This is a genomic window from Pseudomonas sp. BF-B-30 (assembly GCF_019956305.1).
Taxonomy (GTDB): domain Bacteria; phylum Pseudomonadota; class Gammaproteobacteria; order Pseudomonadales; family Pseudomonadaceae; genus Aquipseudomonas; species Aquipseudomonas jessenii.
In genome coordinates this window covers 112,215-168,031 of record NZ_JAHBDG010000022.1, presented here as the reverse complement: position 1 = coordinate 168,031, position 55,817 = coordinate 112,215, and the positions used below count along the sequence as shown (strand labels likewise).

Annotated in this window: 54 protein-coding genes (2 of these 54 cut by a window edge); 31 read left to right on the top strand and 23 right to left on the bottom strand. The window is 61.2% G+C overall.

All coding sequences use genetic code 11. The annotated features are described in order from the left end of the window. From nadD to KGB29_RS13545, 12 genes are all read left to right on the top strand, one after another. Positions 1-87, top strand: the end of a protein-coding gene (gene nadD / locus KGB29_RS13600) for a nicotinate-nucleotide adenylyltransferase (protein WP_150814340.1). 603 nt of this gene lie to the left of the window's left edge; only the last 87 of its 690 coding nucleotides appear in the window; the start codon falls outside the window, past its left edge; it ends in the stop codon at positions 85-87. Positions 88-160: 73 nt separating this feature from the next. After that, the gene (rsfS, locus tag KGB29_RS13595) at positions 161-655 is read left to right on the top strand and encodes a ribosome silencing factor (protein WP_007975896.1); all 495 of its coding nucleotides are present in this window, start codon (positions 161-163) and stop codon (positions 653-655) included. Positions 656-664: 9 nt separating this feature from the next. Then, complete coding sequence (gene rlmH / locus KGB29_RS13590; protein ID WP_008052376.1) at positions 665-1,132, top strand: 23S rRNA (pseudouridine(1915)-N(3))-methyltransferase RlmH; 468 nt, start codon at positions 665-667, stop codon at positions 1,130-1,132. A 10-nt stretch (positions 1,133-1,142) separates the two neighbouring features. Then, positions 1,143-3,038, top strand: coding sequence for a penicillin-binding protein 2 (mrdA, locus tag KGB29_RS13585; protein ID WP_102670775.1), 1,896 nt, complete (start codon positions 1,143-1,145; stop codon positions 3,036-3,038). A gap of 31 nt (positions 3,039-3,069) precedes the next feature. Continuing rightward, positions 3,070-4,173: a rod shape-determining protein RodA gene (gene rodA / locus KGB29_RS13580; protein WP_173677931.1), complete on the top strand. Its 1,104-nt coding sequence runs from the start codon at positions 3,070-3,072 to the stop codon at positions 4,171-4,173. 17 nt (positions 4,174-4,190) lie between these two features. Beyond that, a complete protein-coding gene (mltB, locus tag KGB29_RS13575) occupies positions 4,191-5,201 on the top strand; it encodes a lytic murein transglycosylase B (RefSeq protein WP_150814339.1) in 1,011 nt (336 codons plus the stop codon). Beyond that, positions 5,201-6,211 (top strand): septal ring lytic transglycosylase RlpA family protein, encoded by a 1,011-nt coding sequence (locus tag KGB29_RS13570; RefSeq protein ID WP_057713159.1) that lies wholly within the window; start codon positions 5,201-5,203, stop codon positions 6,209-6,211. The genes mltB and KGB29_RS13570 overlap by 1 nt, the downstream gene beginning before the upstream one ends. Positions 6,212-6,395: 184 nt before the next feature. Beyond that, complete coding sequence (locus KGB29_RS13565; protein WP_056728857.1) at positions 6,396-7,553, top strand: D-alanyl-D-alanine carboxypeptidase family protein; 1,158 nt, start codon at positions 6,396-6,398, stop codon at positions 7,551-7,553. Positions 7,554-7,636: 83 nt separating this feature from the next. Next, on the top strand, positions 7,637-7,912 hold the full coding sequence (locus KGB29_RS13560) for a DUF493 domain-containing protein (protein WP_008052383.1): 276 nt from the start codon (positions 7,637-7,639) through the stop codon (positions 7,910-7,912). Continuing rightward, on the top strand, positions 7,912-8,559 hold the full coding sequence (gene lipB, locus KGB29_RS13555; RefSeq protein WP_150814338.1) for a lipoyl(octanoyl) transferase LipB: 648 nt from the start codon (positions 7,912-7,914) through the stop codon (positions 8,557-8,559). The genes KGB29_RS13560 and lipB overlap by 1 nt, the downstream gene beginning before the upstream one ends. Before the next feature lie 25 nt (positions 8,560-8,584). Next, the gene (gene lipA / locus KGB29_RS13550; protein WP_162130289.1) at positions 8,585-9,583 is read left to right on the top strand and encodes a lipoyl synthase; all 999 of its coding nucleotides are present in this window, start codon (positions 8,585-8,587) and stop codon (positions 9,581-9,583) included. Positions 9,584-9,756: 173 nt separating this feature from the next. Further along, a complete protein-coding gene (locus tag KGB29_RS13545; RefSeq protein WP_057713161.1) occupies positions 9,757-10,707 on the top strand; it encodes an LD-carboxypeptidase in 951 nt (316 codons plus the stop codon). Between the two features lie 117 nt (positions 10,708-10,824). Here KGB29_RS13545 and KGB29_RS13540 read toward each other — a convergent pair whose 3' ends face one another. The 5 genes from KGB29_RS13540 to leuS all read right to left on the bottom strand — a co-directional run bounded on the left by KGB29_RS13540 (position 10,825) and on the right by leuS (position 16,959). Continuing rightward, on the bottom strand, positions 10,825-12,147 hold the full coding sequence (locus tag KGB29_RS13540; protein ID WP_090451593.1) for a lytic murein transglycosylase: 1,323 nt from the start codon (positions 12,145-12,147) through the stop codon (positions 10,825-10,827). A gap of 61 nt (positions 12,148-12,208) precedes the next feature. Next, positions 12,209-12,373 (bottom strand): alternative ribosome rescue factor ArfA, encoded by a 165-nt coding sequence (arfA, locus tag KGB29_RS13535; RefSeq protein ID WP_003228536.1) that lies wholly within the window; start codon positions 12,371-12,373, stop codon positions 12,209-12,211. Between the two features lie 209 nt (positions 12,374-12,582). After that, positions 12,583-13,620: a DNA polymerase III subunit delta gene (gene holA / locus KGB29_RS13530; RefSeq protein WP_150814337.1), complete on the bottom strand. Its 1,038-nt coding sequence runs from the start codon at positions 13,618-13,620 to the stop codon at positions 12,583-12,585. Between the two features lie 39 nt (positions 13,621-13,659). Further along, positions 13,660-14,265, bottom strand: coding sequence for an LPS assembly lipoprotein LptE (gene lptE, locus KGB29_RS13525; RefSeq protein ID WP_150814336.1), 606 nt, complete (start codon positions 14,263-14,265; stop codon positions 13,660-13,662). Between the two features lie 87 nt (positions 14,266-14,352). Then, positions 14,353-16,959 (bottom strand): leucine--tRNA ligase, encoded by a 2,607-nt coding sequence (leuS, locus tag KGB29_RS13520; protein WP_150814335.1) that lies wholly within the window; start codon positions 16,957-16,959, stop codon positions 14,353-14,355. A 281-nt stretch (positions 16,960-17,240) separates the two neighbouring features. Between leuS and KGB29_RS13515 the strand changes: the two genes are divergently transcribed. Further along, complete coding sequence (locus KGB29_RS13515; RefSeq protein WP_008052397.1) at positions 17,241-17,561, top strand: hypothetical protein; 321 nt, start codon at positions 17,241-17,243, stop codon at positions 17,559-17,561. Between the two features lie 104 nt (positions 17,562-17,665). After that, a complete protein-coding gene (locus tag KGB29_RS13510; RefSeq protein WP_150814334.1) occupies positions 17,666-18,445 on the top strand; it encodes a YdcF family protein in 780 nt (259 codons plus the stop codon). 118 nt (positions 18,446-18,563) lie between these two features. On the opposite strand, the gene lnt is transcribed toward KGB29_RS13510, so the two are convergent. From lnt to miaB, 5 genes are all read right to left on the bottom strand, one after another. After that, the gene (gene lnt, locus KGB29_RS13505; RefSeq protein ID WP_150814333.1) at positions 18,564-20,087 is read right to left on the bottom strand and encodes an apolipoprotein N-acyltransferase; all 1,524 of its coding nucleotides are present in this window, start codon (positions 20,085-20,087) and stop codon (positions 18,564-18,566) included. 8 nt (positions 20,088-20,095) lie between these two features. Continuing rightward, positions 20,096-20,935, bottom strand: coding sequence for an HlyC/CorC family transporter (locus KGB29_RS13500; protein WP_046028710.1), 840 nt, complete (start codon positions 20,933-20,935; stop codon positions 20,096-20,098). Positions 20,936-20,940: 5 nt separating this feature from the next. Continuing rightward, complete coding sequence (gene ybeY, locus KGB29_RS13495; protein ID WP_150814332.1) at positions 20,941-21,435, bottom strand: rRNA maturation RNase YbeY; 495 nt, start codon at positions 21,433-21,435, stop codon at positions 20,941-20,943. After that, positions 21,428-22,435, bottom strand: a complete 1,008-nt coding sequence (locus tag KGB29_RS13490) for a PhoH family protein (RefSeq protein WP_008022966.1) — start codon at positions 22,433-22,435, stop codon at positions 21,428-21,430. Before KGB29_RS13490 ends, ybeY begins: the two co-directional genes overlap by 8 nt. Positions 22,436-22,663: 228 nt before the next feature. Further along, entirely contained in the window at positions 22,664-23,992 is a 1,329-nt protein-coding gene (gene miaB, locus KGB29_RS13485) for a tRNA (N6-isopentenyl adenosine(37)-C2)-methylthiotransferase MiaB (RefSeq protein WP_015096961.1), read from the bottom strand. 134 nt (positions 23,993-24,126) lie between these two features. Between miaB and KGB29_RS13480 the strand changes: the two genes are divergently transcribed. Then, positions 24,127-24,456, top strand: a complete 330-nt coding sequence (locus KGB29_RS13480) for a DUF1820 family protein (RefSeq protein ID WP_008052403.1) — start codon at positions 24,127-24,129, stop codon at positions 24,454-24,456. A 130-nt stretch (positions 24,457-24,586) separates the two neighbouring features. Here the strand turns inward: KGB29_RS13480 and KGB29_RS13475 are convergent, their stop codons facing one another. The 4 genes from KGB29_RS13475 to KGB29_RS13460 form a co-directional block, all read right to left on the bottom strand. Further along, a complete protein-coding gene (locus KGB29_RS13475) occupies positions 24,587-25,141 on the bottom strand; it encodes a tetratricopeptide repeat protein (RefSeq protein ID WP_057713169.1) in 555 nt (184 codons plus the stop codon). 224 nt (positions 25,142-25,365) lie between these two features. Next, the gene (gene hemL / locus KGB29_RS13470) at positions 25,366-26,649 is read right to left on the bottom strand and encodes a glutamate-1-semialdehyde 2,1-aminomutase (RefSeq protein WP_056728829.1); all 1,284 of its coding nucleotides are present in this window, start codon (positions 26,647-26,649) and stop codon (positions 25,366-25,368) included. 10 nt (positions 26,650-26,659) lie between these two features. Beyond that, positions 26,660-27,283 carry a thiamine phosphate synthase gene (thiE, locus tag KGB29_RS13465; protein ID WP_150814330.1) on the bottom strand — a complete coding sequence of 208 codons (624 nt, stop codon included), beginning with the start codon at positions 27,281-27,283 and terminating at the stop codon, positions 26,660-26,662. Between the two features lie 31 nt (positions 27,284-27,314). Continuing rightward, complete coding sequence (locus KGB29_RS13460) at positions 27,315-28,112, bottom strand: hydroxymethylpyrimidine/phosphomethylpyrimidine kinase (protein WP_057713171.1); 798 nt, start codon at positions 28,110-28,112, stop codon at positions 27,315-27,317. Positions 28,113-28,427: 315 nt separating this feature from the next. Here KGB29_RS13460 and KGB29_RS13455 point away from each other — a divergent pair, with 315 nt between their 5' ends. The 4 genes from KGB29_RS13455 (at position 28,428) to KGB29_RS13440 (ending at position 34,919) form a co-directional block, all read left to right on the top strand. Then, positions 28,428-30,812: a hybrid sensor histidine kinase/response regulator gene (locus KGB29_RS13455; RefSeq protein WP_150814329.1), complete on the top strand. Its 2,385-nt coding sequence runs from the start codon at positions 28,428-28,430 to the stop codon at positions 30,810-30,812. 74 nt (positions 30,813-30,886) lie between these two features. Then, positions 30,887-32,536 (top strand): acyl-CoA dehydrogenase family protein, encoded by a 1,650-nt coding sequence (locus KGB29_RS13450; RefSeq protein ID WP_150814328.1) that lies wholly within the window; start codon positions 30,887-30,889, stop codon positions 32,534-32,536. A gap of 175 nt (positions 32,537-32,711) precedes the next feature. Next, entirely contained in the window at positions 32,712-34,211 is a 1,500-nt protein-coding gene (gene amn, locus KGB29_RS13445) for an AMP nucleosidase (protein WP_191622263.1), read from the top strand. A gap of 72 nt (positions 34,212-34,283) precedes the next feature. After that, positions 34,284-34,919, top strand: coding sequence for a pseudouridine synthase (locus KGB29_RS13440; protein ID WP_150814326.1), 636 nt, complete (start codon positions 34,284-34,286; stop codon positions 34,917-34,919). Here the strand turns inward: KGB29_RS13440 and KGB29_RS13435 are convergent. Further along, positions 34,914-35,123, bottom strand: a complete 210-nt coding sequence (locus tag KGB29_RS13435) for a DUF2788 domain-containing protein (RefSeq protein WP_008022976.1) — start codon at positions 35,121-35,123, stop codon at positions 34,914-34,916. The genes KGB29_RS13440 and KGB29_RS13435 overlap by 6 nt on opposite strands. Positions 35,124-35,336: 213 nt before the next feature. Then, complete coding sequence (locus tag KGB29_RS13430) at positions 35,337-35,816, bottom strand: Lrp/AsnC family transcriptional regulator (RefSeq protein WP_007937367.1); 480 nt, start codon at positions 35,814-35,816, stop codon at positions 35,337-35,339. Positions 35,817-36,253: 437 nt separating this feature from the next. Between KGB29_RS13430 and KGB29_RS13425 the strand changes: the two genes are divergently transcribed. Continuing rightward, positions 36,254-37,297 (top strand): DUF6515 family protein, encoded by a 1,044-nt coding sequence (locus KGB29_RS13425; protein WP_150814325.1) that lies wholly within the window; start codon positions 36,254-36,256, stop codon positions 37,295-37,297. Here the strand turns inward: KGB29_RS13425 and KGB29_RS13420 are convergent. Beyond that, complete coding sequence (locus KGB29_RS13420; RefSeq protein ID WP_057713176.1) at positions 37,291-38,187, bottom strand: cation diffusion facilitator family transporter; 897 nt, start codon at positions 38,185-38,187, stop codon at positions 37,291-37,293. The two genes, KGB29_RS13425 and KGB29_RS13420, sit on opposite strands and share 7 nt — an antisense overlap. A 42-nt stretch (positions 38,188-38,229) precedes the next feature. Further along, the gene (locus KGB29_RS13415) at positions 38,230-38,649 is read right to left on the bottom strand and encodes a hypothetical protein (protein ID WP_057713177.1); all 420 of its coding nucleotides are present in this window, start codon (positions 38,647-38,649) and stop codon (positions 38,230-38,232) included. Positions 38,650-38,758: 109 nt separating this feature from the next. Between KGB29_RS13415 and hrpB the strand changes: the two genes are divergently transcribed. Further along, positions 38,759-41,275 carry an ATP-dependent helicase HrpB gene (gene hrpB / locus KGB29_RS13410; protein WP_218543908.1) on the top strand — a complete coding sequence of 839 codons (2,517 nt, stop codon included), beginning with the start codon at positions 38,759-38,761 and terminating at the stop codon, positions 41,273-41,275. Positions 41,276-41,402: 127 nt separating this feature from the next. On the opposite strand, the gene KGB29_RS13405 is transcribed toward hrpB, so the two are convergent. Beyond that, the gene (locus tag KGB29_RS13405) at positions 41,403-42,323 is read right to left on the bottom strand and encodes a LysR family transcriptional regulator (protein ID WP_057713179.1); all 921 of its coding nucleotides are present in this window, start codon (positions 42,321-42,323) and stop codon (positions 41,403-41,405) included. Between the two features lie 227 nt (positions 42,324-42,550). Between KGB29_RS13405 and KGB29_RS13400 the strand changes: the two genes are divergently transcribed. The 5 genes from KGB29_RS13400 to KGB29_RS13380 all read left to right on the top strand — a co-directional run bounded on the left by KGB29_RS13400 (position 42,551) and on the right by KGB29_RS13380 (position 48,442). Then, positions 42,551-44,041, top strand: coding sequence for an aldehyde dehydrogenase (locus KGB29_RS13400; RefSeq protein ID WP_150814315.1), 1,491 nt, complete (start codon positions 42,551-42,553; stop codon positions 44,039-44,041). A 21-nt stretch (positions 44,042-44,062) separates the two neighbouring features. Continuing rightward, positions 44,063-45,433, top strand: a complete 1,371-nt coding sequence (locus KGB29_RS13395) for an aspartate aminotransferase family protein (RefSeq protein WP_150814314.1) — start codon at positions 44,063-44,065, stop codon at positions 45,431-45,433. A gap of 389 nt (positions 45,434-45,822) precedes the next feature. After that, positions 45,823-46,809: an ABC transporter substrate-binding protein gene (locus tag KGB29_RS13390; protein ID WP_057713182.1), complete on the top strand. Its 987-nt coding sequence runs from the start codon at positions 45,823-45,825 to the stop codon at positions 46,807-46,809. An 8-nt stretch (positions 46,810-46,817) separates the two neighbouring features. Further along, on the top strand, positions 46,818-47,621 hold the full coding sequence (locus KGB29_RS13385; RefSeq protein ID WP_007990681.1) for an ABC transporter permease: 804 nt from the start codon (positions 46,818-46,820) through the stop codon (positions 47,619-47,621). Next, on the top strand, positions 47,609-48,442 hold the full coding sequence (locus KGB29_RS13380; RefSeq protein WP_150813532.1) for an ABC transporter ATP-binding protein: 834 nt from the start codon (positions 47,609-47,611) through the stop codon (positions 48,440-48,442). Before KGB29_RS13385 ends, KGB29_RS13380 begins: the two co-directional genes overlap by 13 nt. Positions 48,443-48,571: 129 nt before the next feature. Here KGB29_RS13380 and KGB29_RS13375 read toward each other — a convergent pair whose 3' ends face one another. Then, positions 48,572-49,651 (bottom strand): endonuclease/exonuclease/phosphatase family protein, encoded by a 1,080-nt coding sequence (locus KGB29_RS13375; RefSeq protein ID WP_150813531.1) that lies wholly within the window; start codon positions 49,649-49,651, stop codon positions 48,572-48,574. Positions 49,652-49,717: 66 nt separating this feature from the next. Further along, positions 49,718-50,392 carry a YciC family protein gene (locus KGB29_RS13370; RefSeq protein WP_057713185.1) on the bottom strand — a complete coding sequence of 225 codons (675 nt, stop codon included), beginning with the start codon at positions 50,390-50,392 and terminating at the stop codon, positions 49,718-49,720. A 178-nt stretch (positions 50,393-50,570) separates the two neighbouring features. On the opposite strand from KGB29_RS13370, the gene KGB29_RS13365 reads away from it, so the two are divergent. The 3 genes from KGB29_RS13365 to KGB29_RS13355 all read left to right on the top strand — a co-directional run bounded on the left by KGB29_RS13365 (position 50,571) and on the right by KGB29_RS13355 (position 52,575). Beyond that, on the top strand, positions 50,571-51,347 hold the full coding sequence (locus tag KGB29_RS13365) for a DUF2076 domain-containing protein (protein WP_150813530.1): 777 nt from the start codon (positions 50,571-50,573) through the stop codon (positions 51,345-51,347). A 120-nt stretch (positions 51,348-51,467) separates the two neighbouring features. After that, a complete protein-coding gene (locus KGB29_RS13360; RefSeq protein WP_007990686.1) occupies positions 51,468-51,947 on the top strand; it encodes an NYN domain-containing protein in 480 nt (159 codons plus the stop codon). Positions 51,948-51,969: 22 nt separating this feature from the next. Next, entirely contained in the window at positions 51,970-52,575 is a 606-nt protein-coding gene (locus KGB29_RS13355; protein ID WP_150813529.1) for a PolC-type DNA polymerase III, read from the top strand. 136 nt (positions 52,576-52,711) lie between these two features. On the opposite strand, the gene KGB29_RS13345 is transcribed toward KGB29_RS13355, so the two are convergent. Continuing rightward, positions 52,712-53,164, bottom strand: a complete 453-nt coding sequence (locus tag KGB29_RS13345; protein ID WP_102670812.1) for an Lrp/AsnC family transcriptional regulator — start codon at positions 53,162-53,164, stop codon at positions 52,712-52,714. Positions 53,165-53,330: 166 nt separating this feature from the next. On the opposite strand from KGB29_RS13345, the gene yedA reads away from it, so the two are divergent. Beyond that, positions 53,331-54,263, top strand: a complete 933-nt coding sequence (gene yedA, locus KGB29_RS13340) for a drug/metabolite exporter YedA (RefSeq protein ID WP_150813528.1) — start codon at positions 53,331-53,333, stop codon at positions 54,261-54,263. Between the two features lie 78 nt (positions 54,264-54,341). Continuing rightward, positions 54,342-55,682, top strand: a complete 1,341-nt coding sequence (locus KGB29_RS13335; RefSeq protein WP_150813527.1) for a DEAD/DEAH box helicase — start codon at positions 54,342-54,344, stop codon at positions 55,680-55,682. A gap of 117 nt (positions 55,683-55,799) precedes the next feature. On the opposite strand, the gene KGB29_RS13330 is transcribed toward KGB29_RS13335, so the two are convergent. After that, positions 55,800-55,817 carry the 3' end of a TIGR03862 family flavoprotein gene (locus KGB29_RS13330; protein ID WP_150813526.1) on the bottom strand. 1,224 nt of this gene lie beyond the right edge of the window, so only the last 18 of its 1,242 coding nucleotides appear in the window; its start codon lies beyond the right edge, outside the window; the stop codon is at positions 55,800-55,802.

Below are 55,817 nucleotides of genomic sequence, written 5' to 3'. Positions count from 1 at the left end.
GCCAGCGGTAAGTCGGTACGTTTCCTGGTGCCCGACGCGGTCCTGGCCTACATCGATGCGCACGGACTCTACCGTGCGTCGAACTGAATAGGAGTGCCTCAAGGCACGTGGCAACAACGTGTATTGAAGCGCCCGAACAAACGAGCAAAACGAGTTTTATATGACGAGCAACAACGAAAGCAAAGTAAAACGCAAAGGCACATTCAAGAGTGCCCCGCTGCCGGAAAAGGTCCTCGCCGCCGAGCCGCCTAAAGGCGACGAGCTGGTCAAGATCGCCGTAGCCGCCCTTGAAGACGTCAAGGCCCAGGATGTGCTGGTGATTGATGTTCGCGACAAGCAGAGCATCACTGACTACATGATCATCGCCACCGGTACCTCCAACCGCCAGATCGGCGCGATGCTGGACAAGGTTCGCGAGGCCGTCAAAGCCCTGGGCATCAAGCCGCTGGGTGAAGAAGGCAAGGGCGACAGCGACTGGGTGCTGTTGGACATGGACGACGTGATCGTTCACATGATGACCTCCAACGCCCGTCAGTTCTACGACCTTGAGCGCCTGTGGAAAGGTGCCGAGCAGAGCCGTGCGGCCGATGGCAAGCACCACAGCCCTGAAGTTGGTCACGAGCACTTCAACAAGCTCAACAAAGACCAGGAATAAGGGACCGCCGTGCGACTGCGACTGATCGCCGTCGGTTCACGCATGCCCAAGTGGGTGGAAGAAGGCTGGCATGAATATGCCAAGCGTCTTCCGTCCGAGCTGGCGCTGGAACTGGTGGAAATTCCGCTCAATACCCGTGGCAAGAACGCCGACGTGGCCCGTTTCATCCGTCAGGAAGGCGAAGCCATGCTGGCCAAGGTCGGGCCGAACGAGCGGATTGTCACTCTCGAAGTCCATGGCAAGCCCTGGAGTACCGAGCAACTGGCGGTCGAGCTCGATCGCTGGCGGCTGGACTCGCGCACTGTCAACTTCATGGTCGGTGGCCCCGAAGGGCTGGCGCCGGAAGTCTGTGCCCGGGCTGACCAGCGCTGGTCGTTGTCGCCGCTGACCTTGCCGCACCCGCTGGTGCGGATCCTGATCGGCGAACAGATGTACCGTGCCTGGACCGTGCTGTCCGGTCACCCTTACCACAAGTAGTTCTGCCCTCATGTCCCAGCCGATCCGCATCAAGGACCACGAAAAAGACGCCCGTCTGGTGCGTGGTCGCGTCGTGTTCGGGGCCATTGCAGTGGTGGCGCTGATTGCGGTGCTGATCGCGCGTCTGTATTTCCTGCAGGTGATCCAGTACGAGTACCACTCGACCCTGTCGGAAAACAACCGCGTCCACGTGCAGCCGATTCCGCCGACTCGCGGGCTGATTTTCGACCGCAACGGCGTGGTGATTGCCGATAACCGGCCGAGTTTCAGCCTGAGCATGACCCGCGAGCGTTCCGGCGACTGGCAGCAGGTGCTCGACGTGATCGTCGAAGTGCTGGAACTGACGCCCGAAGACCGGGTGATCTTCGAGAAGCGCATGCGTCAGGGGCGCCGGCCGTTCGAGCCGGTGCCGATCCTGTTTGAGCTGAGCGAAGAGCAGATCGCCCGGATCGCCGTTAACCAGTTCCGCCTGCCGGGCGTGGAAGTGGTCGCGCAGTTGGTTCGTCACTATCCCCAGGGGGCGCACTTTGCTCACTCGGTGGGCTACATGGGACGGATCAACGAGAAAGAGCTCAAGTCGCTGGACCCGGTCAATTACAGCGGCACCCACCACATCGGCAAAACCGGCATCGAGCGTTTCTACGAGCCTGAATTGCACGGCCAGGTGGGTTACGAGGAAGTCGAGACCAACGCCAGGGGCCGCGTACTGCGCGTGCTCAAGCGTACCGATCCGATTCCCGGCAAGGACATCGTCCTGAGCCTGGACATCAAATTGCAGGAAGCCGCCGAAGCTGCGCTCGGTGGTCGTCGTGGCGCGGTAGTAGCGCTGGACCCGAAAACCGGCGAAGTGCTGGCGATGGTCAGCCAACCGAGTTTCGACCCGAACCTGTTCGTCACCGGCATCAGCTTCAAGGCCTATTCCGAGCTGCGCGACTCCATCGACCGGCCGCTGTTCAACCGCGTGCTGCGTGGCCTGTACCCGCCGGGTTCGACCATCAAGCCCGCGGTGGCGATTGCCGGTCTGGACGCGGGCGTGGTGACGGCGTCGTCGCGAGTGTTCGACCCGGGTTACTACATGCTGCCCAACTACGATCACAAATACCGTAACTGGAATCGCACCGGTGACGGTTTCGTCGATCTCGATACGGCGATCATGCGTTCCAACGACACCTACTTCTATGACCTGGCCCACAAGCTGGGGATCGATCGGCTGTCGGCATACATGACCAAATTCGGCATCGGCCAGAAAGTCTCCCTGGACATGTTCGAAGAGTCGCCGGGGTTGATGCCGTCCCGCGAATGGAAGCGTGCGACCCGCCGGCAGGCGTGGTTCCCGGGTGAAACGCTGATTCTGGGGATTGGCCAGGGCTATATGCAGTCGACCCCGTTGCAACTGGCCCAGGCCACCGCCCTGGTCGCCAACAAAGGCGTTTGGAACCGTCCGCACCTGGCCAAGACCATCGAGGGCGTGAAGCCGGTGGATGAGAATCCGATGCCGGACATCATCCTGCGCGACCCCTCGGACTGGGCCAAGGTCAACCACGGCATGCAGCAGGTTATGCATGGTGCCCGTGGTACGGCGCGCAAAGCCTCTATCGGCGCGCAATACCGGATCGCTGGCAAGTCGGGTACAGCCCAGGTGGTCGCGATCAAGCAGGGTGAGAAGTATGACCGTTCCAAGGTTCAGGAGCGCCATCGCGACCACGCCCTGTTCGTCGGTTTTGCGCCGGCCGACGACCCGAAAATCGTGGTGTCGGTGATGGTCGAGAACGGCGAGTCCGGCTCCGGCGTCGCCGCGCCAGTGGTGCGCCAAATCATGGATGCCTGGCTCCTGGACCAGGACGGTCGGTTGAAGCCCGAATACGCCAGCCCTATCAGTGCAGAGGCTACCGCCCGTGATGAATAACTTCGATCGCATGCTCTCCAGTGAGGATGTGATGCGTCGCCGTGCGACGCTGCTGCAACGCCTGCACATCGACGGCCCGTTGCTGATCCTGCTGCTGACCCTGGCGGCCGGCAGCCTGTTCGTACTCTATTCGGCCAGTGGCAAAAGCTGGGATCTGCTGGCCAAACAAGCCACTTCTTTCGGCATCGGCCTGGTGTCGATGATCGTCATCGCCCAGTTCGAGCCACGCTTCATGGCCCGCTGGGTCCCGGTGGGTTATGTGATCGGCGTGCTGTTGCTGGTAGTCGTCGACATCATGGGTCACAACGCCATGGGCGCTACCCGCTGGATCAACATTCCCGGGGTGATCCGCTTCCAGCCTTCGGAGTTCATGAAGATCCTGATGCCGGCGACCATCGCCTGGTACCTGTCCAAGCGCACCTTGCCGCCGCAACTCAAGCATGTGGGGGTGAGTCTGTTCCTGATCGGCTTGCCATTCATCCTGATCGTGCGTCAGCCCGACCTCGGCACTTCATTGCTGATTCTGGCGGGGGGCGCCTTCGTGCTGTTCATGGGGGGGCTGCGCTGGCGCTGGATCCTCAGCGTGCTCGCTGCCGCCGTGCCGGTGTCCGTGGCCATGTGGTATTTCGTTATGCACGACTACCAGAAGCAGCGCGTCCTCACGTTCCTCGACCCGGAAAGTGACCCGCTAGGCACCGGCTGGAACATCATCCAGTCCAAGGCCGCCATCGGCTCCGGTGGTGTGTTCGGCAAGGGCTGGTTGCTGGGCACCCAGTCGCACCTGGACTTCCTGCCGGAAAGCCATACCGACTTCATCATTGCCGTATTGGGTGAAGAGTTCGGCCTGGTGGGGATCTGCGCGCTGTTGCTGATCTACCTGCTGTTGATCGGCCGCGGCCTGGTGATTACCGCCCAGGCCCAGACATTGTTCGGCAAGTTGCTCGCGGGCAGCCTGACCATGACGTTTTTTGTTTATGTTTTCGTCAACATCGGTATGGTCAGTGGCCTGTTGCCGGTGGTGGGGGTGCCGTTGCCGTTCATTAGCTACGGAGGAACTTCGCTGGTGACGCTACTGTCAGCGTTTGGGGTTTTGATGTCGATCCATACCCATCGCAAGTGGATCGCGCAGGTTTGAATAAGGTGAAATTTTCAATGCAAGTAATGCGTGGCTGGGCGACTCGATACGCGCCATGGGTCAGCCTGGTAAGCATCCTTGGCACCATGCCGGACGCGTTGGCCGGCGACTACGAAGGCTCACCCCAGGTGGCCGAATTCGTCGGTGAAATGACCCGCGACTACGGTTTCGCCGGTGAACAATTGATGGGTGTGTTCCGCGAAGCCGAGCGCAAGCAGTCGATTCTGGACGCCATCTCCAAACCTGCCGAACGGGTCAAGCAGTGGAGCGAGTATCGCCCGATGTTCATCACCGATGCGCGCATAGCCCGGGGTGTGGATTTCTGGCGTCAGCACGAAACGGTGTTGGCTCGTGCCGAGCAGGAATACGGCGTGCCGGCTCAGGTGATTGTCTCGATCATCGGTGTTGAAACCTTTTTCGGCCGTAATACCGGAAATTTCCGGGTGATCGATGCCTTGTCGACCCTGGGTTTCGACTATCCTCCCCGTGCCGAGTTTTTCCGCAAGGAGTTGCGTGAGTTCCTGCTGCTGGCCCGCGAAGAGCAGGTCGATCCGTTGACGCTCAAAGGCTCCTACGCTGGCGCAATGGGATTGCCGCAGTTCATGCCGAGCAGTTTCCGCGCTTATGCAGTGGATTTCGACGGTGATGGCCATATCAACATCTGGACCAATCCGGATGATGCCATTGGCAGTGTTGCCAGTTACTTCAAGCGCCATGGCTGGGTCGCCGGCGAACCGGTAGTCAGCCGCGGCGATGTCCGTGGCGATCAGGTCGACGAAGGTTTGACCACCGGTATCGAACCGACGAAAACCGTCGGGGAGTTGCGAGCCCTGGGGTGGTCAAGTCATGATGCGCTGCGCGATGATATGCCGGTTACTGCGTTCCGCCTGGAAGGCGACAATGGCTCCGAGTACTGGATGGGCCTGAAGAATTTTTACGCGATCACGCGATATAACCGCAGCGTGATGTACGCCATGGCTGTACATCAACTGTCTGAACAGCTGGTCCAAGCACGGGGCGTCAAGTAATGCGGGCATTGCCTATCAATAAACCCCTGAAGCTGATGGCATTCGCCGCGTTGGCAATGCTGGTCGCCAGTTGTTCGACCAGCCGTGCGCCGGCCCAGAAGACCAGCAGCACCGCTGTGCGCACGACGCCGGGGCTGGACATCAACCGCGCCCACAAGGATGGCGCGCCATGGTGGGATGTCGATGTTTCGCGTATCCCGGACGCCACGCCGACACTGCACACCGGCCCGTACAAGGCCGCTCCTTACTCGGTACTGGGCAAAACCTACTTTCCGCTGCAGGAGTCAAAGACCTACGTGCAGTCGGGCACGGCGTCGTGGTACGGCACCAAGTTCCACGGCCAGAACACCGCCAACGGCGAAGTCTATGACCTGTACGGCATGAGCGCTGCCCACAAGACTCTGCCACTGCCAAGTTACGTTCGGGTCACCAACCTGGACAACAACAAGAGCGTGATCCTGCGAGTCAACGACCGTGGGCCGTTCTATTCGGACCGGATCATCGACTTGTCCTACGCGGCCGCCAAGAAGCTCGGTTACGCCGAAACCGGCACCGCGCGGGTCAAGGTCGAAGGCATCGACCCGCAGCAATGGTGGGCTGCCAAGGGCCGTCCGGCACCATTAATGCTCAACGAACCGAAAGTCGCGCAGAATAGCGCGCCGGTGATCACGGCCTCGGCCGGCACCGTCGAGCAATGGACGCCGCCGCCGCAGCAACACGCGGCCGCGGTGGTGCCCGTGCAACTCGATGCAAAAAAAAACGCTTCTGTAGCAGCCTCTGGCCAGTATCTGCAGGTGGGCGCGTTCGCCAACCCGGACGCTGCAGAACTCCTGAGATCGAAGCTCAGCGGGATGGTGAGCGCTCCGGTGTTCATCAGCTCGATCGTGCGCAATCAGCAGACCCTGCATCGGGTGCGCATGGGGCCAATCGGTTCGCCGGGTGAAATCCAGCAGGTGCAGAACAGTGTGCGCCTGGCCAATCTCGGTTCGCCGAGTGTGGTCACGGAGTAATACGTAGAGCTTGATTGACGGTTCGTCTGCGGTATTGGGGGGCGAACCAGGTTGTTGACTCGTTGAAGAACAAAAGCCCGGCAAGGGTGACTGAGTGAGCAACTGAACACGCGATGACTCGTTAGAAAGTCATTTGATTAGTTTTGCCCTTGGGCAAGTTTCCATTAGCGATTTCGAGAGACGGATGAACATCACCACCTTTGCCAAACGCCTGTTCCTGCTAGTCCCGCTGCTTCTCTCACCCGCCGCGTTCGCGGTCGAGATGATGCCTTCGCCACCACAACTGGCCGCCAAGGCCTATGTGCTCATGGATGCCAGCAGCGGCAACGTGCTGGTCGAGAACAACGGTGACCAGCGTCTGCCGCCGGCCAGCCTGACCAAGCTGATGACCGCGTACATCGCGACTCTGGAAATCCGTCGTGGCCAGATCGGCGAAAACGATCCGGTGACCGTCAGCGAAAACGCCTGGCGTACCGGCGGTTCGCGGATGTTCATCAAGGTCGGCTCGCAGGTGACTGTCAGCGACCTGTTGCACGGCATCATCATCCAGTCGGGCAACGACGCCAGCGTTGCGCTCTCCGAGCACATCGCCGGCAGCGAAGACGCGTTCGCCGACATGATGAACAAAACTGTTGGCGACCTGGGCATGACCAACAGCCACTTCATGAACCCGACCGGTCTGCCGAACCCTGAGCACTACTCGTCGGCTCACGACATGGCCGTACTGGCTCGCGCGATCATCCACGAAGACCCGGCTCACTACGCGATCTACTCGCAGAAAGAGTTCTTCTGGAACGGCATCAAGCAACCGAACCGCAACCTGCTGCTGTGGCGCGACAAGACCGTCGACGGCCTGAAAACCGGTCACACAGACGAAGCCGGCTATTGCATGGTGTCTTCGGCCGTACGTGATGGTATGCGTCTGATCGCCGTGGTCTTCGGCACCAACAGCGAAGTGGCCCGTGCCGCCGAAACCCAGAAGCTGCTGACCTACGGTTTCCGCTTCTTCGAAACCCAGACCTTCTATCAGAAGGGCACCGAGCTGGCTCAGGCTCCGGTCTGGAAAGGCTCCACCAACCAGGTCAAGGCTGGCCTGGCGCAAGACCTGACCATGACCTTGCCAAAAGGCCAGCTGAAGAAGCTCGCTGCCAGCATGACCATGAACCCGCAACTGATCGCGCCAATCGCCAAGGGCGACGTGATCGGTAAAGTCGAAGTCAAACTGGACGACAAGGTGGTGCACAGCGCCGATCTGATCGCTCTGGATGGCGTCGAAGAGGGTGGTATCTTCCGCCGCATGTGGGATAGCATCCGTCTATTCTTCTACGGCTTGTTCAACTGATAGTGTGCACCTGCATGGCCCTGCGCTGATCCGGCGCGGGGCTTTGCCGTCGCCACGGCTTACGCTTACGAGGCCGTTACGCCATGACCGATACCGAAGTAAAGGCGCCAAAGATCGAGTTCCCTGCCAATGATTACCCGGTTAAGGTGATCAGCGACACCGGCGTGGGTAACAAGGACAGAATCATCGACATCGTCCGCAAATATGCAACGATCAACGATGAGCGTGTTGATGAGCGCCAGAGCAGCAACGGCAAATACACCACCATTCAGTTGCACATCGTCGCGACCGACCAGGATCAGCTGTACAACATCAACAGCGAACTGCGGGCAACCGGTTTCGTGCACATGGTGCTGTGATGTCCGGGGTGCTGGGCTTTCGCGAGCTCGGCCAGATGGCTTACGAGCCGGTCTGGCATGCCATGCAACGCTTCACCAACGAACGCGGCAACCATGCCGCCGACGAGATCTGGCTGGTGGAACACCCTGCGGTGTTCACCCAGGGCCAGGCCGGCAAGGCCGAGCATCTGCTGCTTCCCGGTGATATTCCGGTGGTGCAGGTCGACCGTGGTGGTCAGGTGACCTACCACGGCCCTGGCCAACTGGTGGCTTATCTGCTGCTGGACGTGCGCAAGCTCGGGTTTGGCGTGCGCGATCTGGTCAGCCGGATGGAGCAATGCCTGATCGAGCTGCTGGCCAGTTACGGTGTCACCGCCGTGGCCAAGCCCGATGCGCCGGGTGTCTACGTCGACGGGGCGAAAATCGCCTCCCTGGGTCTTCGGATCCGCCACGGCTGTTCCTTTCATGGCCTGGCCTTGAACGTGGACATGAACCTGGAACCGTTTCGACGGATTAATCCCTGCGGCTACGCCGGGCTGGCGATGACCCAGCTGAGCGACCACGCAGGATCGATTGAATTTGCCGAGGTAAGTGCCCGGCTGCGCGCGCAGCTCGTCAAACACCTCGACTATGCTGAGCAGACGACCCTGACGGGCGGAATCGACTGATATGACTACTGATGCAGTGCAAACCATGATCCCGACGCTCGATGTCACCGAGCGCCCGGCCCCGCGTCCCAAGGTTGAAGCCGGCGTCAAGCTGCGCGGCGCCGAAAAGGTTGCACGCATCCCGGTGAAGATCATTCCGACCACCGAACTGCCGAAGAAGCCGGACTGGATTCGCGTCCGCATCCCGGTTTCGCCGGAAGTCGACCGCATCAAGGCCCTGTTGCGCAAACACAAGTTGCACAGCGTGTGCGAAGAGGCGTCCTGCCCGAACCTGGGCGAGTGCTTCTCCGGCGGCACCGCGACCTTCATGATCATGGGGGACATCTGCACCCGTCGCTGCCCGTTCTGCGACGTCGGCCACGGCCGTCCGAAGCCGCTGGACGTCAACGAGCCGGAAAGCCTGGCCATTGCCATCGCCGACCTGCGCCTGAAGTACGTGGTGATCACTTCGGTAGACCGCGATGACCTGCGTGACGGCGGTGCCCAGCACTTTGCCGACTGCATCCGCGAAATCCGCAAGCTGTCGCCGAACGTGCAGCTCGAAACCCTGGTCCCGGACTACCGTGGCCGCATGGACATCGCGCTGGAAATCACCGCCGCCGAGCCGCCGGATGTGTTCAACCACAACCTGGAAACCGTGCCACGTCTGTACAAGGCTGCCCGCCCAGGTTCGGACTATCAGTGGTCGCTGACCCTGCTGCAACGCTTCAAGCAGATGATGCCGCACATTCCGACCAAGTCCGGCCTGATGCTGGGTCTGGGCGAGACCGACGAAGAAGTCATCGAAGTCATGAAGCGCATGCGCGAGCACGACATCGACATGCTGACCCTGGGCCAGTACCTGCAACCGTCCCGCAGCCACTTGCCGGTCCAGCGCTTCGTGCACCCGGACACCTTCGCCTGGTTCGCCGAGGAAGGTTACAAGATGGGCTTCAAGAACGTCGCTTCCGGTCCATTGGTTCGCTCCTCGTACCACGCCGACGAGCAGGCGAAGCTGGTCAAGGCCGAGCTGATGTCGTCCTGATCGACTGTGAAGCATAAAACGCCCGCAAGGTTTCAAAGCCTTGCGGGCGTTTTTTTGCCTGGCCTACGACAACGGCTGCCTTTTCCTGCAACCTGCGGGGCAACGGTTCCTCTTCTGTTTGTCCCCGTTCCTGACTACTGTGTGCTGATGTTTTCACGCAGGGAGATTCACGGATGACCGCTCGACCGACCCTCACCCTTTGCCCTCATGCTCCCGTCCCGGCACTGCCGTCGGAAGGCATGATCGGCGTTATCGCACCCGCCGGTCCCGCGCCGCTGGACACCGACAAGGCGGTGCAATGGATGCGTGCCCGGGGTTATTCACTGAAAGTGTTTCCCGGGGTCTACGAAAAAAACGGCTACCTGGCCGGCAGTGACGAGGTGCGACTCGACGATCTGCATGCAGCGTTCGCCGACAGCGAGGTGGATGCGATCATCTGCCTGCGCGGTGGTTATGGCACGCCCCGGCTGCTCGACCGCATCGATTTTGATTTGCTGCGTGACAACGCCAAGCCGTTCGTCGGCTACAGCGACATCACTGCGCTGCATTTGGCGATCAGTCGTTATGCCGGCTTCGTGACCTTTCATGGTCCGTTGCTCAATGCCGACCTGCTGGGTGAGAAGCAAATACCTACCGAGTCTTCGTTCTTCAACATGCTGCGAGGGAAGGTGAGGGCGGGAACAGTGCTGGCGCATCCGGTGGCCTACCCGCTGACCACGATCGAGCCAGGCGTGGCTCACGGGCGCTTGCTCGGTGGCAATCTGGCCATGATCGCCGCGACCATGGGCACGCCCTACGAGATCGACGCCGAGGGCGTCATTCTGTTGATCGAGGATATCAACGAGCCGCTGTATCGCATTGACCGGTTGCTCACCCATCTGCGGCTGGCAGGCACGTTGCACAAGCTGCGCGGCGTGTTGGTCGGGGATGTGGCGGGGGTTGAGGTGGCGGCGCTGGACAGGTTGCTCAAGCAGATCTTCGAGCCATTGAAGATTCCGGTGCTGTCCGGGTGGCGCAGCGGCCATTGCGACCCGAACCTGACGTTACCCATGGGGGCGCTGGTCAGGCTGGATGCCGGAAACAAGGAATTGATGCTGGAGCAGGATGTGGTGGCCAGGCGCTAGATTTTTATCGCCTGTCAGTCAGTCTTCGCGGGCAAGCCCGCTCCCACAGTGTCCGCGTCGTACACAAATCATGTGAACGCCCCTGAACCTGTGGGAGCGGGCTTGCCCGCGATGCTTTTAGCGGTTACGCAGTCCTTCGAGCAACTTGTGCGTCGGATACCCATCTGCCGGCCAGCCAAACGACTGTTGGGCGCTGCGGATAGCCTTGCGGGTGTTGGCGCCGATGATCCCGTCGGCGGTGCCGGCGTCATAGTTTTGCGCGCTCAATAGGCTTTGCAGCTCGATCCGCTCGGTACGGCTCAGAGGCAGGTCATCCTTTGGCCACGTACCGCTGATCAAGCCTGCGCCATTGAAGCGTTCGGACAACAGGCTCACGCCCAAGGCATAGGACGACGAATTGTTGTACTTGAGAATCGCACGAAAGTTGTCGAGCACAAGGAACGCGGGACCGCGGTAGCCAGCCGGTAATAGCAGTGCCGCAGACAGTTGCTCCGAGCCTGCCGGAACCTGGCCACCGTTGGGCAGCGTAACGCCCAATTGGCGCCACTCGGCAACACTCTTGCGAATCGTGCCATCGGCCAGTACGTAGTTGAAGCCGCTCGGCAGCTGAACTTCAAAGCCCCACGGCTGACCTCTCTGCCAGCCGGAGCTTTGCAGGTAATGCGCGGTCGAGGCCAGGGCATCAGCCGAACTGCTCCAGATATCGCGACGGCCGTCGCCGTCGAAATCAACGGCGTGGGTGTTGTAGGTGGTCGGGATGAACTGGGTCTGGCCCATGGCGCCGGCCCAGGAACCGAGCATCTTTTCGGGTTCGATGTCGCCTTGTTGCAGGATTTGCAGGGCCGCGATCAATTGCGCGTGGGCGAAGCCGGGACGGCGGCCTTCGTAGGCCAGGGTCGCCAGCGAGTTGATCACCGACTTGCTGCCCTGGAACTGGCCAAAATTGCTTTCCATGCCCCACACGGCCACCAGCGCCTGACGATCAACGCCATAACGCTGCTCGATGCCTTGCAGGATGTCGGCGTACTGGTCGATCAGTGACTGGCCTTTGCGTACCCGCAGCGGCGACAACGCGCCATCGAGGTATTCCCACACCGGTTTTGCGAATTCCGGTTGGCTGCGATCGGCACGAATCACACTGGGGTCGAAGCTGACATTGGCGAAAGCGCGATCAAAAAGATCGGCGCGGATACCAGCGGCCAGGGCATCCTTGCGGAAACCCGCCTGCCATTCGGCAAATGTCTGGGTAGGCTGGATGTCGAGGTTCTCACCCGTCGGAACCACCGGCGGAACAACCGCCGGGGCGGTAGCGACAGGAAGTGTCTGAAGCGGCTGAGCGTCGGCTGCGGTCGGTTTTTCCGCACAGGCGACAAGCAAAACAAGGCTGGAGGCAGCGATCAATTGGCGTAAGTGCCAACGATGGGGAAGACAAAAGGGCATGCACGGGTCCAGGGAATACGAATCAGGTACAGACCTTAACATGTTGAAGGGGTGTTCTGCTTTACGCAGCCAGAAAGTAAGAAGCCTCCCAGCTGTCAGACTGGAAGGCTTCGCGGCGGTAGCTGCCTTTGCCCTTGGTGGGGCGTTCCTGGCGGCTGCGGAACAATGGCTGGGCGATGATGGATTTGGCCTTGTTGGGGCCATGCTTTGATGGCTTTTTGCTCATGATGGTGCCTCGCAAGTGAGTGGTTTTTGCGGGGCAAATCATCGGCCGAAGTTGAGGGGCTGTCTAGTCCCGGTGGCTGTCGGAAAAAGCGCCGTTCTTTGTAGGAGCGAGCTTGCTCGCGAAGCACTTGAGGGCGCTGCGTTAAATCAGAAAGTCTGCGTTATCGTTAACGACCATCGCGAGCAAGCTCGCTCCTACAGGGGGCGGTGTTATTCAGCGGGTAGGGTTAAGCGTTGCCCGGCCATCAACAACGTCAGCCGGCTCAGGCTCATCCACGGCGAACCGGCCGCCTGGCCCTTGATCTGCGCGTCGATGCGCTGTGCTTCGAGCAGCAATTGCGCCCAGCGTTGCGCCGAGTAGCGTTGCAGGGCTTTGCTCATCAAGGGTTTTCGTTTGTCCCAGACCGGAGGTTTGGCCTGGCTGAAAGCCTTGTCCAGCGGCGTGCCCTGACTGTATTGCAGCGAAATATTGGCCAGCAGGCGCAACTCTCGGGCCAGGGCCCAGAGAATCACCGGCGGCTCGACGCCTTCACCGCGCAACCCTTCGAGCATGCGCAAGGCATGGGCTGCTTCACCATTGAGAACCGCATCGGTCAGGCCAAAGACGTCGAAGCGCGCACTGTCGGCCACCGCAGCCTGCACGGTTTCAACGGTGATCTGACCCCCTTCGGCCATCAGTTTGAGCTTTTCGATTTCCTGGGCGGCGGCCAGCAAGTTGCCCTCGACCCGTGCCGCAATCAGCTCAACGGCGTCCTGGCTGGCGGAAAGCCCGGCCTGGGACAAACGTTGGCGGATCCAGCTTGGCAGTTGGGCGACATCGACCGGCCAGATCTGCACGAACTGGGTCTGTTGTCCTTCGACCAGCGCCTTGCCCCACTTGGTTTTCTGAGCGCTGCCATCGAGTTTCGGCAAGCTGATCAGCAGCACGGTGTCGTCGGCCGGGCGCGAGCAGTACTCGATCAGCGCGGCGGCGCCCTTGTCGCCGGGTTTGCCGGACGGCAGGCGCAGTTCCAGCAGGCGCTTTTCGGCGAACAGTGACATGCTGGCACCGGCTTGCAGCAGCGTCCCCCAGTCGAAACTGGCGTCGGCGGCAAACACCTGGCGTTCATCGAATCCCTGCTGGCGGGCGGCAGCGCGAACAGCGTCGGCCGCCTCCTGGCACAACAACGGGTCATCGCCGCTGATGATATAGACCGGCGCAAGGGCGCCTTGCAGGTGTTTGGCGAGTTGGGCGGGGGCGAGTTTCATAAGAGAGGGCGAACGGGGCACACAGGCGCCCCGTAAGTCTTACTGCTGTGGCAGTTCGACAGGCGACTGACGCGGGGTATCCGCTTCAGCCTTCTTTGCCGCTTCCAGCGCTGCGGCATCAGCCTTGGCCTTGGCTTCGGCAGTCTGCTGCAACTGGTCCAGTTGGGTGGGGTTCAGTTGTTCCAGGCGCAGCATCATGCGTTGAACCAACTCCCGGCGGCCTTCTGTGCGGGCCGTTGCGGCTTCCTGGTCGGACCCCACCAGGTTGTTGCCGTCGTGCATATAGATCTTCTGCACTTCAAGCTTGTCGCTCAACAGGGGCAGATCGCCGCGACCACGGATGTCGTAGTTCAACACGGTGGTGATCTGGTACTCGCCGGCACGACCGGCACCTGCGTAGCTGAGGATGCGCTGGCTTTCCTGTTCATTGGTCAGTACCAGCTTGTAAGGAGCGCCGGTATAGACGTTGACGCCGCTGCCAATCAGTACCTGACGCAACTGGGTAACGGTTGGGCCATAAGCGTTACGGGCGCTCAGGTCGAGTTCCTTGATCGCCAGTTCATTGGTGCCGGTGCCGCGCAGCTGGAAACCGCAGGCGCTCAGCAGAACCGCGAGGCCCATCACCAGCAGATTGCGTTTGATCATCTTGTTGCTCCCCTTGAAACCATGTGGGCCGATCAAGCGGCCCGAAAGGTTTTACTCGGCGCCAGGCTCACCTGGCGCCTGATCCAATTAGCTGGCGACGATATTGACCAGTTTCCCGGGCACTACGATCACTTTACGAATGGTCAGACCGTCGACGAAGCGCAGCACGTTCTCGTTGGCACGGGCGGCGGCTTCGACTTCTTCACGGCTGGCACTGGCCGGCATTTCGATGTGGCCACGCAGCTTGCCGTTGACCTGAATCACCAGTTGCAGGCTGTCCTGTACCAAAGCGCTGTCATCCACCACCGGCCAACCGGCGTCGATCACAGGATCGGCGTGACCCAGTTGATTCCACAGCTCGTGGCTGATGTGCGGGGTGATCGGAGCCAGCAGCAGAGTCACGGTTTCCAAGCCTTCGTGAATCAGTGCACGATCCTGGTCGGTGCCTTGCGCGGCTTTTTCCAGTACGTTCATCAGCGTCATCACTTGCGCGATGGCGGTGTTGAACTTGTGGTTCTGGCCAACGTCCTGGCTGGCCTGCTTGATGGCCAGGTGGATCGAGCGACGAACGGCTTTCTGCTCGTCGTTCAGGCTGGCGACGTCCAGTTTGCCCGGCAGGCCCTGAGTGACGTGGGCTTGAGCCAGACGCCAGACGCGCTTGAGGAAACGGTGCGAACCTTCGACGCCGGAGTCGGACCATTCCGCGCTCATGTCAGGTGGCGAGGCGAACATCATGAACAGGCGGCAGGTGTCTGCTCCGAACTGGTCGATCATCGACTGTGGGTCGACGCCGTTGTTCTTCGACTTGGCCATCTTCTCGGTGCCACCGATTTCCACCGGCAAGCCGTCGGCTTTCAACTTGGCGCTGATGACCTTGGCCTTGCTGTCACGCTCAAGCTCGACGTCCGCCGGGTTGAACCAGGTGTAAGCGCCATTGGCTTCGCGGCGGTAGTAAGTCTCGGCGATCACCATGCCCTGGGTCAGCAGGTTCTTGAACGGCTCGTTGGAGCTCACCAGGCCTTCGTCGCGCATCAGCTTGTGGAAGAAGCGCGCGTAGAGCAGGTGAAGAATCGCGTGTTCGATACCGCCGATGTACTGATCCACCGGCAGCCAGTGGTCGGCCGCCGATTTTTCCACCAGGCCGCCTTCAAAGTGCGGCGAGGCGTAGCGGGCGTAGTACCACGAGGACTCGACGAAGGTGTCCATGGTGTCGGTTTCACGCTTGGCAGGCTGGCCGCATTTAGGGCAGCTGCACTCGTAGAACTCGGGCATGCGCGCCAGTGGCGAACCGGCGCCATCGGGTACGACGTCTTCCGGCAGCACGACAGGCAGTTGATCTTCCGGTACCGGCACGTCACCGCAGGTGCCGCAGTGGATGATCGGGATCGGGCAGCCCCAGTAACGCTGACGGCTGATGCCCCAGTCGCGCAGGCGGAATTGGGTACGCGAGGCGCCCAGTTCTTTCTTGATCAGTGCGACTTCGATAGCGTCGAAGGCGCCCGCGAAGTCCAGGCCGTCGAACTCGCCGGAATTGATCAGTGTGCCGTACTCGCCGTAGGCGTCTTGCCATGGCGCCGGGTTGCTGTCACCGGAACTGGTGCGAACAACGGATTTGACCGGCAGGTTGTATTTGTGGGCGAATTCGAAATCGCGCTCGTCGTGGGCAGGAACAGCCATGACCGCGCCGTCGCCGTAATGCATCAGCACGTAGTTGGCGACCCATACCGGTAGCTTTTCACCGGTCAGTGGGTGCTCAACGAACAGGCCGGTCGGCAGGCCTTTTTTCTCTTGAGTCGCAACGTCGGCTTCCGCAACGCTGCCGCCCTTGCATTCAGCGATGAACGCTTGCAGCTCAGGGTTGTTCTGTGCGGCCAGGGTCGCCAGGTGGTGCTCGGCGGCGACGGCGACGTAGGTCGCGCCCATCAGGGTGTCCGGACGGGTGGTGAAGACTTTCAGCGCGCCCGCTTCGCCGATGGAATCGACGTTGTACGGGAACTGCACTTCCATGCCGCGGGACTTGCCGATCCAGTTGCGCTGCATGGTCTTGACCTGTTCAGGCCAGCCAGTCAGTTCGTCCAGGCTCTCCAGCAGTTCATCCGCGTAGGCGGTGATCTTGAAGTAGTACATCGGGATTTCGCGCTTTTCGATCAGCGCGCCGGAACGCCAGCCGCGACCGTCGATCACCTGTTCGTTGGCCAGAACGGTCTGGTCGACCGGGTCCCAGTTCACGGTGCCGCTTTTTTTGTAGATCACGCCTTTTTCGAACAGGCGGGTGAACAGCCATTGTTCCCAGCGGTAGTAATCGGGCTTGCAGGTGGTCACTTCACGCGACCAGTCCACCGCCAGGCCCAGGCTGCGCAGCTGGGATTTCATGTAGGCAATGTTTTCGTAGGTCCACTTGGCGGGCGCTACGTTGTTCTTCATCGCGGCGTTTTCCGCCGGCATGCCGAAGGCGTCCCAACCCATGGGTTGCAGAACGTTCTTGCCTTGCATGCGCTGGTAGCGGGAGATCACGTCGCCGATGGTGTAGTTGCGCACGTGCCCCATGTGTAGCTTGCCGCTGGGGTAAGGGAACATCGACAGGCAGTAGTAAGTCTCCTTGCCTGGCTGTTCACTGACTTCAAAGGACTTTTGCTCGTCCCAGAACGACTGGGCGGCGGCTTCGATTTCACGGGGCTGATATTGTTCGTGCATGGCTACTTTTGAACTGAATAGGGGTGGCCTAATCCTCTTCAATGCAACGCTGGACGGTGAACACGCCGCATTGGCGTTTTCGATGTCCAGCCGAGCTGGAAGTGGAGTTACAGGAAGCGCCGTAGCATACATGACCGCGCTCTACCGAGGGAAACCCTGATTGCTGCCGCGCGTCCCGCAAAAACCGCCGCGAGGGCCGTTGGTCGCGGCGCTCAGCCGGTTTGTTCATGGAAGCTAAGCTCTAACTGGGGAGTAGGTCTTATCTTCCAATGAGGTGAGGGATGGTTGAGTCACAGCAAAAAGCTACAAAACCGGAGCTGTACGAAAGGCTGATCGATCGTTTGGCCCTGGCCTTGGAAGCGGCAAGAACTGCTGGCCGGTTGCGCGACGTACGCCCTCTGGAACTGGAACTGCGTGGCCTGAGCCCCGCAGAGTTTGCACTGGTCAAGGCGTATCTGGATCGCAGTGAGCGTGAGACGCACGGATGCTTGTCAGAGGCGGTAAAGCAACTCGACGCACCACGTTCGGCCAAGATCATCTGGCTCAAGGACAAGGTTCCCGGCAGAGACGCGGTAAAGGTCCGGTCTTTGCAGTTCAAATAAGACGCAGAGCCGTGCTCAACGGTTTTTTGAAGCATAGTTCTTCTGTATTGATTGTCGCATTGCGCTAACCCACTTAGGCTTCGGGCATCTCCAGGAGATGCTCGATGCCTTTTCGTTACTTTGTAAAACAACTTCTTTTGCCCCCCGGCATTCTATTGCTGCTGCTTTTGCTTGCCTGGTGGTTGCGCCGCTCAAGGCCAAGGCTCGCCGGTGTGTGCTTTGCACTGGGGCTGGGGGGACTTTGGCTGATGAGCCTGCCAGTGGTGGTGCAGTGGAGTGCCAGCCTGCTCGAGCGTGAGCCACCGCTGGCCCGCGACGAATGGGCAGTGCTGGGCCAGCGCGCGGACGCCATCGTCGTCCTTGGTTCCGGACGCGAGCGCGGTGACTTGGCCTGGGGTTCCGACCAACCCACGGGTGTAGGCCTGGAGCGTCAGCGCTTTGCCGCGCGATTGACCAAGGCTTCCGGCCTACCGGTACTGACCAGCGGCGGATTGCATTACGGCACTCCGCCAAGCGAAGCGCAGATGATGGCTGACTCTTTGCGCGACGATTTTGGTGTGACCGTGCGCTGGCAGGAAGGGCGCAGCCGCACGACCTGGGAAAATGCGCAGTTCAGCGCCCAGGTGTTGCTGCCACAGGGCATCAAACGTGTGGTGCTCGTGACTCATGCCGGGCATATGCCACGAGCGGTCTGGAGTTTCCGCAAGGCCGGGTTTGAGGTGGTGCCGGCGCCGGTAGGGTTTCTGAGCGGCGACAATGCGCGGCCACTGGGAGGCTGGATGCCGGAATTCAAGGCGATCTGGCAGAACGGGCAGTTGATGAACGAGGCGGTGGGGCAGATCGGTTATTCGATGTTCTACCGAGGTGATGTCGGTGCTGATTGATGAGGTGCCTGTGATGCCGCCTTCGCGAGCAAGCCCGCTCCCACATTGGATCTAAGTCGGTCTCTGTATTTCTGTACGACGCCGATCAAATGTGGGAACGGGCTTGCTCGCGAAGCTTTTAAACGGTTTTAGCCATCCGACTGGCGATCAGTGCCCAGCCAAACAACAACACACAGACAATGAGCAATGGCCACGAACGCCATTCCAGGTACGGCGTGAGGTTGTGCATCGGCACCACTTCGCCATACAGGATGCCGCGTTCGAACTGCGGGATCTGATCGGTAATCTGACCGAAGGGGTTGATCAGGCCGGACACGCCGTTGTTGGTGGCGCGGATCATCCAGCGGCCGGCCTCCAGCGCACGCATCTGCGCCATCTGCAGGTGTTGCAGCGGGCCGATGGAGGTGCCGAACCAGGTGTCGTTGCTGATGGTCAGCAACAGGTCGCTGCGGGCGGCGAGGCTGGCGGCGAATTCCGGGTACACCACCTCATAACAGATGTACGGCGCGATCTGATAACCCTTGGCTTGCAGCAGCGGCTGGTCAGATGGTCCGCGGGCAAAGTCCGACATCGGCAGATCGAAGAAGGCGATCAGCCCGCGCAACACATCCTCCAGCGGAACATATTCACCAAACGGCACCAGTTTTTGCTTGAGGTAGGTGCCGTCGCCTTCGCCGACAACGGTGATGCCATTGAAGAAGCGCTTCTCGTGGTGGACCTCCATGCGGACCGGGACGCCGGTAATCAGCGCCGATTTACGCTCGGCCGCGAAGCTGCCCATCATGTTCAGGTAGCCCTCGGCGGACTCCTTGAGCACCGGGATCGCCGTTTCCGGCCAGATGAGAAGGTCGACTCGCCTGGAGCTGAAACTCATGTCGCGATACAGCGCCAGTTGCGCGTTGAGCTGCGTCGGGTCCCACTTCATGCTTTGTTCGATGTTGCCCTGAATGGCGGCGACGCTCAGTGGCGGGCCCGACGGGCTGGTCCAGGCGTGGTGCTTGAGCGCGATGCCGGCCAGCCACGGGCCGACCAGCAGCAAAACACCGGCAGCGATGAAGCCTTTGCGCCCCGTGCGAACCAGGCGCATGCCGTTGTAGATCAACGCAGCTGTCAGGGCCAGCGTGAAGGAAATCAGCCACATCCCGCCGATAGGCGCGAGCCCGGCCAGCGGGCCATCGAGCTGGCTGTACCCGGAATACAGCCACGGGAAGCCTGTCAGGAACCAGCCGCGGAAGGCTTCCTGGCCGACCCACAGCGCTGCGAAGGCCAGGGCGTCGGCCAGCGGCGCTTCATTTCGGCGTAGCCAGCGCGCCCATATCCAGGCGGGCAGGGCAAAGAACCAGGCAATTGCCGCCGTGAAGAGCAGCATCAGGAAACCGGCCAGCAATACCGACGCGCCGCCGAAGTGGTGAATGCTGTAGTAGATCCAGCTGGTGCCGGCACCGAACAGGCCGAAACCGAAAAACCAGCCGCGCCCTAGTGCCTGACGTGGGCTCAGCTCGCGCAGGCCGGCATAGAACAGGCCGACGGCGAGCAGTGCCAGGGGCCAGATATCGAACGGCGCCAGGGCCAGTGTGGTGATTGCACCGGCCGCCACGGCCAGCAGGTTACCGGGCCAGCCGGGGCGGGTTGTCCAGCGCATTTCAATCCTTAGCGAGCAATGGGCGTCAGGCGAAGCAAGTGAATCCGACGGCTGTCGGCGTTCAGGATGCGGAAGCGGTACGGGCCGATTTCAGTGATTTCGTTGCGTTTTGGCAAGTGCCCGAACGCGCTCATCACCAGGCCGCCAACGGTGTCGAATTCGTCGTCGGAGAACTCGCTGTCGAAAAACTCGTTGAAGTTCTCGATCGGTGTCAGGGCCTTGATCAGGAAATCACCGCTGGGCAGCGGCTTGATGTAGCTGTCTTCTTCGACGTCGTGTTCGTCTTCGATGTCGCCGACGATCTGTTCCAGCACGTCTTCGATGGTCACCAGGCCTGCCACGCCGCCGTACTCGTCAATGACGATGGCCATGTGGTTGTGGTTGGCGCGAAACTCGCGCAGCAGCACGTTAAGGCGCTTGGACTCCGGCACGAAGGTGGCTGGGCGCAGGAGGTCCTTGATGTTGAAGCTGTCGCCGTTCTCCCTGAGGATCAACGGCAGCAAGTCCTTGGCCAGCAACACGCCCATCACGTCATCATGGCTTTCGCCGATCACCGGGTAGCGGGAGTGGGCCGAGTCGACCACGGCAGGCAGGAACTCGCGCGGTGTCTGGGTCGCCTTGATGCTGACCATCTGCGAGCGCGGGACCATGATGTCCCGGACCTGCAAGTCAGCCACCTGGATGGCGCCTTCGACGATGGCCAGCGCTTCACTGTCCAGCAGTTTGTTCTGGTGTGCATCGCGCAGCAGCTCCAGCAGCTCCTGGCGGTTTTTCGGCTCGTGGGCAAAAGCCTGGGTGAGCTTACCCAGCCATGACTTCTGCCCGTTGCTCGATCGATCTTCGCTCATAGCGATTACTCTGAATCCTTTGTTGTTTCGGTAGGGAATGCGTCGGTTTCGTCGTCCGCGTACGGATCGGGAAAGCCCAGTTCTGCAAGCAACGTTCGTTCCAGTGCTTCCATTTCTTCGGCTTCTTCGTCATCAATATGGTCGTAACCAAGCAGATGCAAGCAGCCGTGAATCACCAGGTGCGCCCAATGGGCCTTGAGCTCCTTGCCCTGTTCGGCGGCTTCGCGCTCGACCACGGCCACGCAGATCACCAGATCGCCCAGCAGCGGGATGTCGAGGAACTCATCCGGCACGTCGGCCGGGAATGACAAGACGTTAGTTGCGTAGTCCTTTTGCCGCCAGGTGTGGTTCAGCTCGCGTCCTTCGGCTTCGTCGACCAGACGAATGGTCATTTCCGAGTCGGCGGCGCGCTGGCGCAGGGCCAGTTCGCACCACTGGCGGAACTCGGCCTCGCCGGGGGCGCAGGCTTCGGTAGCGATTTGCAGGTCAAGCTCAAGCATCGCGGCGGCTATCCTTGGCGGCGGCATCATCGGCCGCTTTGGTTTCGAAGCGCTCGTAGGCTTCGACGATGCGCTGCACCAGTGGGTGGCGCACGACGTCCTTGGGCTGGAAGTGGGTGAAGCTGATCCCCGGCACATCCTTGAGCACTTCAATCACGTGGTGCAGGCCGGACTTGGTGCCGCGTGGCAGGTCGACCTGGGTGATGTCCCCGGTGATGACGGCCGTGGAGCCAAAGCCGATCCGGGTCAGGAACATCTTCATTTGCTCGACCGTGGTGTTCTGGCTTTCGTCGAGAATGATGAAGCTGTTGTTCAGCGTGCGGCCGCGCATGTAGGCCAGCGGCGCGACTTCGATCACCTGGCGCTCGATCAGCTTGGCGACGTATTCGAAGCCGAGCATTTCGTAGAGCGCGTCGTAGAGCGGGCGCAGGTACGGGTCGATTTTTTGCGACAGGTCGCCGGGCAGGAAACCGAGTTTTTCACCCGCTTCGACCGCCGGACGAACCAGCAGGATGCGGCGAATCTGCTCGCGCTCCAGTGCATCCACCGCGCAGGCGACAGCCAGGTAGGTCTTGCCGGTACCGGCCGGGCCGATGCCGAAGTTGATATCGTTACCGAGGATTTCCTTCACGTAGCGCAGCTGATTCAAGCCACGGGGGCGAATCATGCCTTTCTTGGTGCGCAGGGCAACGGACGGTTCGGCGGGGGAGTGGTTGTCCAGCTGCTCGACGGCCGATTCCTGCAGGAACAGGTGCACCATGTCCGGCGACAGCTCGGTACCCTTGGTTTCCCGGTACAGGCGGCGCAGGAGGTTTTCCGCGGAGGTGGTGTGTTTGGGTTCGCCGATCAGCTCGAACTGGTTTCCGCGATTGCGGATCTCGATGGTCAGGCGCTGTTCGATCAAGCGCAAATGCTCGTCGAATTGCCCGCACAGATTGGCGAAGCGGCGAGCTTCAAAAGGCTCGAGGATGAAACGATGTGGTTCTATGGGTGCGTTCAAGGTCGTATTTAGCCGCCCTGGGGCAATGGTGATGAGTTCAAGGATAGCGCCAGTGGCGTGGGTGCGAAAGCTCTTAAGTAAGATGCAGGAATTTGGCACTTAAACTGTGGCGAGGGGGCTTGCCCCCGTTCGACTGCGAAGCAGTCGCAAAATCTTGGGACCGCTTCGCGATCCAGCGGGGGCAAGCCCCCTCGCCACAAAAGCTCGCTCCCACAGTGGAATGCAGTGTTACTGGATCAGCGAGCCCCGCAGCGAGTGCGGCTGTGCGGCATCGATGTGCACGTCCGCGAACTGGCCGATCAGGGTCGGATTGTCGCAGCGGAAGTTGACGATACGATTATTCTCGGTCCGGCCTTGGAGCTCGCCCGGGTCTTTTTTCGAGTAATCGGTCACCAGGATTCGCTGGATCGAGCCGACCATTTGTCGGCTGATCTCGAAACCTTGCTGGTTCAATCGATGCTGCAGGGCATTCAGACGTTCTTTCTTCAGCTCTTCCGGCGTGTCATCGGCCAGATCGGCGGCCGGTGTGCCCGGGCGCTGGCTGTAGACGAACGAGTAGGAAAAGTCGAAGCCGACGTCGGCAATCAGCTTCATGGTTTGCTCGAAGTCTTTCTCGGTCTCGCCGGGGAAGCCGACGATGAAGTCCGAGCTGATGCAGATTCCCGGCACGGCGGCGCGCAGTTTGCGCAGTTTGGATTTGTATTCAAGCGCGGTGTGGTTGCGTTTCATCGCCGCGAGGATGCGGTCCGAGCCCGATTGCACCGGCAAGTGCAGGTGCTTGACCAGCTCCGGCACGTCGGCGTGGGCCTGGATCAGGCTGTCGGAGAACTCCAGCGGGTGCGACGTGGTGTAGCGGATGCGGTCGATGCCATCGACCGCGGCGACCACGCGGATCAGTTCGGCCAGGTCGGCCAGGCGCCCGTCATGGGTGAGGCCGCGATAGCCGTTGACGTTCTGCCCCAGCAGCGTCACTTCCCGCACGCCGTTTTCGGCCAGGTGAATGATCTCGGCAATCACGTCGTCGAACGGCCGGCTGACCTCTTCACCGCGGGTGTAGGGCACCACGCAGAACGTGCAGTACTTGCTGCAACCTTCCATCACCGACACGTAAGCGCTCGGGCCGTCGATGCGGGGCTCGGGCAAGTGGTCGAACTTTTCGATTTCCGGGAACGAGACGTCGACTTGCGGCAGCTTGCTGATGCGCGCGGCGTCGATCATTTCCGGCAGGCGGTGCAGGGTCTGCGGGCCGAAGACAACGTCGACGTACGGCGCGCGATCGCGAATGGCCGCGCCTTCCTGGCTGGCCACGCAACCGCCGACGGCGATTACCATGTCCGGGTTGGCCAGCTTCAGTTCGCGCCAGCGGCCGAGCTGGGAGTAGACACGATCCTGGGCGCGTTCGCGGATCGAGCAGGTGTTGAGCAGGATCACGTCGGCGTCTTCAGCGCGAGCGGTGACTTCCAGGGCCTGATGTTCGCCCAGCAGATCGACCATGCGCGAGCTGTCGTACTCGTTCATCTGACAACCGTGGGTTTCGATGTAAAGCTTCTTGGCCATGGAATAGAGTCATCACGTGATTCAAAGAACCGCGCATTATAGGGAACATGTACCCAGGTTCCTACCGCTGCGCGTCCGATGGCTATGCTATAGTTCGCGCCCTCATTTTTATCCCCCGATGTGTTTCGCCCACCATGACCAAACGTGAAGCTCCAATCTACAAGGTGATTTTCCTCAACCAGGGCCAGGTGTTCGAAATGTACGCCAAGCAGATCTATCAAAGTGATCTGTGGGGCTTTCTGGAAGTGGAAGAGTTCGTCTTTGGCGAGCGCACGCAAGTGGTCGTCGATCCGAGCGAAGAAAAGCTCAAGGCTCAGTTCGAAGGCGTAGTGCGCAGTTTTGTGCCGATGCATTCGATCGTGCGTATCGATGAAGTCGAGCGTATGGGAACACCGAAAATCAGCGAAGCCCGTGGCGCGGTCGGCAATGTCATGCCGTTTCCGATGCCGATGCCTGAGAAGTAAGTCTCAAGACCGGGTCGCCCCCAATCGCGAGCAAGCTCGCTCCCACAGTTGACCGAGTTCTCACATGGGAATGCAGTCGAATGTGGGAGCGAGCTTGCTCGCGATTGGGCCAGTCAGAACAACACGGAAGTCAGGGCAGTGGCGCGAACGGCGTACGCCCATCGGCGCTCTGCAATTCCATCAAGTATTTACGGAAGATTTGCCCGAGCACCTGGGTAGCAAGCTCCAGTTCTTCGCGGGGCATCTTTTCGGTGACTTCGTCGGCGGTGTCCAGGGCCTCTTCGGCGCCGTTGACCGCCGCCATCTTCAGCAGGATGTACGCCTGAACGTTATTGGCCGGCACGCCTTCGCCGTGGAAGAACATGGTGCCGAGTTTGAATTGTGCCTGGGCGTGGCCTTGCAGCGAGGCTTTTTCGAAATAGCTCAGGGCTTGATTGAGGTCGCGCGGCGTGTTTTTGCCTTCGTAGTAGAACTCACCCAACTCGTATTGCGCTTGCGCATCCCCTTCTTCCGACGCTTTCTGGCAGGCGGCGAGCGCCTGTTCCAGGTCTTGCGGCTGGGTATTGAGGGTGCAGCGACCCATCGCTGGGATTAACAACGAGTTGCCGCCTGCTTGTGCGTGCGCGAGCAGGGGCTGAAGAAGCAACAGGCAGCCCAGTGCAAGGGTGCGGCCGGTGCGGTTCATGGGAATCGACTTACCTCTGAAGGGCGCGCGGACCCATCGAGGGATCCAATAAGCGCGCATTATGAAATAAGCAGGGCCAACCTTACAAAGTCTTTACTCGTTTTTCTGCTGCACGGGAAATTTATCGCCCACTTTGCGGGGGATTATTAGCAGATGAGTAGGAAAAATCGTGGGAACGTAGGCGAAAGCTGACGCTGGCAAGGGCCAGCGTCAGCATTTGAACGTTACTTCAAGGCCGCGAAGGCGCGCTCGGCAGCGTCCAGGGTCAGCTTCAGTTCAGCTTCGCCGTGGGCGATCGAAGTGAAACCGGCTTCGAATGCGCTCGGTGCCAGATACACGCCACCTTCGAGCATCAGGTGGAAGAAGCGGCCGAACAGGGCTGCGTCGCTGGCCATGACGTCATCGAAGGTGACGATGTCGTCGGCACCACTGAAGTACAGGCCGAACATGCCGCCGGCCTGGGTGGTCACGAACGGAATGCCGGCCGCATCGGCGCGCTGTTGCAGGCCGTCGAGCAGGCGAGTGGTGTAGTCGGTCAGCTCGGCGTGGAAGCCCGGGCGGCTGATCAGACGCAGGGTGGTCAGGCCGGCGGCCATCGCCAGCGGGTTACCGGACAGCGTACCGGCCTGGTACACCGGGCCCAGCGGGGCGATGCGCTGCATGATTTCGCGCTTGCCGCCGAAGCAGCCGACCGGCATGCCGCCACCGATGATCTTGCCGAAGGTGGTCAGGTCCGGCGTCACGCCGTAGTACGCCTGGGCACCGCCGAGGGCGACACGGAAACCGGTCATCACTTCGTCGAAAATCAGCACCACGCCGTGCTTGTCGCACAGGGTCCGCAGGCCTTCGAGGAAGCCCGGAGCAGGCGGTACGCAGTTCATGTTGCCGGCCACTGGCTCGACGATGATGCAGGCCACATCCTGGCCGACTTCGGCGAGCATGGTTTCTACCGCGTCGATGTCGTTGAAGGGCAGTGTCAGGGTGTGTTTGGCGAATGCCGCCGGTACACCGGCCGAGCTCGGTACGCCTTGGGTCAGTGCGCCGGAACCGGCCTTGACCAGCAGGCTGTCGGAGTGACCGTGGTAGCAGCCTTCGAACTTGATGATGCTGTCGCGGCCGGTGAAGCCACGGGCCAGGCGAATGGCGCTCATGGTCGCTTCGGTGCCGGAGCTGACCATGCGCACCATTTCCATCGACGGCACGAGGGAGCAGACCAGGTCGGCCATCTGCGTTTCCATCTCGGTCGGGGCGCCGTAGGACAGGCCGTGCTCAAGCTGTTTGCGCACGGCGTCCAGCACGTCCGGGTGGCTGTGGCCGAGAATCATCGGACCCCAGGAACCGACGTAATCCACATAGCGCTTGTCATCTTCGTCGGTGACGTAGGCGCCTTCGGCATGTTTGAAGAACAGCGGTGTGCCGCCGACGCTCTTGAACGCGCGAACCGGCGAGTTCACGCCACCGGGAATGTGTTTCTGGGCATTGGCAAACAGCGTTTCGGAACGAGACATGATCGGGCTCTCAGACTTTTAGTAATTCATTGAATGCGCGGGCGCGGCGGGTTACTTCAGCCGTGCTCTCGGCGCCAAACAGGCCATGCACCACGGCCAACAGGTCGACACCATGGGCCACCAGCGGTGCGGCGTTTTCCAGGGTGATGCCGCCGATCGCGCAGATCGGCAGGTGCAGTTTGCTGCGTGCCTGGTCGAGCAGATCGAGACTGCAGGTCGGGGCGCCGGGTTTGGTGTTGGAATTGAAGAAGCGGCCGAACGCGACGTAGCTGGCGCCTTCTTTGACGGCCTGTTCGGCGAGGTCGAGTTGCGCATGGCAGGTCGAACCGATGATTGCATCGCGACCCAGCAGGGCGCGGGTCGGAGACAATGGACCATCAGTTTGACCCAAGTGCACGCCGACATTCAGGCGTGCGGCCAACTCAGCGTCATCATTGATGATCAACCGGGTGTTGTAGCGTTCGCATAAATCACGCAAGGCTTCGGCTTCGCGCAGACGACGGGCTTCGTCACTGCTCTTGTCGCGGTATTGCAGCAAGGTGACTCCGCCTTCCAGCGCCGCCTCCACGTACTTGAGCAGCTTACCCTCCAGCAAATGGCTGTCGGTAATGGCGTACAGGCCACGTAGTTTCATCGGACAAGCCTCACCGCATTACAAATAGAAGTTACGAGCAGAAATCCAGTGGCAAGCGGCGCGGCACGAACTGGCCTTTGCCCAGTTGCTCGGCATCACGCAGGGTGCGCCATGTGTAGTTAAGCGCGGTCTGCACGGCACTGGCGAGGTTTTCGCCCTGGGCCAGACGACCGGCCAGCGCACTGGCCAGGGTGCAGCCGGAACCGTGATAACTGCCCGGCAAGCGCTGGCAGGTAAAGGTTTCGCGCAGGCCGTCGCGGCTGTACAGGCGATTGTGGATTTCGGTTTCGTCGCCATGGCCGCCGGTGATCAGCAGGTGTTTGACGAACGGCAGGAGTTTTTCTGCGCACTCGTCCGCGGTGCCTTCGGGCAGTTCGGCGAGGATGCGGGCTTCGGGAAGGTTGGGGGTCGCAATGATCGAAAGGGGCAGTAGGCGTTCGCGCATGGCGTAGCCGACTTCGTCCTTGCCCAGGCGTCCGCCGCCGCCAGCGCGCAGCACCGGGTCGCAGACCACCGGCAAGTGCGGGTGCGCCGAAAGCAGTTCGACCACGGTGTCGACCATTTCCAGGGAACCGAGCATGCCCAGTTTGACGGCGGCGACTTCGGAGTCGTTGAGCACGGCATTGGCCTGGGCCAGTACCCACTCACGGTCCAGGACGCGGAAGTCAGTGACATTGACGGTGTCTTGCACGGTCAGGGCGGTGACGGCCGGAGCCGCATGGCAACCCTGTGCGAGCAGGGCTTCGATATCTGCCTGCAAGCCGGCGCCACCACTTGGGTCGTGGCCGGAGAGACAGAGGACAACGGGGCGAGAGCTGTAGATATTCATGGTGCGCGAGCTTACCACCAAACAACGTTTTTCGGGTGTAACGACATCCGGTCCGGCCGATAGATTGTGGCGAAGGCGCTCACTGTTCGCAGTGCATTTTTATTATCTGATCAAGTCAACAGCTCTATCTCAATAATCTTCGCTGGAACGCCCGTTCTAGAGCCTTCGTAGGAAAAATTTCAATGGTGTTTAATGGCCATCAACGGCTATGCTAGAGTGGATCCAAACCAATAACAGGTGATACCGGTTTTACGTCTGCTCAAAAGGAATGGGGGGGCTTCCTGACAGAACCGGACAGGCCACGCTGGGGCTTCAATGCGCTATTTGCTGATGTTGCTGTTGTGTTTGCCCCTCCTGGCAAACGCCGTCGAGTTCGATGAGTTCACTCAAAGCCTCCCCTTGGGCCGAACCCTGCAGGTCTATGAGGACGCAGGTGGTCAGGCGACCATCGCGGATATCCGTGCGCAAGCGGCGGCCGGCAACTTCAAGCCGCACCACAAAGATACGCTTAACGCCGGGTACTCGCGTTCGGTGTTCTGGCTGAAAATCGACCTGCATTACCGTCCAGCCAATCCGGCGGCGCAAAGGACCTGGCTGCTGGAACTGGCCTATCCGCCCCTCGATCATCTCGATCTCTATTTGCCCGATGCGGCCGGCAACTATCAGTTGGTCCGGCAGACCGGCGATGCCTTGCCCTTCGCCAGCCGCGAGATTCGTCAGAACAACTATCTGTTCGACCTGACGTTCAAGCCGGACCAGGCCGAAACCATATTCATGCGCTTGCAAAGCGAAGGCTCGATCCAGGCGCCGGTAACCTTGTGGTCGAGCACCGCCTACCTCGAAGAGCAGCCTGTGCGCCTCTACGTACTGGGGCTGATCTACGGCGTACTGCTGGGGATGCTGGTCTACAACCTGTTCATCTACCTCAGCGTGCGCGACACCAGTTACCTCTACTACATCTTTTATATCGCCTCGTTCGGCTTGTATCAGCTGTCGGTAAACGGTGCGGCCGTGCAGTATTTCTGGCCGGACAATCCGTGGTGGGCCAACGCTGCGACGCCGTTTTTCATCGGCTGTGCGGGGCTGTTCGGCAGTCAGTTCGCCCGCAGTTTCCTGCAGATGGCTACCCACAGTCGCTGGCTTGACCGCTTGTTGCTGGCGCTGGTTGCCTTCAGTGCGCTGGTGATCGGCCTGTCATTGATGACCAGCTATGCCTTGGCCTTGCGCCTGGCCACGGCCCTGGCGCTGACATTCACCGTGGTGATTTTTGCCGCCGGGATCTTTGCCTGGCTGCGGGGCCTGCGGGTGGCGCGGTATTTCATCATTGCCTGGTCGGCGTTTTTACTCGGTGGCATCGTCAATACGCTGATGGTGCTTGGATACCTGCCGAACGTGTTCCTGACCATGTATTCCAGTCAGATCGGCTCGGCCATCGAAGTGGCGTTGCTGTCCCTGGCGCTGGCCGACCGCATCAACGCCATGCGCGAGCAGCAGGCTCAAACCCTGTTCGACGCCAGCCAGAAGCTTGAAGTCCTCAACCAGCAACTGGCTCACAGTAACAAGCTCAAGGACGAGTTCCTTGCCACCCTGACCCACGAATTGCGCACGCCCATGAATGGTGTGATCGGTTCACTGGAGCTGATGCAGACGGTCGAGATGGACCCGGAACTCGAGTACTACCAGCAGACGGCTTCGGGGTCGGCGCGGGACATGATGCGCATGGTCAACGGCATCCTCACCCTCACCGAATTGCAGGCCGGCAAACTCAAGGCCTCGGCCGACACCTTCAGCTTGCGTGGCGTGGTCGAGGCACTGCGCACGCAGTTCGAGGGCAACGCATCGAGCAAGTCGCTGGACTTCAAGGTCGATGTCGCGCCAGGTGTGCCGGATCGCTTGCTCGGCGACAACGTCAAGATCGCGCAGTGCCTGGAATGCCTGCTGGATAACGCCATCAAGTTCACAAAGGTCGGCGGTCTGGCGCTGCGGGTGACCGGCAAGACCATCGAGCCCGACCGGCTGGCGTTGACCTTTGCGGTGATCGACACGGGCATTGGTTTCACCGATTTAGGGGAGGCCACGATGTATCAACGGTTCTTCCAGCTCGATGGCTCGATGACCCGTGAATACGGTGGCCTGGGGGTTGGCTTGGCGATTTGCCGACAGTTGGTCGAATTGCTCGGTGGGCGGCTGACTCATCGCTCCGAGCCAGGGCGCGGCAGTCGGTTTCAGCTGGATGTGGAAGTCGGGCTGCCGGAGGTCGAACGTCCGGTGACACCGTTGATGACCCGGGATTTTCCGCGCCTGCGCTTGCCTCAGGATTGTGCCGTGCTGTTGGTGGATGACAACGGCATCAGCCAGTTGGTGATGCGCGGCATGTTGCTCAAGCTGGGCTTTCGCGTACGTACGGCCAACAGCGTCGATGTCGCGCTCGATCTGTTGCAGCGCGAAGTGTTTGACGCGGTGCTGGTCGATTGTCAGTTGCCGCTGCCGGACGGTGAGTCGGTGTGCTGCCGGATCCGCGCGTTACCCGGTTATGCCGAGCTGCCGTTGTTCATGATCGCTCTGGGCGGTGACCGAGAACGTTGCCCGACCGGCGCAGTGATTGATCACTTGAGCAAACCGGTGAAATTCGAAGACTTGCAGGCCGCGCTCTACCGCCGTGTGCTCTGCCCGAAACAGGGCGAAAGCGCCGACAGTTAGGCGTATATGACACTTTGATCGGCCGAGGGGCGGTGCTTAACTGAAGTCCCTTGGCCGACCAAAGGAGCCCTGTCATGAACCTGCATCAGTTCGCCGAAACCCACGAAGTCACCAACCAGCCACCGTCACTGGACGGCGCCAACCTGTACCGCATTGACTTGCCGTTGCAGGAATGGTCGCGGCGCTTCGGGGCCGGTTGGGCCGAATCGCGGATCGACGCCTATGGCGCGCTGGCCGGTGGCCCGTTGATGGAAGCCGGGTTCCTGGCCAATCAGAACAAGCCGGTGTTCAACAGCCATGACCGGTTTGGTCATCGCATTGATCTGGTGGAGTTTCATCCGGCCTATCATCAATTAATGCGCACGGCGGTCGAACACGGCCTGACCTCGCTGCCCTGGGCGCACCCGCAGGACGGCGCCCATGTCGCCCGCGCGGCCATGACCTATTTGCACAGCCAGGCCGAGGCCGGCAGTGGATGCCCGCTGACCATGACCTTCGCCAGCGTTCCGGCCATGCGCCTGCAACCGGACCTGGCGAAAAAGTGGCTGCCGAAAATCCTCGCCACCGAATACGACCCGCGCAATGTCGGCATGGTCCACAAGGCTGGAGTCACCATCGGCATGGCCATGACCGAGAAGCAGGGTGGTACCGACGTGCGGGCCAATACCACCAAGGCCTATCCGGTCGGCGCCAGCGGTCCGGGCCAGGCCTATGAACTTGTGGGGCACAAGTGGTTTTGCTCGGCGCCGATGTGTGACGCCTTCCTGACACTGGCGCAGACCGACAAGGGCCTGACCTGTTTCCTGTTGCCGCGCCATCGTCCGGACGACACGCGCAATCAGTTCTATATCCAGCGCTTGAAGAACAAGCTCGGCAACTGCTCCAACGCTTCCAGCGAAGTGGAGTTCCGTGGAGCACTGGCGTGGATGGTCGGTGAAGAGGGCCGTGGCGTTCCGACGATCATCGAGATGGTCGCCATGACCCGCTTCGATTGCATGGTCGGTTCCAGTTCGCTGATGCGCCAGGCGCTGACTCAGGCCAGCCATCACTGCGCTCACCGATCGGTTGGCGGCAAACTGCTCAGCGAACAGCCGTTGATGCAGAACGTGCTGGCGGATCTGGCGCTGGAAAGCGAAGCGGCCCTGGCGTTGAGCCTGCGCATGGGCCGGGCGCTGGATCATCTGGATGATTCGCAGGAAGCCAAATTCGCCCGCCTGGTGACGGCGGTGGGCAAGTACTGGATCTGCAAACGGGCGCCGGCGATGATCAACGAAGCGGCCGAATGCATGGGCGGCGCGGGTTATGTCGAAGACAGCATCCTGCCGCGGCTTTACCGCGAGGCGCCGGTGAATTCGACCTGGGAAGGCTCCGGTAATGTGCAGTGCCTCGACGTGCTGCGTGCCCTGTCGAAAGAACCAGGCGTGCTCGATGCGCTGTTCAGCGAGTTGGGCGATGGCCATGGCGACAAGCGCCTGGCTGCGCACATCCATCAATTGCAGGCGGCCTTCAAGGACACCAGCGACATCCAGTACCGCGCCCGGCAACTGACTGAAGACATTGCCCTGGGGCTGCAGGCGAAGCTGTTGCTGGAAGCCGGGAATGCGGTGGTCAGTGATGCGTTTATTGCCAGTCGCCTGGATGGCGGCGGCCGAGTGTATGGCGCGTTACCACGAGGGCTGGACGTGGAAGCGATTGTCGCGCGCTCGACTCCGCAGGGCTTCTGATCACGATTGACCCAGCACCGCAAATCCCTGTGGGAGCGAGCTTGCTCGCGATGACGGATCAACATTCAACAGTGATGTTGACTGATGCGCCGCTATCGCGAGCAAGCTCGCTCCCACAGTTGTTCTCTGTACACAGTCAATGCCACTGTTCCCGTGAAGCGACGATGCAGGCAAGATGAAGGTCTGCAAGTCAGAACACAGGATGCTGATCGTGACCGAAGCTTTTATTGTCGTTCAAACCGCCGAGCAAGCCGTGGATCGGCTTGCGCTCTTGCACAATCGTGCAACCACCGCGTTGAGCCAGGCGCTCAAGCGCTACCTCAAGGATCGCGTCGAGCCCGATGCCGAACAGCGCTCGATGTTCCGCTATCCCGAATTGCGCCTGACCTATCACTGCCAGGGCGAAGTCCCGCAGACCACCCGTGCCTACGCCAAGGTCCAGCTGCCGGGCACCTACAGCGTCACCGTCACCCATCCCTCGGCTTTCCGTAAATACCTGCTGGAACAGCTCGTTCCGCTGATGCACGACTTCACCGTGACCGTGGAAGTCGGTGTCAGCCAGCAGAACATCCCGTATCCGTATGTGGTCGAGCAGGGCGATGAGCTGGCGGGTTCCGGTGTCACTGCCCCCGTGCTGGCGCGGGTGTTCCCGAGCACTGACCTGTCGGCGGCGACCGACGGCATTGCCGACGGTCTGTACGATTGGGAAAACACCGATCCGCTGCCCCTGGCGCTGTTCGATGCCGCGCGGGTGGATTTCTCCCTGCGCCGACTGGTGCATTACACCGGCAGCGACTGGCGGCATGTGCAGCCGTGGATTCTGCTGACCAACTATCACCGCTACGTCGACCAGTTCATCGTCCATGGTCTGGAGCAACTGCGCAACGACCCGCGTTTCGTGCGCATGGTGCTGCCGGGCAACGTGATCATCGAAAAGAGCATGGATCACGGCGAAGCCTCGGCGATTGCCGCCGGGGTGGTCTGGCACCGCTACCAGATGCCGGCCTATCACCTGATCGCCAGCGATGGCCACGGCGTAACCCTGGTCAACATCGGTGTCGGCCCGTCCAACGCCAAGAACATCACCGACCACCTGGCCGTGCTGCGCCCGCACTGCTGGCTGATGATCGGTCACTGCGGCGGCCTGCGTCAGTCGCAGACCATTGGCGACTACGTGCTGGCCCACGCCTACATGCGTCGCGACGGGATTCTCGACCGGGTGGTGCCGCCGAACATACCAATTCCGGCGTTGGCCGAAGTGCAGCTCGCGCTTCAGCAAGCGGCGGCCAACGTCACCGGCGAGAAGGGCGACGAACTGAAGAAACGCCTGCGTACCGGCACCGTGCTGACCTACGACGACCGTAACTGGGAGCTGCGCTGGGCGCAGGAGCGGCCGCTGATCAACCTGTCCCGCGCCGTGGCGGTGGACATGGAAAGCGGCACCATTGCCGCGCAGGGTTATCGCTTGCGGGTGCCGTACGGCACGTTGCTGTGCGTCTCGGACAAGCCGCTGCACAGCGAAATCAAGTTGCCGGGCTCGGCCAACGCTTTCTATGAGCGCGCGGTCAGCCAGCACCTGAAGATCGGTATCGAGGCGGTGGATCTGTTGCGCACCGAACTCAACTCGCTGCACTCGCGCAAACTGCGCAGCTTCGACGAGCCGCCGTTCCGCTAACGGTTTGTCATGGTCATTTGGCGGTCAGGGCACTAGCATTAGCAGCCCTGACCGTTAGATGTTGTTTTGCCCATGTCGCGTCCATCTCGTCCACCTTCCCGTCGCCCCGGCGCGAAGCCATCCCCATCAGCCCCGCGCCGTGTCGCCAAGGCACCACCAGCCGAGCCGAAGCTGATCCTGTTCAACAAACCTTTCGATGTGCTGACGCAATTCAGCGACGGCGAAGGGCGCGCGACCCTCAAGGATTACATCGATGTACCGGGCATCTATCCGGCCGGACGGTTGGACCGCGACAGCGAAGGCTTGTTGCTGCTGACCAACGACGGCCAGCTACAGGCGCGGATCGCCGACCCGAAACACAAGCTGGCCAAGACCTATTGGGTGCAGGTCGAGGGCGAGCCGAACACCGAACAGTTGCAGCGCTTGCGCGACGGCGTCGAATTGAATGACGGCATGACCTTGCCCGCCGAGGTACGGCAACTGGACGAGCCTGAGCTGTGGCCGCGCAATCCGCCGGTTCGCTTCCGTAAAAGCGTGCCGACCAGCTGGCTGGAGTTGGTGATTCGCGAAGGGCGCAACCGGCAGGTGCGGCGCATGACCGCTGCGGTCGGGTTGCCGACCTTGCGCCTGGTGCGAGTCAGGATCGGCGACTGGACGATCGAAGGGCTCGATCAGGGACAGTGGAAAGAAGTACCGGCGCGCTTATAAAGTGCCGGATTCGATCAGGCCGATGACCACACTTTTGATCACGAATGCAGCAACACCAAGGCCGAGCACGAAGAACAGAATGAACGAGCCAAAGCGCCCGGCCTTGGACTTCTTCGCCAGATCCCAGACGATGAAACCCATGAAAATGATCAGGATCGTGACCAGTCCGGTCATCATCCACTCTTCGAATACTGCAGGATCCATCGAACATCTCCAGCACAGGCGAGGCTAAAAGGGCGCGGCGAGTATACGCCGCACTGGCTTCGTGCAGTATTGACCTGCGTCGGTGTGTCGCAGTCATTCGTCGCCTGTGCCGGCCCCATCGCGAGCAAGTTCGCTCCCACAAAGTTTTGTGTTGAGCGCAGTATCGTGATCCATACAAAACCTGTGGGAGCGAGCTTGCTCGCGATGGCGTCCTCAGCTGCGCAGATGAGTCAAAGGCAGTTCGGTGCTGTTCAACACCTGATTCAACACAAAACTCGATCGCACGCTGGTCACGCCTTCAATCCGCGTCAGATGCCCCAGCAGCAGTTTCTGGTAGTGATCCATGTCCGGCACCACGACCTTGAGCTGATAGTCGGCATCCATCCCGGTCACCAGGCTGCATTCGAGCACTTGGGGCAGGGTGCGGATGGCCGCTTCGAAATTCTCGAAACGCTCCGGCGTGTGACGGTCCATGCCGATCAGCACGTAGGCGGTCAGGCTCAGGCCCAGCATCTTGCGGTCGAGCAGGGCGACCTGGCGGGAAATGTAGCCGTCGTCTTCCAGTTGCTTGACCCGCCGCGAGCACGGCGAAGGCGAAAGGCCGATGCGCTCGGCCAGCTCCTGGTTGGAGATGCGTGCGTCGCGCTGCAATTCCGCCAGAATACTCAGGTCGTAACGGTCGAGCTTGCTCATCAATCGGTCCTTTGTCGTAACTATTGCGGAGGATTATGTATCTAGGGTTAAAAATTGCGCAAGTGATGTTTAATTCAGCAATCTTCGCAATCCTCTGCCGACGCTCCCGGCCTATTCTTATCACCAGAATCACTGCTCGGACAAACAGTCCAGTGCGGCTCGCCGAATCAGGCCCGCCGCGGTCGCCACCCCCACCGGGGATGTGCCGGCCCCCGAGCTACACACTGTCCAGAAGACGGCGTGAGGTGAGCCGACGCCACAAGTGTCGAGCCAGGACGAAGTTCTCCAAGGGGAGGCCGACGGGTCTCCCCTTTTTCTTGCGTGGAATTTGACCCGCTGGCCTCAATAAATAAGTTGTGTGACAGATAACCTGTCGCAGAACCGGCCAGCGCTTTCCCAGTCTTAAGTACAGGCCCTTACCCGCAATGAGGTAAAGCATGAAATCGCGCATCTGGCGTTTGGCCGGTGTTGGTTTGTTGTGCGTCAGTGTCTCGGTGCAAACGATGGCCGATGAGCCGCAAAACCGTGGCCATGATGGCGGGCAACGCGGCCAGGGTGGGCATCAGGGCGATAACCAGGGCCGTGGTGGCGGTGACCAGCCGCATCCGCAAAACGGCCAGCAGCAGAATCAGCCCCGGGCGCAGAACAAGGACAACCGCCAGAAAGAGCACGGCGGCCAGAATCAACGTCAGGACAATGACCAGAGGCAGAGCCGTCCAGCACCGGATTTCAACAGCCAGGTGCGCTCGCCGCCGCCACCGCCGCAGATGCCGGCCACTGACATGCCAATCCAACCCCGGCCCGACACCGTGCGCCAGACCCAGGAGCCGCAGCGCGGTTACTACCAGGACCAGCCACGTCGCAACGATGACAAACAGCGCTGGAGTGGTTACACCGTCGCACCGTCCTATGACAATCACGGGCAGGGGCGCCCGAGTGGGCGCGGTAACGGCTGGGGGCCTGGCCCCAGGTATCGTCCCGGTCATGTGATCGACCGCTTTCCCGAGCGCGACTACCGCGTGCCTTACCGTGGCATGGATTACTTCTATTCCGGTGGCTACTGGTATCGCCCGCTGGGCCCGCGTTACGTGGTGGTGCAGCCACCGCGCGGGATTCGTGTCAGGTACCTGCCCGATTACGCCGAGCAGGTATGGATCGGCGGGGCGCTGCTGTTCCTGGCGGCCGGTTCCTATTACGCCTATCAGCAAAGCACTCAGGATTACGTCGTGGTCGAACCGCCGGTTGGCCAACCGCAACCACCCGCTGGCAACAGCGGTTATGACGTGGAGGCGTATCCAGCCAACGGGCAGTCGCCGGAGCAGGTCAGTCGGGACGGTTACGAGTGTTATCAATACGCGGTGCAGCAGAGTGGTTTCGATCCACGAACCGCCACCTACCAGCCAGACCCGTCGGTGGTGCAAGCCTACCGACAGGCCCAGGGTAACTGCCTGAGCAGTCGCGGTTATCAGGTGACTTACTGATCCCGCGCGGCTTTCACCACTTCCTGAGGGTCGGCGTGCACCAGCACTTCGGCCCGCGGGTAGGCGGTGTGAATGGCGGCGGCAGCCTGATCGCTGATGCCATGGGCAACGGATAACGTCAGCTCCCCCGGCAGCTCCAGATGCAACTGCACAAACCACTGGTTGCCGGAGATCCGCGTGCGCAGGTCATGGGCACCCAATACGCCGGGGACGCTGCACGCCAATTCCAGCATGTGCTGGCTGACCTCCGGCGGCAGTTCTTCATCCATCAACACCGCGAAGCTCTCCCTGGCGATCTGCACCGCGCTCCACAGAATGTAGACGGCGATTCCCAGGCCGAACCAGGGGTCGACCTGATGCAGTCCAAACCCGGCCAACACCAGCGCGATCAGAATGCTGCCGTTGAGCAGCATGTCCGAGCGGTAGTGCAGGGAGTCGGCGCGCACCGCGTTGGAGCCGGTGGCCTTGACCACCCGATGTTGAAACATCAACAACGCCAGGGTCAGCACGAGGGAAAACACAATCACGCCGATACTGATCCACGGCGCGCCCACGGGCTCGGGATGCTTCAACCGATCGTAGGCCTGCAACGCGATCAGTACCGCACTGCCGCCGATGAACAACGCCTGGGCCATGCCCGCCAATGACTCGGCCTTGCCGTGCCCGTAGCGATGATCATTGTCGGCCGGGCGCAGGGCGTAATGCACCGCCAGCAGGTTGAGCAATGACGTGACGCCGTCGAGTGTCGAGTCGGTGAGCCCGGCGAGCATGCTCACCGAGCCGCTCAACCACCAGGCGATGGCTTTGGCGACGATCAGGATGCATGCCACCGCCACCGAGGCACGGGTCGCCAGCCGCAGCAGGCGGGCGTGTTCGGAGCTGGAGGTCATAGGGGCCATCGTTCCTTGAAGAGTCCTTTCGCGCGTAGGGATTTACGCGGCGGGTTGCAGGCCGAACATCGCCAGTTGCTGGGCGTTGCCTTTGCTCTGGATCAGGCGTGGATCGTCCAGCGGGAAGCTGCGACCCAGTTCGCTTTCCAGAATAGTCTGCAACTTGCGGTTATCGACTTTGCCGTCGGCGCCGATGGCTTCCTTGAGTTTTTCCGGTGCAACTTGTGCGGTCTCTCCCGGTGCGTAGTAAATCGCGCCGGTGGCGAAGTCCACGGCAAACGCAATCAGGCCGGGGATGATGTAGAACAGCAGGCCCACGGCGTCGAGCGCGGCAATGGCCGGGTCGATCTTGCCTTCGATCTGGCCACGGCGATCCGGGTAGAAGATCGAACCGCAGGCGGTCACTTGAGTCAGCAAGGTTGCGACCAGAACACCGCCAATCAGGCGAAAGGGAGCACGCATATGAAACCTCCTGGGTAATCTCGAAACGAAACGTCGTCGGTATGAATTAAGACCCTGACGAACGCCTTGCAGTTCGCCGTTATACTCGCCGCTCTGTTTGGGAGCCAGCATGATTTCTTTGCCGATCGATGAAGTTTTACCCGCCCTGCGTGAAGCCCTCGCTACACGCCACGAAGCCGTGCTCGAAGCGCCGCCCGGCGCAGGTAAAACCACCCGCGTGCCTTTGGCCTTGCTCAACGAACCGTGGCTGGCCGGGCAGACCATCCTGATGCTTGAACCCCGCCGGTTGGCGGCGCGGGCGGCGGCGGAGCGGCTGGCCAGTGAACTGGGGGAGAAGGTCGGCGAAACCGTGGGCTATCGCATTCGGCTCGACAGCAAGGTCGGTCCCAACACCCGCATTGAAGTGGTCACCGAAGGCATCCTCACCCGGCGTTTGCAGGACGACCCCGCGCTTGAGGGCGTGGGCCTGCTGATCTTCGACGAATTTCATGAACGCAGTCTCGACGCGGATCTGGCACTGGCCCTGAGCCTCAATGGCCGGGAACTGTTCCGTGACGATCAGCCGCTGAAAATCCTCTTGATGTCCGCCACGCTGGAAGGCGAACGCTTGGCCGGGTTGCTCGACGACGCGCCGATCCTGCGCAGCGAAGGGCGCATGTTCCCGGTGGCGATGCGCTGGGGCCGACCGTTCCAGTCCGGTGAATTCATCGAGCCGCGCTTGGTACAAACCATTCTTGAAGCCTTGAACGACGAAACCGGCAGTGTGTTGGTGTTCCTGCCGGGGCAGGCGGAAATCCGGCGCGTGCATCAGCAACTGGCCGATGCCTTGGGCGAAAACACTCAGGTTCTACTGTGCCCATTGCACGGTGAACTGGACCTCGCCGCGCAACGGGCAGCCATCGATCCGGCACCGACGGGCAAGCGCAAAGTGGTGCTGGCCACCAACATCGCCGAAACCAGCCTGACCATCAATGGCGTGCGCGTGGTGATCGATGCCGGGCTGGCTAGGGTGCCGCGTTTCGACCCCGGCAGCGGCATGACCCGTCTCGACACCCAGCGCATTTCCAAGGCCAGCGCCACCCAGCGCGCGGGCCGGGCCGGGCGCCTGGAGCCGGGCGTGTGTTATCGCTTGTGGTCCCAGGATCAGCACGAGCAACTGGCGGCCTATGGCAGTGCGGAAATTCTTTCGGCGGACCTCGCCGGGCTGGCCTTGCAACTGGGACGTTGGGGCGTAAAACCCGAACAGTTGGTGTGGCTCGACGTGCCACCTGCGGCTGCCTATGCACAGGCTCAAGATTTGCTGGAACGCCTCGGAGCGTTGGATGGCGAAACGCTGACCCGTCACGGTCAGGCCATGGCCGAACTGCCGGCGCATCCGCGTATCGCGCATTTGCTGTTGCGCGGCCAGGCGCTGGGACTGGCGGACATGGCCTGCGACGTCGCGGCACTGCTCGGCGAGCGCGATATCTTGCGCGGCGCCGGGGCGGACTTGCACAGCCGACTGGTATTGCTGTCTGGCGAAGAACGCGCCGCACGGGGTGCCCAGGGTGGGGTGCAGCGCGCACGGCAACTGGCGCGGCAGTATCGTGGTTACCTTCGGGGCAAAGCAGCGGAGCCGGTCAGCGATCCAGATCACTCGCGCTGGCTCGGCGCATTGCTGGCGCTGGCCTATCCCGACCGAGTCGCTCAGCAACGGCGCGCCGGTGGTGCGGAATATCGCTTGGCCAACGGACGTGCCGCACTGTTCGCCGAGGCCGACAGCCTGATGAAGCAGCCGTGGTTGGTGATCGCCGATCTGGGCAGTCGCCAGGGCCAGCGTGAGGAGCGGATTTATCTGGCGACGGACTTCGATCCGGCACTCTTCGATTCAGTGCTGGCCGAGCAGGTTCGCTGCGTCGATCAACTGGATTGGGATGAACGCGAAGGCGTACTGCGGGCCGAGCGTCAGCGCAAGGTTGGTGAACTGATCCTCAGTCGTGAACCGCTGACCGGTCTCGATGAAACCGCCCGCAGCCAGGCGCTGGTCAACCTGGTGCGGCGCAAAGGGCTGGAACTGTTGCCGTGGACACCGGAGTTGCGTCAGTGGCAGGCGCGGGTCGCCTTGTTGCGGCAACTGGACCTCGCCGCCAAGGGCGAGAGCGAGTGGCCGGATGTCAGCGACGTGGCATTGCTCAAGAGTTTGGAGCACTGGCTGATGCCGTATCTGGGCAAGGTTTCGCGGCTCAGTCACTTCGCCAACCTGGATCTGTCGAGCATCGTCCACAACCTGCTGCCGTGGCCGCTGCCACAACGCTTGGACGAGCTGGCGCCCCATCATTTGAGCGTGCCGTCAGGCTCCTCGATTCGTCTGGATTACAGCGAACAGCCGCCGATTCTCGCGGTGCGCTTGCAGGAGCTGTTCGGCCTGGCCGAGACCCCGCGCATTGCCGGGGGGCGGCAGGTGGTCAAACTGCATCTGTTGTCCCCGGCGCGGCGACCGGTGCAGGTGACTCAGGACCTGGCCAACTTCTGGCGCAGCACCTACGCCGAGGTTAAGAAGGATCTGAAGGGGCGCTATCCGAAGCATTATTGGCCGGATGATCCGCTGGTGGCCGAAGCAACTGCGCGGATCAAACCCCGTAAATAACGGTTAACACCGGACTCTGTGGCGAGGGGGCTTGCCCCCGTTGGACTGCGCAGCAGGCCCTGCTTTTCAGATGAAGAGTTGGGGCCGCTGCGCGACCCAGCGGGGGCAAGCCCCCTCACCACAGAAGTTACTGCGATCTTTCGGATTTGGCGGTCAGCTGTTCGCGGCAGTAGTCCGCAAACAACTGCGCCGGTTTGGTCAGTTGCCCACGCTTGAGCCATGCCGCCACGAGCCCTGAACCGGTGACGTCTTCAGCGATGTCCACGCACACCACTTTCTGCCCGTCGTAGGTGCACTCCGAATGCGGTTTGGTCACCAGGATCGAGAATCCGAACCCTTGGCCAACCATGCCCCGCACCATCTCGATCGAAGGCGAGCTGAAGGCGATGCGCGGGGTCAGGCCCAGCTCATCGAACAGGCTGACGAAGTAGGTCCGGCTCGGCTGCACGTCCAGAAGAATCATTGGCTCCAGGCACAGGTCCCGCAGCGACACCTGTGCCTGCTGGGCAAAACGGTGATCGGCGGGCAGCAGCGCGTAAGGTCGTTGCGCCGGCATCAGCGGTTCGGTCTCGATGGTGCCGTCCAGATCGTGCTCGTAAAGGATCGCCAGGTCGAAAGCGCCGGAGGTCAGGCCCTGCACCAGCTCTTGTTGCTCGCCGTCGCGGATGCGGATTTCCACCCCCGGGTACAACGCCGAAAATCCGGCGATCAATTGCGGCAGGTACAGCGGTGCGACGGTTTCGAAGCAGCCGATATCGATCTGCCCGGAGACCACATCGTTGTCGGCCAGGGCGTTCTGTTCGAACTCCTTGGCCATGCGCAGCAGTTCCTGGGCCTTGCGGTAGAAGCGTGCACCACTGGGGGTCAATGACACGCCCTGTGCATGGTGACGAATCAGCAGCTGCACGCCGAAACTGTCTTCCAGCCCTTTGATGGCCGTGGAGATCGAGGGCTGGGCGATGTACAGCTTGCGCGAGGCCTCGGCCACGCTGCCGCACTCGACGGTGGTGATGAAGTATTTCAGTTGACGCAGATTGTAGGCAGCCACAGCGAACCTCGGGGGGAGAACGGATCAGGCATCCTGGCAATTTGCGCGCCACCCCTATCCGCTCGGGTAGCGATTTGTTGTGGTTGAACAATAACCACATGCTGCGCCAGAAGGGAGATCGGCTACGTAGTTTTTTCTTGGCCTGCGAACACATTTTTACTGGTTTTCCACCGCTTGGGCCTGAGCGACTATCCAATACACAAGAATGTCCTCTGGAGCATCTGAACGTGTTCGAGCTTGAGTATTGGCAACGCAAGGCCGCTTCCCTGCGGTTTCCCGACCAGTCCGTGATCGACGGCCAGTGCCGCGCGGCGCAGTCGGGGCAGACTTTCGCCGCGATCAACCCCGCCACCGGCCAATGCCTGGCCAACGTTGCCGCCTGCGGCGAAGAAGACGTGAACTCGGCGGTACACAATGCGCGGCAGGTTTTCGAGGCAGGCACCTGGGCTGCGCGCTCACCGACCGAACGCAAGCAAGTGCTGTTGCGCCTGGCCGACTTGATCCTCGAAAACCGTGAAGAACTGGCGCTGCTCGACTCGCTGAACATGGGCAAGCCCGTCGCCGATGCCTACAACGTCGACGTGCCGGGTGCCGCGGGAGTGTTCCGCTGGTACGCCGAAAGCCTCGACAAACTCTACGATCAGGTCGCGCCGAGTGCGCAGAACGTGCTGGCAACCATTACTCGCGAAGCCTTGGGCGTGGTGGCTGCGGTGGTGCCGTGGAATTTCCCTCTGGACATGGCGGCGTGGAAACTCGCCCCAGCCCTGGCCGCCGGTAACTCGGTGATCCTCAAGCCGGCCGAACAGTCGCCGTTTTCCGCCCTGCGCCTGGCTGAGCTGGCGCTGGAAGCCGGTGTACCTGCGGGTGTGCTGAACGTGCTGCCGGGGCTCGGCGAGCAGACCGGCAAGGCCCTCGGCCTGCACCCGGACGTCGATTGCCTGGTGTTCACCGGCTCCACCGAGGTCGGCAAATATTTCATGCAGTACTCGGCGCAATCGAACCTCAAGCAGGTGTGGCTGGAGTGCGGCGGCAAGAGCGCCAACCTGGTGTTTGCCGATTGTCAGGATCTGGACCTGGCGGCCGAGAAAGCCGCGTTCGGTATCTTCTTCAATCAGGGCGAAGTCTGCTCGGCCAACTCGCGGTTGCTGGTGCAGCGCTCGATCCATGACGAGTTTGTCGAACGCCTCAAAACCCAGGCCGAACGCTGGTTGCCGGGCGATCCGCTGGACCCGTCGAGCGCTGCCGGGGCCATCGTCGACAGCCGTCAGACCGCGCGCATCATGAAGTTCATCCAGCAAGCCGAACAGCAAGGCGCGACCAAGGTCTGTGGCGGTCGGCAGTCGATCTTCAACGGCTCGGACAACTTCATCCAGCCGACGATTTTCACCGGCGTGACGCCGGACATGCCGCTGTTTCGCGATGAAGTGTTCGGCCCGGTTCTGGCCGTCACGGTGTTCGACGACGAAGCCCACGCCTTGCAATTGGCCAACGACAGCGTCTACGGTCTGGCGGCTTCGCTGTGGACCGACGACCTCAACCGCGCCCACCGTGTGGCGCGACAATTGCGGGCCGGTACGGTGTCGGTCAACAGCGTCGATGCGCTGGACGTGACCGTGCCTTTTGGCGGTGGCAAGCAGTCGGGTTTCGGCCGCGATCTGTCCCTGCATTCATTCGATAAATACACCCAGTTGAAGACCACCTGGTTTCAATTGCGCTGATAACAAAACGGAGAACTGGCGATGACCACACCACGTGATACCCGCGACTACCAGGCCGCCGACGCTGCGCACCACATCCATGCGTTCGTCGATCAGAAAGCCCTCAACGATGAGGGGCCACGGGTGATGGTCCGTGGCGAGCGCCTGCACCTGTGGGACAACGATGGTCGGCGTTACCTCGACGGCATGTCCGGGTTGTGGTGCACCAACCTCGGTTACGGGCGCAAGGACCTGGCCGCCGCGGCGAGCCGGCAGCTGGAACAGCTGCCGTACTACAACATGTTTTTCCACACCACCCACCCGCAGGTGATCGAGCTGTCCGAGCTGCTGTTCAGCCTGCTGCCGGCTCACTACAGCCACGCGATCTACACCAACTCCGGCTCTGAAGCCAACGAGGTGTTGATCCGCACGGTGCGTCGTTACTGGCAGGTGCTCGGCAAACCCGAGAAGAAAATCATGATCGGCCGCTGGAACGGTTACCACGGTTCGACCCTGGCCGCGACGGCGCTGGGCGGCATGAAGTTCATGCACGAAATGGGCGGCATGATTCCGGACATCGAGCACATCGACGAGCCGTACTTCTTCGCCCACGAAGGCAACCTGACTCCGGCAGAATTCGGTCTGCGCGCGGCGCAGCAACTGGAAGCGAAGATCCTCGAACTGGGTGCTGACAAGGTCGCGGGCTTTATTGCCGAACCGTTCCAGGGCGCCGGCGGCATGATATTCCCGCCGGAAAGCTACTGGCCGGAAATCCAGCGCATCTGCCGCAAGTACGATGTACTGCTGTGCGCCGATGAGGTGATCGGTGGCTTCGGTCGTACCGGCGAATGGTTCGCCCACGAGTACTTCGGTTTCGAGCCGGACACCCTGTCCATCGCCAAGGGCCTGACCTCGGGCTACATCCCCATGGGCGGCTTGATCCTGTCGAAGAAAATGGCCTCGGTGCTGGTGGAGCAGGGCGGTGTGTTTGCCCACGGCCTGACCTATTCCGGGCACCCGGTGGCGGCGGCGGTGGCGATTGCCAACCTCAAGGCCTTGCGCGATGAAGGCGTGGTGACGCGGGTCAAGGACGACATCGGCCCGTACCTGCAGCAGTGTCTGCGCGAAGTGTTCGGCAAGCACCCGCTGGTGGGTGACATCCAGGGCACCGGCATGGTTGCGGCGCTGCAACTGGCCGAAGACAAAACCAGCCGCAAGCGTTTTGCCAACGAAAACGACATTGCGTGGCGCTGCCGTACGATCGGTTTTGAAGAGGGCGTGATCATTCGCTCGACCTTGGGCCGGATGATCATGGCGCCGGCGTTGATTGCCAGCCGTGAGGAGATTGATGAGCTGATCGGCAAGACCCTGAAAGCGGTGGATCGTACGGCGCAGGAGTACGGCCGGATTTGATCTTGTAGCGTTCTCTCGGGCCTCTTCGCGAGCAAGCCCGCTCCCACAGGATTTGTGTCTGCCGCAAGTTTTGGGCACTACACATAACCTGTGGGAGCGGGCTTGCTCGCGAATGCGATGGCCCATTCAACACATTCTTCACCTCTTGCACCCACCTCGGGCATCCCCGCCCGCAGCGCCCTTTCGCGGTGCGCGCTAACGAGTTTTTTCATCGTTCGCATCCACATATTTCCTCATTTTCCTAATCCCGCCCTTGGGCCAACATCGATCTCGCCAGCCCACCGAATGCTGCCCGCCGAAGGGTCCCCGAGAGACCACAGGTTGCAGCCGATTCAGGGCTCGCCGTACTGCCCATGACAAAACTAAATCAACAGCTTTGGGAGTGCTCCATGATCAAGTCCTTGCTTACCCGCGTTGCCCATCCACTGGCGGTCACCGCCATCGCCGCGACGGTCGCCACCAGCGCCCAGGCCGGCACCCTGTCCATCGGTCATACCACTTGGGTCGGCTACGGCACCCTGTACCTGGCCAAGGACCTTGGCTACTTCAAGGAAAACGGTTTGACCGTCGAATTGCCGGTGGTCGAGGAAGCGGCGATGTACATGGCCGCACAAGCTTCCGGCGAGTTGTCCGGCTCGGCGTCGACCATCGACGAGGTGCTCAAGTACCGTCCGCAATTCTGCTTCAAGGCCGTGGCCGCGCTGGACGACAGCCATGGTGGCGACGGCGTGCTGGTGGGCAAGGACGTCAAGAGCCTGCAGGAACTCAAGGGCAAGGCCGTTGCGGTCAACGAAGGTTCGACCTCGCAGTTCTGGTTGTCCTATCTGCTGAAAAAACACGGCATGAGCATGAGCGACATCACCGTGCAGAACATGACGGCCGACGACGCCGCCACCGCGTTCATCGCCGGTCGCGTACCGGCTGCCGTGACCTGGGAACCGCACCTGTCGATGGTTCGCGACAAGAAGCAGGGCAAGGTGCTGATCGACAGCAGCAGCACACCGGGGGTGATCGTCGATGTGGTCGCACTGAACTGCAGCGTGATCGAAAAGCAGCCGGAAGACGTCAAGGCCCTGGTGGCCGGTTTGTATAAAGCTGTGCAGTACACCAAGGATCATCCACAGGAAGCCTACAAAATCATGGCCAAGGGTGTCGGCGGTTACCTGGCCGATCCGAAGGAAATGGAAGCGGCCGCACAGGGCGTGCGTTTTTACGATCAGGCCATGAGCGAAAAACTGCTGGGTTCGCCGGGTAAACCGGGTGACAGCGCACCGCTGATCAAGCTGGCCAACGAGACCGCCAGCGAGCTGCAAGGCAAGCCCTACAACGTCAGCAATGACGACCTGATCGACAACCGCTTCGTCACCCCGCTCTAGGAGGCTGCATGTTCAAGCGCAATTCATGGCTGAGCCGCTGCATCACGCCCAAGACCGGATTGCCGGTCTCGGTGATCTGGAGCGCGAGCGGCCTGGCCTGGGTGCTGTTGGTCGGCCTGTGGGCCGGGTTGTCCTACGGCGGCGTGGTGCCGGGCATGTTCCTGCCGACGCCGGGCGCGGTGGTCGAGGCCGCCGTGCGGTTAGGCCGCGACGGCACCCTTGGCCAACATGTGTGGGCCAGTGTCGAAGTGGTGATGGTCGGTTTCATCGTGTCGTCCCTGGTGGCGGTGCCCCTGGGCTTGTTGATGGGCAGCTTTCGCATCGTCCAGGCCTTCCTTGAGCCGCTGGTGAATTTCATTCGCTACCTGCCGGTGACCTCGTTCGTGCCGCTGTTCATCCTGTGGATCGGCATCGGTCTGGAGCAGCGGGTGTCGGTGATCATTTTCGGCGTCTTCTTCCAGCAACTGGTGATGATCGCGGACGTGTCCAAAGGCATCTCCAAGGACCTGATCAACGCCTCCTACACCCTTGGCTCTAACCGTCGTGACGCGGTGCTGCATGTGATTGCCCCGGCGTCCTTGCCGGGCGTGCTCGACACCCTGCGGGTGACCATGGGCTGGGCCTGGACTTACCTGGTGGTGGCTGAACTGGTGGCCGCATCCAGTGGCCTGGGTTACCTGAGCCTCAAGGCTATGCGTGGCTTTCAGGTGGATGTGATTTTCCTCGCCATCGCGATCATCGGCCTGCTGGGCCTGGTCACCGATCAACTGTTCCGTTTCCTACGTCTGAGGATCACCGCATGGGCTCAGTAACCGCCGCCACTCATCGTTTTGTCGCCCCTCAGGCCGCCCCGGTGAACGCGCCACGGCTGAAGGTGGACAAGGTCAGCCTGAGTTACAAGAAACCCGATGGCGGTACCTTTACCGCGTTACAGGAGGTGTCGTTCGAGGTGCCGGACCAGCAATTCGCTGTGCTGGTGGGGCCTTCGGGCTGCGGCAAGTCGAGCCTGCTGTATCTCACCGCCGGCCTGGCCGAACCGACCTCGGGTGAGATTTACGTTGGCGGCCAGCAGGTCGAAGGCCCCGGCGCGGACCGCGGCATGGTGTTCCAGAGCTACACGCTGTTCCCGTGGCTGACGGTGCGCCAGAACGTCGAGTTCGGCCTCAAGCGGCGTGGCATGCCGGCGGCGCAACGCAAGGACATCGTCGATTACTACGTGAACGAAGTGGGTCTGAGCGGTTTTGCCGACAACTACGCCAAACAGTTGTCCGGCGGGATGATGCAACGTGTCGCCATTGCCCGCGCACTGGCCAATGACCCGCAGATCCTGCTGATGGACGAACCCTTCGGCGCTCTCGACAGCCAGACGCGCCTGCAAATGCAGCAGCTGTTGCTGCGGGTGTGGGGCAACAGCAAAAAGACTGTGTTGTTCGTGACCCACGACATCGACGAGGCGATTCTGCTGGGCGACCGGGTGTATGTGATGGGGGCCAGGCCGGGGCGGATCAAGCAGATTCTGGATGTGCCGATCGAGCGTCCACGCAACCTGGACATGGTCATGGAGCGCTCGTTCATCGAGATGAAGCGCGAGATCTTCGGGCTGCTGCATGATGATCTGGAGGAGGTGCATTAAGTCAGGTTTGCACAGACCTTGTGGGAGCGGGCTTGCTCGCGAAAGCGGTGTATCAGACAACATTGATGTCGGATGTACTGGCCTCTTCGCGAGCAAGCCCGCTCCCACAGGTTTTGTGTTGACTCGGAATCAGGGCGCAACCGGCAACAGAAACCGCGCAATCACCGGCAGGTGATCGGAGATGCGCAATGTATCGTCCTGCCGCACCATCGCCTCTACCCGTTTGATCCGCGGGCTGTAGAACAGGTAGTCGACGGTCCGGTCCGGGCCGTTCAGTCCGGGATCGTTCGGGTAGTGGGTCAGCCAGCGCTCGCGGTCGATGCCACTGGCTTCGTTGTTGGTCGGGATCATCGGGTACTTGTCCCACAGCAGGTGCAACACGCTGTCGGCGGAGTAGGGCGCGCGTTGTGCATCGGGCAGGCGCCGATACTGGCCCAGCGGCAACAAGTTGAAATCCCCACCGATCAACCACGGCGTGCCACGGCTTTCGAGTTTATCGAGGGCCCTGGCCACGGCGTTCACCTGGTTTTGCAAGGTGTTGTCCGCTCGATCGGCGCGCTCCAGATGGGTATTGAGCACCGCTATTTGCCCGCCATCACTCAATGGCAAGTAGCTCACCAGCAAAGCGTCTCTGGGTTTGAATTGGCGGCTGACCGGATTGCCCGAGGCGACTGGCAGTTGCAGCCGTTCGGCATGTTCGATCCGATAACGGCTCAGGGTTGCCAGTTGCCGGCCGACACTGCCGAAGATGTGCGGATTCGGCACGAAGTCGGCTTTCCAGTCGAACGCGCTGGTGCCACACGGATACAAGTCGGCGAGCCGCTCCTGCAGCAGCTTGAACTGGTGCTGGTAATCGCTGGCCTTGGCGCCGTCGTCCAGTTCCTGCAGCAGCACGATGTCCGGTTGTTCGTCACGAATCACCCGCGCCACTTCGTCAAGGCTGAAAGCCATGTCTTCCGCTGTGGGACGTTCGTCGGTGCCCGCGGCCAGGTCATTCCAGAATACGTAGCGCTTGCCGGCCAGGTACTGGACGTTCCAGGTCATCACCTTCAACGCCTGCCCGGGGACCAGGGAGGGGGCCTGGGCACTGCAACTGACGGGCAACAATTCTTTGGCATCGGGGCGCCAGGTCAGGCTGTAGATCATCGCGGCGATCAGGCCGATCACGATCAGCAGGCCCGGCAGGATGTAGCGCAGTAGACGGGTCATGGCTCGGCTTATTAGCGTTACAGGATTGTTCCCGAGCATACCCGAGAGCGAGGGGCGCGCCCAAGGTCAGAGCGAGTTGTCATTTCGTTCAGGCAACGGGTTGATCAGCATGAACAGTCGGAACAGCACCACGCTGGTAAACAGCTGCAGGAAACTGTGGGCGCTGTCGATCAGCATGGATACCACCGGGTTCTGAGGTTCGGGGTACGCCGCCAGCGTCACGCCTTTGAGCAGCCACAACGGCCCCATCACACACAGAATGCACAGCAGGATGCGCAAGAAATGCCCTTGGGTCATGCGCAGGCTTTCCTTCATGGCCGCCAGTGGCGCCAGGCCGCGTAACACCAGCAGGTATTCGCCAAACGCCAGGGTCACCATCAGGTAGATACCCGGCAGGAAATACAGCGACAGGCCCAGCAGAATCAGCACGGTATTGAGCGCGGTCAGCAGGGCGAAGCGTGGCCACAGGCTCGCCGCCATCGCCAGCAGGTCGCGGTTGCGCGGCGACTCGCCGCGGCTGCGGGCGTCGAGAAACAGGATCAGCGCAGCGGTGTACAGCGGGTACACCAGCAAGCCGACTATCACGCTGATGCCGGGGAAACTGTCCGGCTCGGTGGAGTGGTCGACCACTTGTTGCAGCAGCGCCTCAAGCATCACCAGCGGCAGGCACAGCTGCACGATCTGGCCCAGATTGCGCTTGAAGAAATACAGCGAGTCACGCAGGACATCTAACGGATTCATCAGTGGGTATCGCAGGTTGGAAGCAGTGGCTCACTTTAACCGATCAAGCGCTCGTAGACGCAAACGTAAACGTTCGGTAAATGTCATTGAAACATCTTGTTTCAGCCTCCATTAAGGTCGGGCACCTTATCCTCATTGGATAAAGGCAACGATTTTCCCGGCAATCTACGAGGTCGCCATGAACAGCGAAGAACAAACCCTGATCGATGGACTGTTTTCCCGGCTGCAACAGGCCGAAACGGACTCAGCCCCGCGCGACGCCCAGGCCGAGGCGCGGATCAAGGAACACCTGACGCGCCAGCCCGCAGCAGGTTATTTCATGACCCAGGCGATTCTGGTGCAAGAGGCGGCGATCAAGAGCCTCGATGAACAGAACAGGCAACTGACCCAGCAAGTCCAGCAGTTGCAGGCCGAACTGCAACAGGCCAAGGCCCAGGCGACCCCGGCTCCAGCGCCGAGCAGCGGTGGCTTTTTGTCGAGCATCTTTGGCGGCAACTCTCGTGAGCCACAGCCTGCACCCACCCAGAGCTCACCACCCTCGAGCGGTGGCTGGCGCGAGCCGGGACGCTCGTCGTTCGGTTCGCAACCGTCACAGCAGAACTTCGGCGCGCCACCGCAGAACTTTCCCCAGCAGGGCTATGCACCACAGCAACAGGCTCCGGCAGCGGCCGGCAGCAGTTTCCTCGGTGGTGCGCTGAAAACCGCCGCAGGCGTGGCGGGTGGCGTGATGCTGGCACAAGGCATCAGCAGTCTGTTCCATCACAATCAGCAACCGGAAGTCGTCGAAGTCATCAAGGAAGAGCCGGCCCAGGTCAACGACCAGGGCAACAATGGCTGGGGCGATGACCAGCGCATGGCCGGTAACGACTCCTACAGCAACGATCAGGGCGGGTTCAGCGACGCTGACTACAGCGATGACTCGTTATTCGGCGGCGACGACGATTCCTTCGTCTGATACGCCATTCGTCCGGAGCGCAACCGCGCTCCGGGCCGATTATTCGCGGAACAATCCTCGGGGCTGGCATACTGGGCGACTTTTCGGGCCTGGTGCCTGATTCAGCCCTGAGGAAAGCCGGTGAAAAAAATCGCAGTGTTCGCCGATGTCCAGAACCTCTACTACACCGTGCGTCAGGCTTATGGTTGCCACTTCAACTACGCCGCACTGTGGGCTGACATCAGCAAGCAGGGCGAGATCGTCGAAGCCTACGCCTATGCCATCGACCGTGGCGACAGCAAACAGCAGCAGTTCCAGCAGATCCTGCGCAACCTCGGTTTCACCGTGAAGCTCAAACCCTATATCCAGCGCAGCGATGGCTCAGCCAAGGGCGATTGGGACGTGGGCATCACCCTCGACATCATGGATGCCGCCGACCATGTCGATGAAATCGTCCTGGCCTCCGGCGACGGTGATTTCGACATGCTGCTCGAACGCATCATCAGCAAACACGGCGTACAAGCAGTGGCCTACGGCGTACCGGGGCTGACCGCCAACTCGCTGATACGCGCCGCCAGCCGCTACGTGCCGATCGAAGGCGCGTTGCTGCTCAAGAATTGATTTTTACGGAGTAGAACCAGGTTTGGAACGCATCGCAGTCATCGACTTTGAAACCACCGGGATCTCACCGAGCAGCAGCTGCCGGGCCACGGAAATCGCCGTGGTGATCCTTGAACAGGGGCGCATCGTCGAGCGTTACCAAAGCCTGATGAATGCCGGCGTGCGCGTCCCGGCCTTCATCGAACAACTCACCGGCATCAGCAACGCCATGCTGCGCACCGCCCCGTCGGCCGAGCAGGTGATGAACGAAGTGAATGAATTCGTCGGCTGCACGCCGTTGCTCGCGCACAACGCCGCGTTCGACCAGAAGTTCTGGGACTTCGAACTGGGGCGAATCAAACGCACCCGCCTGCAGAACTTTGCCTGCTCGCTGCTGCTGGCTCGCCGCCTGATGCCCGCCGCGCCGAACCACAAACTCGGCACCCTCACCACGTTCGCCAACCTGCCCCACACCGGCAAGGCCCACCGGGCCATGGCCGACGCCGAGATGGCGGCCAACCTTACGGCACACCTGGCCGAAGAGTTGCGCCAGAAACACGGCTTGCGCGAGCTGTCCCATGACTTGCTGTGCAAATTGCAGAAAGTGCCGGCGGCGAAGGTAAACGAACACCTCAAGCGCTATCGCTGATCCCGAAAACACCGCAAGTCCCCTGTGGGAGCGGGCTTGCTCGCGAAAGCGCCAGTTCAGCCAACATCATTGTTGAATGACACACCGCTTTCGCGAGCAAGCCCGCTCCCACATTGGATATGCTGTGGTCTTGGGGTTACTTGCCGTTCGCCTCCAACTGCCCCAGCGGCACCCGCTTCTCTATCGCGCTCGACAACACAATCGACGTCTTGCTGAACCCGAACGTGGCGATCCGGTTGATCAGCTCTTCCAGCTCCGGCATCGAGCCCACCGCCGCTTGCATGATCACGCAGGGATCGCCGGTCACCCGATGGCATTCGGTCAATTGCGGGATTTTGATCAGGTCGTCGTAGGCTTTCTGGTTGCCGTGCTGGTTCAGACGCAGTTCGATCACGCACTGGATCGGCAGGCCGAGCTTGGCCATGTCGACCTTTGCCTGGTAGCCGGTAATCACGCCGCTGGCTTCGAGCTTGGCCACGCGCTCGGCCACGGCCGGGGCGGACAGGTTGACCTTGCGCGCCAGGTCCGCGTAGGACGCGCGACCGTTTTCCAGCAGGGCGCTGAGCAGCATGCGGTCGTACTTATCCATCGGGGGTGACTCCTGAAAATAGCCGACTTTCGAAATCACGGTTTATAGCGCTGAACTCCGTGTTTTGAAAAGTGTACCGGCGCTTTAAACAGGTTTTGTAACTTATTTTCCGGCGCTAGCCTTTCTAGAATAGCCGTTCACTTGTACTTGCCTGTGAGCTGCCTCCATGTCCGGCTTTCGTCGCTTTCCTTTACCCTTGATCGCTGCCTTCTTCGCCTTGTATGTGATTTGGGGCTCGACCTACCTGGTGATCCGCATCGGCGTGGAGTACTGGCCGCCGTTGTTGCTCGCCGGTATCCGTTTCGTCATTGCCGGGACTTTGATGTACGCCTTTCTGCGCTGGCGCGGGGCGCCGGCGCCGACCTGGGCGCAGTGGAAGGCTGCCGGGATCATCGGGATTCTGCTGCTGGCGTGCGGCAACGGCGCTGTGAGTGTGGCCGAGCACACGGGCGTCGCCTCCGGGGTGGCGGCTTTGGCGGTGGCGACGGTGCCACTGTTTACCTTGCTGTGCGGATATTTCTGGGGCGCACGTAATACCCGTCTCGAATGGGCCGGGATTGTGCTCGGCTTGATCGGAATCGCCATGCTCAACCTGGGTTCCAACCTGCAATCGAGTCCATTGGGTGCGGCGTTGCTGATTTTTGCAGCGGCGACCTGGGCGTTTGGTTCTGTTTGGAGCAAACACCTGCCGTTGCCTCAGGGCGCGATGGCCAGCGCTGTGGAAATGCTGGTGGGCGGCGTCGTGTTGCTGATTGCCAGCGCAGTCAGCGGTGAGCACCTGGAAAAGGTGCCACCGATTGAAGGTTGGGCCGCGTTGGCGTATCTGACCGTGTTCGGTTCGATCATCGCCTTCAACGCCTATATGTACCTGTTGAAGCACGTGCGTCCGGCGGCAGCGACCAGTTATGCCTACGTCAACCCGGCGGTGGCGGTGTTGCTGGGGATCGTGTTCGTCGGCGAAACCATTGGCATCGAAGAAGCCCTGGCGATGGCGGTGATCATCAGTGCCGTGGTGTTGATCGGCTTGCCACAATGGCGTCGCACGCCAGAGCGGCCAGTGGTGGTGACGGCAGTGCCGACAGAATCCCGTGTGAATTAGGGTAAACTGCGCGGCATTGCATCTTGTTTTGCACACTTGTTTTGAACAACCCGCGCTGAATTTTCCTACGGTATTCCCATGACTTTCGCCACCCTTGGCCTGATCGAACCCTTGCTGCGCTCCCTCGAGACGCTCGGCTACCAGACTCCGACGCCGGTTCAGGCGCAAGCCATTCCGGCGGTGCTGGCCGGTCGCGACCTGATGGCCGCCGCCCAGACTGGCACCGGCAAGACCGCCGGTTTCGCCCTGCCGCTGTTGCAACTGCTGGCCATGGAAGGGCCGAAAGTCACCGCCAACTCGGTCCGCGCGCTGATCCTGGTACCGACCCGCGAGCTGGCCGAGCAGGTTCACGAAGCCGTGCGCCAGTACGCTGAGAACCTGCCGCTGCGTACTTACGCGGTGTATGGCGGCGTCAGCATCAATCCGCAAATGATGAAGCTGCGCAGCGGTGTCGATCTGTTGGTGGCGACCCCGGGCCGCTTGCTCGACCTGTTCCGCCAGAACGCGCTGAAGTTCAACCAGTTGCAGACCTTGGTGCTGGACGAAGCCGACCGCATGCTCGACCTGGGCTTTTCCGAGGAACTGGCGAACATTTACCGCGCGCTGCCTTCGAGACGTCAGACGTTGCTGTTCTCCGCGACCTTCTCCGATGACATCCGCCTGCTGGCCGGGCAGATGCTCAACGATCCGCTGAGCATCGAAGTCAGCCCGCGCAACGTCGCAGCCAATACGGTCAAGCAATGGATCGTGACGGTGGACAAGAAGCGCAAGCCGGAACTGTTCGTGCACCTGATGCGCAAGGGCAAGTGGAAGCAGGTGCTGGTGTTCGCCAAGACCCGCAACGGCGTGGACGCGCTGGTGGAGAAACTTCAGGGCCTGGGCATCAACGCCGACGGCATCCACGGCGACAAACCCCAGGCGACCCGCCAGCGTGCGCTGGACCGCTTCAAGGCGAGTGAAGTGCAGATCCTGGTCGCTACCGACGTGGCAGCCCGTGGCCTGGACATCGAAGACCTGCCGTTGGTGGTCAACTTCGACTTGCCGATCGTCGCTGAGGATTACATCCACCGCATCGGTCGTACCGGCCGCGCGGGTTCGACCGGCGAGGCGATTTCCCTGGTCTGCGCCGATGAAGTGAATCTGCTGTCGGCCATCGAGATGCTGACCCGCCAGACTTTGAAGCGGCAGAACGAGCCGGACTTCGAACCCGAGCACCGCGTGCCGGACACCGATGCCAGTGGCCAGGTCGTCAAGAAGCCGAAAAAACCGAAGAAGCCCAAGGCTTCCGGTGGTGGCGGTGGTAAACGCAATCTGGGTCGGTGGGTTGATAGCGGTGAGGTTGCGCCGGCGGAGCCTTCGATCAAGCCTGTGCGCAAGGTGCCGGTGTTCAATACCGGGCCGCGCAAGCGTAAGCCTTGATTTACCCCTGCGTCTGTTAGGCCGCCTTCGCGAGCAAGCCCGCTCCCACAGGGGATCTGTGTCGTTCACAAATCCCCTGTGGGAGCGGGCTTGCTCGCGAAGGGCGCGCCTCGGTCTTCAGCCCTTGCGCTGTAA

What these genes read in the sequence shown, in the direction of transcription:
- rsfS (WP_007975896.1), top strand. Translation starts at nt 161, where the DNA reads ATGACGAGCAACAACGAAAGCAAAGTAAAACGCAAAGGCACATTCAAG.
- mrdA (WP_102670775.1), top strand. Translation starts at nt 1,143, where the DNA reads ATGTCCCAGCCGATCCGCATCAAGGACCACGAAAAAGACGCCCGTCTG.
- rodA (WP_173677931.1), top strand. Translation starts at nt 3,070, where the DNA reads ATGCGTCGCCGTGCGACGCTGCTGCAACGCCTGCACATCGACGGCCCG.
- mltB (WP_150814339.1), top strand. Translation starts at nt 4,191, where the DNA reads ATGCAAGTAATGCGTGGCTGGGCGACTCGATACGCGCCATGGGTCAGC.
- KGB29_RS13570 (WP_057713159.1), top strand. Translation starts at nt 5,201, where the DNA reads ATGCGGGCATTGCCTATCAATAAACCCCTGAAGCTGATGGCATTCGCC.
- KGB29_RS13565 (WP_056728857.1), top strand. Translation starts at nt 6,396, where the DNA reads ATGAACATCACCACCTTTGCCAAACGCCTGTTCCTGCTAGTCCCGCTG.
- KGB29_RS13560 (WP_008052383.1), top strand. Translation starts at nt 7,637, where the DNA reads ATGACCGATACCGAAGTAAAGGCGCCAAAGATCGAGTTCCCTGCCAAT.
- lipB (WP_150814338.1), top strand. Translation starts at nt 7,912, where the DNA reads ATGTCCGGGGTGCTGGGCTTTCGCGAGCTCGGCCAGATGGCTTACGAG.
- lipA (WP_162130289.1), top strand. Translation starts at nt 8,585, where the DNA reads ATGATCCCGACGCTCGATGTCACCGAGCGCCCGGCCCCGCGTCCCAAG.
- KGB29_RS13545 (WP_057713161.1), top strand. Translation starts at nt 9,757, where the DNA reads ATGACCGCTCGACCGACCCTCACCCTTTGCCCTCATGCTCCCGTCCCG.
- KGB29_RS13540 (WP_090451593.1), bottom strand. Translation starts at nt 12,147, where the DNA reads ATGCCCTTTTGTCTTCCCCATCGTTGGCACTTACGCCAATTGATCGCT.
- arfA (WP_003228536.1), bottom strand. Translation starts at nt 12,373, where the DNA reads ATGAGCAAAAAGCCATCAAAGCATGGCCCCAACAAGGCCAAATCCATC.
- holA (WP_150814337.1), bottom strand. Translation starts at nt 13,620, where the DNA reads ATGAAACTCGCCCCCGCCCAACTCGCCAAACACCTGCAAGGCGCCCTT.
- lptE (WP_150814336.1), bottom strand. Translation starts at nt 14,265, where the DNA reads ATGATCAAACGCAATCTGCTGGTGATGGGCCTCGCGGTTCTGCTGAGC.
- leuS (WP_150814335.1), bottom strand. Translation starts at nt 16,959, where the DNA reads ATGCACGAACAATATCAGCCCCGTGAAATCGAAGCCGCCGCCCAGTCG.
- KGB29_RS13515 (WP_008052397.1), top strand. Translation starts at nt 17,241, where the DNA reads ATGGTTGAGTCACAGCAAAAAGCTACAAAACCGGAGCTGTACGAAAGG.
- KGB29_RS13510 (WP_150814334.1), top strand. Translation starts at nt 17,666, where the DNA reads ATGCCTTTTCGTTACTTTGTAAAACAACTTCTTTTGCCCCCCGGCATT.
- lnt (WP_150814333.1), bottom strand. Translation starts at nt 20,087, where the DNA reads ATGCGCTGGACAACCCGCCCCGGCTGGCCCGGTAACCTGCTGGCCGTG.
- KGB29_RS13500 (WP_046028710.1), bottom strand. Translation starts at nt 20,935, where the DNA reads ATGAGCGAAGATCGATCGAGCAACGGGCAGAAGTCATGGCTGGGTAAG.
- ybeY (WP_150814332.1), bottom strand. Translation starts at nt 21,435, where the DNA reads ATGCTTGAGCTTGACCTGCAAATCGCTACCGAAGCCTGCGCCCCCGGC.
- miaB (WP_015096961.1), bottom strand. Translation starts at nt 23,992, where the DNA reads ATGGCCAAGAAGCTTTACATCGAAACCCACGGTTGTCAGATGAACGAG.
- KGB29_RS13480 (WP_008052403.1), top strand. Translation starts at nt 24,127, where the DNA reads ATGACCAAACGTGAAGCTCCAATCTACAAGGTGATTTTCCTCAACCAG.
- KGB29_RS13475 (WP_057713169.1), bottom strand. Translation starts at nt 25,141, where the DNA reads ATGAACCGCACCGGCCGCACCCTTGCACTGGGCTGCCTGTTGCTTCTT.
- hemL (WP_056728829.1), bottom strand. Translation starts at nt 26,649, where the DNA reads ATGTCTCGTTCCGAAACGCTGTTTGCCAATGCCCAGAAACACATTCCC.
- thiE (WP_150814330.1), bottom strand. Translation starts at nt 27,283, where the DNA reads ATGAAACTACGTGGCCTGTACGCCATTACCGACAGCCATTTGCTGGAG.
- KGB29_RS13460 (WP_057713171.1), bottom strand. Translation starts at nt 28,112, where the DNA reads ATGAATATCTACAGCTCTCGCCCCGTTGTCCTCTGTCTCTCCGGCCAC.
- KGB29_RS13455 (WP_150814329.1), top strand. Translation starts at nt 28,428, where the DNA reads ATGCGCTATTTGCTGATGTTGCTGTTGTGTTTGCCCCTCCTGGCAAAC.
- KGB29_RS13450 (WP_150814328.1), top strand. Translation starts at nt 30,887, where the DNA reads ATGAACCTGCATCAGTTCGCCGAAACCCACGAAGTCACCAACCAGCCA.
- amn (WP_191622263.1), top strand. Translation starts at nt 32,712, where the DNA reads ATGAAGGTCTGCAAGTCAGAACACAGGATGCTGATCGTGACCGAAGCT.
- KGB29_RS13440 (WP_150814326.1), top strand. Translation starts at nt 34,284, where the DNA reads ATGTCGCGTCCATCTCGTCCACCTTCCCGTCGCCCCGGCGCGAAGCCA.
- KGB29_RS13435 (WP_008022976.1), bottom strand. Translation starts at nt 35,123, where the DNA reads ATGGATCCTGCAGTATTCGAAGAGTGGATGATGACCGGACTGGTCACG.
- KGB29_RS13430 (WP_007937367.1), bottom strand. Translation starts at nt 35,816, where the DNA reads ATGAGCAAGCTCGACCGTTACGACCTGAGTATTCTGGCGGAATTGCAG.
- KGB29_RS13425 (WP_150814325.1), top strand. Translation starts at nt 36,254, where the DNA reads ATGAAATCGCGCATCTGGCGTTTGGCCGGTGTTGGTTTGTTGTGCGTC.
- KGB29_RS13420 (WP_057713176.1), bottom strand. Translation starts at nt 38,187, where the DNA reads ATGACCTCCAGCTCCGAACACGCCCGCCTGCTGCGGCTGGCGACCCGT.
- KGB29_RS13415 (WP_057713177.1), bottom strand. Translation starts at nt 38,649, where the DNA reads ATGCGTGCTCCCTTTCGCCTGATTGGCGGTGTTCTGGTCGCAACCTTG.
- hrpB (WP_218543908.1), top strand. Translation starts at nt 38,759, where the DNA reads ATGATTTCTTTGCCGATCGATGAAGTTTTACCCGCCCTGCGTGAAGCC.
- KGB29_RS13395 (WP_150814314.1), top strand. Translation starts at nt 44,063, where the DNA reads ATGACCACACCACGTGATACCCGCGACTACCAGGCCGCCGACGCTGCG.
- KGB29_RS13390 (WP_057713182.1), top strand. Translation starts at nt 45,823, where the DNA reads ATGATCAAGTCCTTGCTTACCCGCGTTGCCCATCCACTGGCGGTCACC.
- KGB29_RS13385 (WP_007990681.1), top strand. Translation starts at nt 46,818, where the DNA reads ATGTTCAAGCGCAATTCATGGCTGAGCCGCTGCATCACGCCCAAGACC.
- KGB29_RS13380 (WP_150813532.1), top strand. Translation starts at nt 47,609, where the DNA reads ATGGGCTCAGTAACCGCCGCCACTCATCGTTTTGTCGCCCCTCAGGCC.
- KGB29_RS13375 (WP_150813531.1), bottom strand. Translation starts at nt 49,651, where the DNA reads ATGACCCGTCTACTGCGCTACATCCTGCCGGGCCTGCTGATCGTGATC.
- KGB29_RS13370 (WP_057713185.1), bottom strand. Translation starts at nt 50,392, where the DNA reads ATGAATCCGTTAGATGTCCTGCGTGACTCGCTGTATTTCTTCAAGCGC.
- KGB29_RS13365 (WP_150813530.1), top strand. Translation starts at nt 50,571, where the DNA reads ATGAACAGCGAAGAACAAACCCTGATCGATGGACTGTTTTCCCGGCTG.
- KGB29_RS13345 (WP_102670812.1), bottom strand. Translation starts at nt 53,164, where the DNA reads ATGGATAAGTACGACCGCATGCTGCTCAGCGCCCTGCTGGAAAACGGT.
- yedA (WP_150813528.1), top strand. Translation starts at nt 53,331, where the DNA reads ATGTCCGGCTTTCGTCGCTTTCCTTTACCCTTGATCGCTGCCTTCTTC.
- KGB29_RS13335 (WP_150813527.1), top strand. Translation starts at nt 54,342, where the DNA reads ATGACTTTCGCCACCCTTGGCCTGATCGAACCCTTGCTGCGCTCCCTC.